The following is a 57671-nucleotide window of genomic DNA, read 5'->3' as shown; positions in this document are numbered from 1 at the left end:
GGTGAACAGCCTCAGCGGCGCATTCGTGGGCCTGGCCGCGAAGATCGGCGCGGCCTTCACGGCCTACAAGGCCCTGGAGGTGGGCTTTGGCGGCTTTAAGCAGGCGCTGAACGTGGCCAGTGAGATGGAGACCACCCAGACGGCGTTTAAGACGATGCTGGGCAGCAGCACCGCGATGCTGGATGTGCTGGGGAAGATCAAGAAAATGGGAATGGAGACGCCGTTCGAGTTTCCTGAGCTGGCCCAGGCAGGGCGTATGCTGCTGGCTTTTGGCGAGACCGCCAAAGACATCCCCGACACGCTGCGGCGCATTGGCGACGTGAGCAGCGCTGTGGCCGCGCCCATAGGTGAGATTGCCGAGATCTACGGCAAGGCGCGCACACAAGGGACACTTTTTGCAGAGGACATCAATCAGCTCACGGGGCGCGGCATCCCCATCATCCGTGAATTTGCCAACATCCTGAAAGTCCCGGAAGAGAACATCAAGAAGCTGGCTGAAGAAGGGAAGATTACTTTTCCGCTACTCGATCAGGCGTTTCGCAGCCTCACAGAGGCGGGCGGGCAGTTCTTTGGCATGACAGGCGAACAGGCCAAGACGAGTGCTGGCCTGTGGAGCAATCTCAAAGATGGGGTGAATGACCTTTTCCTTGCGTTGGGCACACCGCTCAATGATGCCATCAAGCCGGTGCTGCAAGATGCCATCGGGCTGGCAGACCAGCTCAAGCCGCTGGTGGCAGACATCGGTGTGAACATGGGTGGCGCCCTAACCGCGGTGCGCAATTTTATTGCCGAGGCCAAGGAAGGCAGTGGACTGGCCGGCGCGATGGGCACTGCGCTGCAAAAGGCATTCGCCAGCCTGGGCGATGCGGTGAAGGTGCCTCTCATGGCCATCGGGGCAGCGCTGCCCCACATCGGCGAGGGGATGATGGCTCTGCTGCGTCCGGCTGGGGAATGGCTCATGGCCAAGCTGGACAGCGCCGCGCTGAGCTTCAGCTCCAAGATCATGTTTGGCGTGCGGGACGCGCTCAAGGCCATGAGCGAGAGCTCCTTCATGGCCAGCATGATCCCCGGCCTGAAAGATGCCGCCAACAGCCTGACCGGGCCGGCGGCGATGGCCCAGAATGACGCCCTGAACGCATCCACTCGCGCGGATAACATCGGCTCCAACATGTCTGAGTCTGGCAAGTCGGCGCTCGACTCCCTGAGCAAGGGCATGGAGGCGATGCGTGGCACCTGGAATGCAGAGAATGACAAACGGGCCAAGGCTGCGGCTGCGGCGGAAGCGAACAGTGGCAAGCTGCCCCCCTCGCAGATCGACGCGATGCCCAACCCTCTGGGTGGAGCACCGCTGCCAGCGGGGTGGAAGGGAGGCAAGAGCATGCTGCCACCCTCTGCCCTGGATGCGGGCGGGCCAGGAGGCCTGCCGCGTGGCCTGGGAGAGGCCGCGCCTGTCGCCTCCAAGAGCGAGGCTAACGGCCTGGCTGCCGCCGTTTCCAAGGCCAATGAAAAGAAACCGGAGAAAACCCTGACCACCCAAGCCAAGGCGGCGGTGGGAGACGCTGCGGCCGGCGCTGTGGCTCCTGTGAAGGCGGGCAGCCAGATCGACGCCGGCTTTGTGGGTGGCGCGGGCAAAGACCATGCAGCGGCACTGGCGGCTGCGATGGCGGATGACGGCGATGGAGAAGACGGGGGGGGCAACAAGCCACGCAAGACGCGCATCGAACACCTGATGGGCGGCGGCATGGGCGGGCCGCTTTCCAGCCGGGGCACGAGCAAGATCCCGAAGCGCATGATGGGCGGCGCAAGCGGCGGGCCGCTGGCGCGCCGCAACGCCTCTCCCACGGTGCCCAGCCCTGGCACTGCGAAGCGCTCGCAGGAGCGCCGCGAGGCCGCCGCGCAGGCCGGGAAGGAGAGCGGCAGCAGCCACCCGCTGATGGCCCTGGTGAAAGAGATCCAGACGAAGCTCAACACCCTGGCCGTGGCGAAGTGACGGCGCGCGGAACCGCCGCTAGGCCACTCGGCTGAGCAGCGCGCAGGGAGCTGATTGGGCGCATGCCCATCGGAGACCTCGCCAGCGTCGCAGTCCTGACCTCGCTCACCAGCGGGACGTGGACGGAGCTGAGCGCGGTGCCGACTCCCCAGGAGCACGGGTTTGACCATCTGGACGTGGAGTGGATCTGCGATTTTCGCGGCACGATCAAGACAGCACTGCAGGTGGCGGCAGCCTTCCCCTTGGGCATGCAGTATGGCAGCTCGGACTTTTGGCTGCGCGGCGGGACGCCGGAGAGGCGCGGGGGCAACGTGTGGACGTTTAAAGCGCACTATGAGGGGCGCATCAGCAACACCAAGCCGCTGAGCGTGCGCATGCAGTCCACCCAGGAGGTGTTCAGCATCGAGTCTCTCACCGTGAGCGGTCTCTTCACGAACGCGCCCGTCAACGTGCGTGAGTGCAGCCCGAGCGTGGAAATCAGCTATGTCCTGGTGGGCTCATCACCGCCCACCAACCTGGTAGGCCTGGCTGGCTCGCCAGCGGTCTCGCCGGCTGTGCGTTCGGCGGTGTGGGGCTCGCTGGCAGATCCGCGCTTCAATTACCCCTCCGGCTGGGTGTTCACCGATGTGGACAGCGACCGCATCGCCGGTGCGAAGATCAGCGGCACGGATGCCGAGGTGCATTATGTGCGCGAGAGCTGGCAGAATTTCGCCTCACAAATCCCGGCCTAAACCTCCCCATGATCAAGACTCCTCAACTCAAGATCGGCCCAGGCGGTGGAACGTGCCTGATGACCGGAGAGAAGCTCAACCAGCTCGTGGCGGCCGTGCAGGCCCGGACGCAGATGGACGCCAAGGAAGCGGGGCCTAAAGGCGTGGCCGGCCACAACCCCAAAGGCGGCGGCCCCAAGCTCCCGCCGTTCAAGCAGCGCTTTGACGCCGGGAAGGTGTACGTGCTCACGCCTGGCTTCGTGGATAGACTGGTCAATGCGGTGCTGGCACGCGTGCCGCGCGAGGCCGCCAGCATGGACAAGAGCGGCTACAACCCAGGCGGCGCGGGCATCCATCCGCGCATGCCCGTGGCCAGCGCCAGCGGCGGCGCGCTGAAGCAGCTCGTGGAGGTGGTGCAGAGCCTTACGCCACGGGATGCCGCCGGCATGGGGCCGCAAGGGTATTACTTTGCCGGGCCAGAACGGGCGCCACGGAATGCGAGCATCAGGCTCCAGACGCAGGCCCGATGGTGTGAGGGGTGGTTCTGCAATGGGATCACCAACGCCGGCAATATCTACACCACCCGGACCAGTGTGGCGGTCTATCAGTTTGGCACCATCACCACGACGACGACGCAAGGCAGCATCGGCCCGCATTTGTGGAACCCCATCACAAACCCTGTTCGCTACTCCTGCACTACACCGACCTCCACGGATGACCGGACGCCGGGCTTCAACTACGGCACCGGCCCGAGCAGCAACACCATCAGCTACAGCGGCGCTGTGACCCTTACGGACGCCCTGGCTGCCGCGACGGGGAATGTGGAGTGGGACGGCACCACCACGGACCAGCATACCTGGAACTGGGGCGAGTACAGCGCGGTGCCTTCGACCAGCGGCTATTCTTTGTCGCTGGCCAATTACGCACGGTTTGCGACGGGGGACTACATGGTGCGCATCCCTCAATACCGCTGGCGGAACCTGGGCAACCTGCATGTGGGCATCCGATGGAGCGAGGGCGGCAGCACGCGGCACATCACCCTGGCGCCTGGCCAGGACTCGACCTGGTATCTTTCCACACTGCCGGCAACGGTGAACACGTTTTCAACGCTGGCTTCGCTGACCCTGGAATACCCGCCGCTCTGACCCATTCGGATATTGACGGGCGGCGTGCGCTAGACCCATTTCAGCGCGTCTCGGACCCATTTCAAAATCGGGCGCGGTTACGCGCCCGCCCCTCTCCGCTATGCCCTTCCCTACCAGACGAGACTTCTCACCGTGGACATCACTCCCGCTCTGGCGGTCAAGGTCACGGACAACCTGAGCGTGGCCGCGGGGCTCGACATCATGTATGCGGACTTGAAGTTTAAGAGGTTCTATGACTGGTCTGCCTGGGTGCCGGGCTCTCCTGAAGGAGACGTCTCCGTGCATGGCCAGGGCTGGGGTCTGGGCGCCTACGCCGGCGTGAACTGGACTTCCACCTCCAAGAGGCATCGTATTGCCGTGGTGGGAAGACTGCCGGTAAAGATCAATTTTGGCGGTGACTTCAAATCAAACAACATGCCGCCGGCGCTCCTCGGCCTGGGCTTGAGCCAGTCCAGCACCTTCAACTCGGACATGACCTTCCCTGGCTCCATCTCGGTGGGCTATGGCTTCGACGTAACCGACCGCTTCACCGTCGGCTTTGACTTCAAGTGGGCCGCCAACTCATCCCATGACGATCTGCCCCTGCAGATCGGCAACAACCAGCCTCTGCTGGGCGGCGCCACCAGTTCCGTTTTTGGCTGGAGAAACTCCATCGACCTCGGCACCGGCATGACCTATCAGCTCAATGAAAACTGGGTCCTGCGCGGCGGCTACCTTTTCTCCGAAAACTCGCAGCCCGCCGCCTACTACACGCCTGTGGCGCCCTCCAATGACCGCCACATCTTCAGCCTCGGCGTAGGCTGGCGCGGCAAGACCCGCGGCGTGGATCTCACCTACGCTTATGTCTGGAGTCCGGTCCGCGTGGTCAGCGGCAACGTCGTCGCGCCGCTGGATGGCAGGCTCAAGCACGAATGGAATGTGCTCGCCGTCAGCTTCACCCAGAGGTTTTAAATCAAATCGAGGAAACTATGTTTATTCCCTCTCATGTCTCCCGCACCTTCACGGTGCGCTCCCACCTGGCGCGGCGTTCCTTTTCAAGGACGGTTGTGCTGTCACTCCGGCACAAAATGCTTTAGCAGAGGAACCGTCCCATGGAGAACAACGATAATTCATTGCCCAATCTCGCCCCCTCCGGGGAGCGCCTCAGTTTTATCATCTGCCGCAACAGCCAGGGGGCGGAAGTACGTGGCACCTTGCACCGCCTCACCCGCTATCTCGGCGTGTTTGAGGTGTATAATCCTTACAGCATCGTCCAGCTGTCTGAAGTTCTGAACGACTTCAGGATCATGATGAACGACCGCGTGGTCTACACCGGCAGGGCCACGATCGCCAATTTGGTGAACACCGGCATCATGCTCATCTGCGAGGCCTCGCTCTCAGATGAAGGCTGGATCGACATCGACATCCTCTCCCCCACGCAGAACAAGGGCCGCCTGCTGACGGAGTTTGCCGAGTTCCTCCGCGAAACGGAGAAAAGCTACCGCGTCGTGCCTGAGTTCAAAATCGTGGTGGCGGACATGCACACCATGCTCTCGGACCTGCGCCGCTGGATGGAGCAGGTGGAGCTGGGCGTGCGCTCCCTCCCCACCGGAGACCGCATTCAGGCGGAGCGCGAGGTGCTGCTGCAGATGGAGGAGCCCATCGTCCCCACGGTGTATCCCTTGATGAAGCGCTTTGAGGAATCTGCCGCCATCATTCCCCTCGATCAGCAGCCGGTGCACCGCAGCTACATCAAGCGCCAGCTCCATCCGCTCGTGCTCTGCGCCCCGTTTGTCTACCGCACCTACCACAAGCCGCTCGGTTATGCCGGCGACTATGAAATGGTGAGCATGATGCTGCGAGACCCCTACGAGGGAAGCTCCATCTTCGCCAAGCTGCTCAACAAGCTCTACCTGGACATCCCTCCGGTGATCGCGCACCGCAACCGCATCGTGTACCTGGTGCAGCAGCTGAAGGCTGAAACCGAGCGCGCCGCCGCCCAGAACCGCGTCGCGCGCATTTACAATCTCGGCTGCGGCCCGGCGCAGGAAATTCAAAACTTCCTCACGCACGAGCCTATCTCAGACTCGGCGGACCTGCTGCTGCTGGACTTCAATGATGAAACCATCATGCACACCACGCGGTCTCTGGAAGAACTGCGCAACCGCCACCGCCGCCGCACTGGACTGCGCTTCGAGAAAAAATCCGTGCATCAGGTTCTCAAGGAGTCCGGGCGCGCGGCCGCCCAGGCAGGCACCTATGATGTGGTCTACTGCGCGGGCTTGTTTGATTATCTCTCCGACCGCATCTGCCGCCGCCTGCTGGAGATCTTCTACGATCTCCTCGCTCCCGGCGGCCTGCTGATCGCCACCAATGTGCACCCCAGCAATCCCTGGCGGAACTGGATGGAGTATCTTGCCGAATGGCATCTGGTTTATCGTGATGAGGAGCAGTTCCTCAAGCTCGCGCCTGATCGGGCGCCGCCCGGCGCCGCCGTGGTGAAACCAGACGCCACTGGCGTGAACATCTTCCTCGAAGTGCGCAAACCTCTCGATGCATGAGACCTCTCCAGTTTTAGCTGGTAACCTGAAAGGAACCTTTCAGGCCTACGAGCAGGACATCCGTGTCCGCAACTACCAGCTTTGCGGCATTCTCGCCGTGATCTTCATGCTGGCGGGCAGCTCGCTGGACTGGGTGGTCTTTCAGGAGGAGGGCGTGAAGCGCTTTTTCCCGGCGCGCGTCATCTCCGCACTCGTCAGCATCCTGGTGTGGATGGCGCTGAACACCGACTGGGGCAAGCGCATGCACCGCCTCCTCGGACTGCTCATGGCCATGCCTCTGCTCTGGGGCATCGCCTGGATGATTTACGCCAAGGGCGGCGCGGAGTCCCCCTACTACGCCGGTTTGAACCTGGTCATGCTCGGCGCCGCAATCCTCATGCGCTGGACCTTGCAGGACAGCATCCTCGTCGTGGGCCTGACCCTGGTTTCGTATCTGCTGGCCTGCTATTTCCACGGGCCGATCGTCAACAAGAGCATCTTCTTCAACAACCTGTACTTTCTGTTTGTGACCGGCGTCTTCACCACGGCGGGCACCTGGTTTTACAACACCATCCGCTTTTCTGAATTCAAGCTGCGGCATGACCTGGACCTCAACCGTGCTGAACTGGAGCAGAGCAACAAGAAGCTGCGCGAGCTCGATGAAGCGAAGGGCCGCTTCTTTGCCAACGTCAGCCATGAGCTTCGCACGCCCCTCACGCTTCTCATCGCTCCGCTCGAAAGCCTGCTCCATCGCGCGGCTTCCACCCGCCCTCAGGAGGAGATCGATCTCATGACCACCATGCATGGCAACGCCATGCGCCTGCTCAAACTGATCAATGACCTCTTGAACCTTGTGCGTCTCGAAGCCGGCACGGCTCAGCTGCGCACCCAGCGCGTGAACGTGAGCGACTTCATCAGCGGCATGGCCAATGCCGTCAGCGCCGTTGCCAAGGACAAGCGCATCAACCTGCATTCCCATGTGGATGCGGACCTCGGCATGGTGCTCATTGATCCGGAGAAGCTGGAGCGCATCTGCTTCAACCTGCTTTTCAATGCTCTCAAATTCACCGCTTCCAACGGCCACGTGAATTTCACCGCCAGCAAGTCGGATGGCTGGATGGTCATTGAAGTGCGGGACACCGGCATGGGCATCCCGGCGGATCAGCTCCCGCACATCTTCAACCGCTTCTGGCAGGCGGACACCTCCTCCAAGCGCAAGTTCCAGGGCATGGGCATCGGCCTGGCACTCGTCAAGGAACTCGCGGAAGTGCAGGGCGGAAATGTCGTGGCCACCAGCGAGGTCGGCAGAGGCACCACGATGACCGTGAATCTGCCGCTTCGTCAGGGCGAACCTGCGGACAACGAAGCCATCGAAGATGAGCATGAAGATGCGGGCGCCGAGACCCCGCAGAACAAAGACTGGATCGCGGACCTCTACCGCCGCGCCGAGCTCTTCCCGGCCATGACCTCGCTGCAGGCCACCATGCGCCCCGTGGAGACCGGTGCCGGTCGCAGCCGCAAGCCCAAGCTGCTCATCGCCGACGACGAACCCGACATGCTGCGCTTCCTCAAGAGCCAGCTCAGCGCCACCTTTGAAGTGCTGGAAGCCGTGGACGGTCAGCAGGCCGTGGAAAAGGCCACCCAGTTCCTCCCGGACATCATTCTCTCTGACATGATGATGCCGGAAAAAGACGGCCTGCAGGTCTGCCGTGAACTGCGCGACCGCATTTCCACCCGCTCCATCCCCGTCGTGCTGCTGACCGCCCGCGCCGATGAGAAAACCAAGCTCGAATGCCTCGCCGCTGGTGCCAGCGACTTCCTGCCCAAGCCCTTCTCCCTCACCGAGATCATGGTGCGCCTGAAAAACCTCGTGGATTCAGGCACCTACCAGAAGGAGCTCGTCGTGCAGAAGCAGCAGCTCGAATCCGCCCTGGAGCAGATCAAGGAAACCGAATCCATGCTCGTGCAGAATGAGAAGCTCGCTTCTCTCGGACGCCTGAGCGCCGGCCTGATCCACGAGATCAACAATCCGCTCAACTACGCACGGCAGGGCCTGGGCATCATCAGCCGTTCCGCCAAACTGCTGCCGGAGGAGGAGCGCGCCGACTTTGCCGACACGGTCAAGGATGTGGAGGAGGGCGTGAACCGCGTGATCCAGATCATCTCTGACCTGCGTGGCTTCACCCGCACCACCAGCCAGCTCAATCACGCCTTTGATTTGCACAACGTCGTGGCCACCGGCCTGCGCTTCTTCTCCCATGTCTGGAAGGACGGCATCCAGCGCGAAATGGACATCCCTGAAGGCCTGGAAGTGCGCGGAGACAGCAACCAGTTCGTGCAGGTGCTCATCAATTTCATCCAGAATGCTCTCGACGCGATGAAGACCAAGACCTATCCGGAGGGAGAGACGGCCTGCATCCGCCTTTCAGCGCAGATGCGCAGGGACAGGGTCATTTTCTCCATCAAGGACAACGGACCCGGCATCCCACAGGAGATCCGGGACAAGATCTTCGACCCCTTCTTCACCACCAAGGATGTCGGCGAAGGCATGGGCCTGGGCCTTTCCATCTGCAACCGCATCATTGCCGACCATGGCGGACGCATCGAGGTCCGCAGCCAGCCCGGCGTGTACACTGAATTCCTTCTCGACCTTCCCTCTGCTGACAGCACCAACAACCACCATTCCTCCACTTAGAAGGACACCTCCATATGCAAAACCAATACGACCTCAAACGCTATGCCGTGCTCTATGTCGACGACGAAGAGAAGGCCCTGAAATATTTCGAAAAGACCTTCAGCGATGAGTTCCGCATCCTCACCGCCAACAACGCCGCGGACGGCCTGAAGCTCATCGAGCAGCATGGAGAAGACATTGGCGTCCTGCTCTCTGACCAGCGCATGCCCGGAGAAAAAGGTGTGCAGCTCCTTGAGCGCGCCCGCCAGCTCCGCCCCCGTCTTGTGCGCATGATGGTCACCGCCTACGCGGACTACGACGTCACCGTGGAGGCCGTGAACCTGGGCAACATCTTCCGCTACATCTCCAAGCCCATCCAGATGGACGATGTGCGCAACACGCTGCACCGCGCCATGGAGTTCTACATTCTCCAGCAGGAGCGTGACGAACTGCTGCGCGAGAAGCTCTCCGTGCTGCAGAACATGCTCATCACCGACCGCGTCATGGGTCTGGGCGTCATCGCCGCCGGCTTGAATCAGCACCTGCAGCAGCCGCTGCGCGCCGTGCACGCCTTCCTGGACATCACTCCCGGCAGGCTCGGCCAGCAGAACTTTGACCTCGACCGCATGCGTCAGGCCAATTTCTGGAGAGACTTCCACGCCCACGTGGTGCGTCAGGCCGGCCGCATCGGCGATCTTCTCGGCGAGCTGCAGTCCGCTCCCGGCGCTGAGCAGAAAATCGATGCCTCCAATGTGCTTTCGTCGGTGATCGATCAGCAGCGCTCGGCCTTCACCGCCAAGGGCGTCGAGCTCAAGTTCGAGGCCGCAGGCGCTCTCCCCGCGCTTCAGGTCAGCCGTCCGGCGTTCGAGAAGATGGTGCACCTGCTGCTCCAGACCGAGCTGGCTCTGCTCTCCTCCGGCACGCACGTCACGCTCACAGCCAAGACCGCCACCGAAGCGGCGGATGCCGGCGCCCTGCACCTCACCCTGACGGATGACGGTCCCGGCCTCTCCTCCAAAATCATGCGCTCCGTGTTTGACCCCTTCTTCACCGCGGATGATTCGAACTCGGACGGCCCCGGACTCACCCTCATGGGCACCTTCTTCCTGGCTTATCACCATGGCGGTCGCATCACCTCACAGCGCACCGCCAAGGGCCTCATCCTGGACATCGTGGTCCCGGCGGCCGCCCCGGCTCCGGTCAAACCTGCTGAGAGCAGCCGTGAGTTCATCACCAATGTCCTCATGAACGACATCCTCTGGGAGCGCCTGCTGCCAAACGGCTGATCCTTCAAAAGAAACTCACTGCTGGAAGGTGCGCATGCCGCCGTCGTTTAATGACGGCCATGCGCACCTTCTTCTTTTTGCTCCTCCTCTGCCCCGCCCTCCTCGCCGCGCAGCCGCCCAACATCGTCTTCATCCTCGCGGACGACTTCGGCTATGGCGATCTCGGCTGCATGGGCTGCACGGACATCGCCACGCCAAACATTGACCGCCTCGCCGCCGAAGGCGTGAAGTTCACCGACTTCTACGCCAACGCCCCCGTCTGCACCCCCACGCGCACCGGATTCATGACCGGCCGCTGGCAGCAGCGCTGCGGCATCGAGTTCGCCTTCGGTTATCAGGTGGAGCAGTTCCGCCGCGTGAAAGGCGAGTGGGTCCCCGAGCCAGACATCCACGGCCTCGGCCTGCCGCTCGGAGAGACCACCATCGCCCAGCGCCTCAAAACCGCCAACTACGCCACCGGCGCCTTCGGCAAATGGCACCTCGGATTCAAAGACGAGTACAATCCCACCAAGCGCGGCTTTGACGAATACTTCGGCGAGCTCCTCGGACACGCCGACTACTACAAGCACACCTACTACGACGGCACCTACGCCCTGCGTGATGGCATGGAACCCGTGAAGCGCGAAGGCTACTTCACCGACCTCATCAACGACCGCGCCGTCAAATTCATCCGCGAGCACAAATCCGGACCCTTTTTCCTCTATGTGCCGCATCTGGCCGTCCATTCACCCTTCGAGGCACCTGATGCGCCCGAAACGCCCATGGTGACCAAAGAGAGCATGCTCAAAGGCAGCCGCGCCATCTACAAGGCCATGGTGGAGCGCATGGACAAGGGCGTGGGCATGATTCTTGCCGAATTAGACACACAACTCATCACCAAAAACACCCTCGTTGTCTTCTCCAGCGACAACGGCGGCGAGCGTTTCAGCCGCAATCTCCCCCTCTTCCACCACAAGGCCACCCTGTGGGAAGGCGGCATCCGCGTCCCCTGCCTCATGCGCTGGCCCGGCAAACTGCCGAAGGGAAAAGTCACCTCCCAAATGGCCATCACCATGGACCTCCACGCCACCTTCCTCGCCGCCGCCGGAGTAACCGAGCCTGCACCTAAACCATTGGACGGCATCAACTTACTGCCCCTCATCACCGGAGATTCCAAGCCCGTCGAACGCACCTTCTACTGGCGCATCGACCGCTCCAACCGCAAGCAGCACGCCATCCGCCAAGGCCCCTGGAAATACCTCAACGACGGCAACACCATGGACCTCCTCTTCAACCTCGACGACGACATCAGCGAACGCACTGACCTCGGCTTCCAGCACCCCGACATCCTCGCCGACCTCAAAGCCAAACTCAAAGCCTGGGAAGCCGAGATCGATGCCACCGAGCGGGAGATCTGGGTGAAGTGAGCTCACGAATCCCCATTGCTCCCCGCGTCTTCCCATCTACCTCTCTCCTCCCACCATGAAACGCACCACGCTTCACACTCTCGGTCTTTCCCTGCTCACCACTGCTGCTCTCGCTGATGGCGCATTCTACGGCGATCCGCCGGACAAGACGCACCCATGGGCCATTCACGACATGAACCGGCCGCAGCCGGTGCGCGTGGAGCCGGGCACTTTCAGCTCTCAGGAAAAGCCGGGCACGCCGCCATCGGATGCCGTCATTCTTTTCAGCGGCAAAGCTGAGGAAATCGAAAAATGGCAGGCCGACAAAACCCCTGCGCAGCCGACGAAGTGGGAAGTGAAGGACGGCGTGCTGCAGTGTGTGCCGGGCAGCGGCTATGTGCGCACGAAAGAAGAGTTCTCCGACTGCCAGCTCCACATCGAATGGAGCGCTCCTTCCAAAGTGGAGGGCAACAGCCAGGGCCGCGGCAACAGCGGCGTCTTCCTCATGGGCCAGGTGGAGGTGCAGGTGCTCGACAATTACAACAACCCCAGCTACCCCGATGGCATGGCCTCCTCCATCTACGGCATCAATCCGCCGATGGCCAATCCGCTGCGCGCTCCTGGCGAGTGGCAGGTGTACGACATCGTTTTCCGCCGCCCGATCTTCAAAGACGGCAAGGAGCTGGACCCCGGCTACATCACCGTGTTTGTGAATGGCGTTCTGACGCAGGACCACACGCCGCTGGAGGGCGGTGGCGGCCACATGCGGCGCTCCTCTCCGCGCGCCTTCCCTGACAAAGGCCCGCTCAAGCTGCAGGATCACGGCAACCCCGTGCGCTACCGCAACATCTGGTACCGTCCGCTGCCCAAGCGCGCCATCGACGGCGGTGAAGCCAGCCACATGACGGAGGAGGCCACGGCCGCCAAGCGCGCGGAGATCGCCAAGAACATCCGCGAAGCCGCCGCCAAGATGGAAGGCAACGAGAAGATGCTGCACCTCTTTGAGTCCCTCTGCTACGCAGACAATGCTGAAGCTCGTAAAACCGCTCTCGCTGCTCTGGGCGATTTCGTCGGCATGATCAAAGAGGTGCCTGCCGACAAGATTGCGACCAAGAAAGACCCGATCATGCAGGTCACGAAGGCGCTGCGCTACCTGACCAAGTTCAAGATCCTGCCTGAGGACATCTCCGCCAAGAAGGACCTCGAAGCCATCATCAAGGTGGAAGACTGGGAGCCCAAGCCGCAGCCGAAGAAAAAATAGTTTTCGTAGCCGCGCACCTCACGAAGTCACACCTCATGCAGCCCTGTTCCTGTTTCGCGGGAACAGGGCTTCTTTTTTACCTGCCAAAATACACCGCATAGTAGGAGGTGCCTTCCATCTCCTCGGCGCGCATGCGGCGGTTGCGGGCCTGCTCGCCCCAGCTTTCGGTGAAGATGACTTCGCGTTTGTCCGCGCGGTAGCCGTTGATGATGGAGGCGTGGGTGAAGGGGCTTTTCTTTGGCCAGGATTTGTGGTCTTCCATGCTGGCGGGTGGCAGTTCGGCCTTCTCGCCGCGGGCGATGCGGGCTGAGTAGGCGGAGTGAATGTAGTCGCGCTCTTCAGACCACCAGCGGAAGGCAACGACTGGCATGCCCTGGTCAATGCTCTGCTTCATTTTGGCGGAATCAAACTTCGGTGAGCGCTGTGCCTTCACGCCAGCCTCCTGCGCCACGTTGCCAAAGAGCTCGCGGATGTCGGACTTCGTTTCGATGCCGTACTGGAAGCCGCTGAGCACGGCATACTCCTCCGCGCCGGGTTGCAGCCCCAGCATGCCGCCCACCATGGCCAGTGTAGCCACGCCGCAGTACCCGCGGTTTCCCTGCGGCACCATGGGCACCACGGGCAGGCGGCGCTCGGTGCTGCCTGTGGGTGCCTTGGCAGGCGCGATGGTCACGGGAATGAGGAGCGTTTTCGCATCCGCCTCGCTGCGGAAGAAATCGACCATGAGAAGCTGGTGCTCATAGCTGATGAGGCGCGCGGCTCCCTGCGGCAGTTTGAAGAGCTGTGCCTTCAGGTTCATCCCGCTGCGTTTTCCCAGCAGGATTTCTTCGCCAGCGCGTGCACCCAGTTTTTTCAAACCGGCGAGCACGGCCTCCTGGCGTTCGCCGAACTCCTTGTCAAAGCGCTGTTTGCCCGCATCGAAAGACTCGCCCTTGGGCAGGTTGGAGTTCTCATAGCCGAAGAAACTGCCGGCATCAAAAATGACCGCGCTGACCGAATGCACGGCTCCGTTCACAAAGCGCGCATTCACCGCCATGGGCTGGGTGCCGAGCAGCTCAAAGCGACTGGTGGCAGCCACGCGGGAGATGCCCGCGGCCTCGGAAGTCGGCGCTGGAAAGAGTGCGGCAAATTCCCCGTCCTGCCAGTGCGTGGCGTTCGCCAGCAATGTCTCATCACCCCGCGCATAGGCGCAAAGCAGCAGCCCGCAGAGCAACGGCCGGCGCAGGTTCATGAATGCACGCGGGTGAGGCGCACGCTCACCAGGCTGCCCTGCTGGTGCAGCGTGACGATGAGCTCCTTGCCGACATTGACCTTGTCATTGAACTGCGTGGTCCAGCTGGTATTGCCCTGATACACACCGATGCTGGTGGTCAGCCGCCGGGCGAGTCCCGCAGCACCACCATCCTGCTTGGTGGCGTCAAACTCGGCGATAACCGCCGTGATGACGCCCTGTGCATTGCGTTCCACCATCGCACGCGTGGCAGGCACGCCAAAGACATTGCCCGCCACGGCATTTTGCTTGGCATTAGGGTTGCCCTGCACTTCAGCCCAGGTGCCCGGAAGCACAGCTGTGGGCGACCAGTGGGACTCGACGCGGAACCAGTCCTCGAGCGTGGTGCCTTCCTCGTCTTTCCCGATGTTGAAAAAGCCGCCGCCCTGAGGAAGCGACCAGACGCTGACACTTTGGAGAACCAAAGCCGCAATGAGAAGGATTCGTTTCATGGCATGCTTATACCAGAAACGTGTGCTGGAGGTCAATTCTACTGTTTCAGACGGCGCAGCCTGCCAGCCCGTTACACCGCATCTGCCGCGAGGGCGGCATTGCCCATGATGCCGGCTTCATTGCTGAAGCGGGCGGGCAGGATCTGCAGACGCTCCCAGACCACAGTGCTGAGCATGCTCTGCACCTTGTTCTTGAGCGGAGTAAAAATGAGATCTCCGGCCTGGGCCACGCCGCCGCCGATGACGAAGGCATCGGGGTTCAGCAGCCAGGCGATGCTGGCGATCGCGGTGCCGAGCCAGTCGGCCACCTCGCCCCAGATCTGGCGGGCGATGTCATCACCAGCCTGCGCGGCGTCGGCGATCTTTTTGGGCGTGCAGTCGGCGATGTCTTTTTCAATGCCTGCCTCCGCATAGCGCAGCACGGCGTGCTCGGCGATCTGCTGGTTGCCGGTGTATTTTTCAAGAGCACCAAGATTGCCGTAGTGGCCGGGCTTTCCGTCAAAGTGAATGCTCATCTGGCCGATCTCTCCAGCAACGAAACCGCTGCCGCGGAACATCTTGCCATCCAGCACGAGGCCGCCGCCGATGCCGGTGCCCATGGTGAGGCCGATGACGTTTTTCAGGCCGCGTGCCGCACCATGGCGGAACTCGGCGTAGGTCATGGCATTCGCGTCGTTCTCCACCAGCACGGGCAGGCCGGTCTTCTCGCCGAGAATGGCCTTCAGAGGCACATGCTTCCAGCCAGGGACGTTGGTGAGTTCATGCACGAAGCCGTGGTCGAAATCAACGAGGCCAGGAACGCCTACGCCGATGGCACAGATGGCCGGGTAGGTCTTCCGCAGCTTGGCAACGCGCGCGGCCATCTCGCCAATGAGTGCCGCAGGCCCGTGGAACTGCGTGGTGGGGATGGGTTCGTCCGTGACGAGAAGTTCATCGCCACGGCACACACCGAGTTTCACGGAGGTGCCGCCAAAGTCGATGCCGATGGAAGTTTTATCAGTTTCAGCCATAAAGCGTTCCGCCTCAAAGCGGGGCGCGGAGATTCCCATTAAACGCAGCCCGCGCAAGTCAAATGCGGTGAGAAGGCAGTACCTAAGCATGAAGCGGGCGGCCCCTCACCCAGCCTCTCCCCGAAATCGTCCTAGAACGATCCAGTGCTCGACGGGGAGAGGAGATTCGTTTTGTGGCCAGGCGACGCCTTTCTCCCTTTCCTCGCCGAGCTGCAATAATGCAGGTTCGCCACCAGGCGCTACCCGTGCAGGGTCAAATGCAGGCGCCCGGGACGAGTCGAACGTCAGAGGAACCGGGCGATGAAATCCTCCGGCGTGATGGGCCGGGGCCGGTAGCCCGAACCATGAAGATCGTTGAAATGACGGTCGTGCGTGATGATGAAAGCAGCTTCGGCTGTGATCGCCGCGTCCGCAAAAGCGTCATCATCTTGATCCCGGCTGATGAGACGAAACCGGAATGACGGGTTCACACGGACCACCGTATCGTGCAGCATGGAGATCAGCTGCAGGAAACGCTCGACCAGAGTCCACCGTGCCGCATCCGCATAACGAACGACCACCTCTTCGTATTCGAGGTAGATCGCAGCGGAGACCACGAGATGAATTTCGCCATTGCTCAGCGCCTGTTTCAGTCTGTCGTAAGGCGACTGCGAGCCAAACATCTGAATAATGACGTTCGTGTCGATGACAACGGTCATGATCCCTTCACGCGCAATGCCGCTCGTGCGGCCTGAATGATGTCCGGCAACGCCTCCAGCCTTCCCCTACGGCGATCTTCATCGAAAGAAGAATCCAGGGTCGCGGAAACGCGGTCCAGCTCCAGTTGCAGAGCCACACGATGCAGCACTTCCAGATCATCTGGAGACATACGGTCCACTTCTTCATGCAGAAGCGGACGCAGATCGGCGGGCAGTGGCATGCTGGGAAAGTACGCGGAAGCGCCTCCCGCGTCAACCATGCAGGTTCCCCACCAGCCGCAGTCCGTGCAGGGTCAGATCGGGGTCGGTGGCGATGGCTTCGCCCATGCCGGAGATGATCCATTCCGCATCTCCGCCGGTGGCGACGACGTGGGCGGTGGGGCTGCCGAGTTCTTTTTTCAGGGCCTCCAAGATGCCCTTCACCATGCCGCGATAGCCGATGGCGGCTCCGGCGAGGATGGCGCCTTCGGTGGACTGGCCGATCGCAGTGGTGGGTTCGCGCAGGTCCACGCTGGGCAGCAGGGCGGTGCGTTCGTGGAGGTAGTCGGTCATCAGCCGCAGGCCGGGAGCGATCACGCCGCCGATGTAGCATTGGTCGGCGGAGAGGATGTCAAAAGTCACGGCGGTGCCAAAGTCGATCACGATGCCGGGCGCGCCGTGCATGTGCGCGAGTGCCACGGCATTGGCCAGGCGGTCCGCACCGATGGTTTCGGGCCTGGGGTAGCGAATGCCGATACCCAACGGTGCATCATGACGCAGCTCGATGAGGCGGTCTGCAAACACTTCTCGGAAGGCGGGCACCACTTTCGGCACGACGCTGCAAATGACGGCATGATCGAATTCCCAGCCGCGTGTGACTTCGCGCACGGCATCGGGCGAAAGCTCGCGCGTGGGATGCTCGCGGCGTTCGAGAATGGTCTCACGTGTGGCCAGGCCAAATTTCGTGCGCCCGTTGCCAACGTCGATGAGGAGCTGACGCCGGCTCATGGCTTGGCGGGCTCGGCAGGAGCGCCGTCTTTTTTGTGCTCTTCCTTCTTCTCGTCCTTGGCTGGCTCGCCGAAGGTATGCACATCGAGCATGCCTTCAGGAGCACCCTTGGCCTCCGGCGGCTTGGGGCGGAGAGGATCTCCTTCCACGACGAGGGCCTTGGGCGGGTCCTTCACGTATTTCACGCATTGGAAAAGGAGGTTGTAGTTGTGGCGCAGGGCGGCGGGATAGGCGATGCGGCCTGGCTCGGTGACGTTTTCACGCAGCAGCTTGCCGGCGAGGCTGGCAAAAACATTGCTGCCGAGCTTGGCGGCTTTTTCAGCGGTGCCACCCGCGAGATCTCCTGCGGCCTTGGCGGCGGAGCTGCCGCCGCTGCGAAACATTTCGCTGCTGATCTTGCGTGCCTGAATGGAGATGGCGGCCTGGGAGGAAAGCAGAGTGCCGTCCGGCGCAAAGCTCATCTCCAGACTGGCGTGGTCGTCAGACGAAAACATGCCGCGCAGGTGGTCCACACGCACGGAGATGAAAACGCCGCCATCAGGCGCGGTGGTCACTTCGGGCTTGTAGGTGCGGTAATCCACCTCGGAGAATTTGTACTCGGCAGCCTTCTTTTTCTCCTTGGTCCAGCCACCAAGACTGGCGCCGAATTTTTCGATGTCCACTTCCACACCGGCGCTGGCAACGCTGACGGTGAAAAGCAACAGGACGAGGGGACGGAGGTTCATGACGCCTTCAGAGTGGCGCAAGAAACGATTTCTTCAACCTTGGGGTGCTGCGTGAGCCGCCCGCCAGTTCTTTAGATCTTTTGGGTGATTTGGCAGCCTGGCTCAACCCAGGAGTTTCTTCCGCAGACAGCACCATTCATCGTCTTCCAGAAACTCATGCAGCCTCCGAAGGCGTTCGGAGATTTTTTCCCAGGCCTCGTCCGCCGGCAGTTTCCACGGCACGAGACCGCCCGCAGCGGCGCAAGCCACGTCCACATCGGCCTCTCTCAGCAGGCAGTATAGCATTTCCTCCACAAAGAGATGCACGGAGCCAACGCTGTGCTCCGGTCCCCAACGTTCGCGGACTTCGCGCACCAGTGCGGCGACTGACACCGCGCCATGAGCGAGGCGTTGGTGGACAGCCTCCGCCATCTCGCTTTGCAGGGACATGGTTTTTACGTCAGCCTGCCGGTGATGTAGGCCTCAGTCTGCGCATTCGCGGGCTTGTTGAAAATCTTCATCGTCTCGTCCTCCTCGACGAGGCGGCCTTTGTAGAAGAAGGCGGTGCGGTCGGCGATGCGCTTGGCCTGCTCCATGTTGTGCGTGACAATGATGAAGGTGTACTGCCCACGAAGCTGGTGAATCAGCTCCTCGATGCGTGCGGTGGCGATGGGATCAAGCGCGGCGCAGGGCTCGTCCATCAGCAGAATACGCGGCTGCAGGGCGATGGCACGCGCGATGCACAGACGCTGCTGCTGGCCGCCAGAGAGGCCGGTCGCGACCTCGTGGAGGCGGTCCTTCACCTCATCCCACAGCGCGGCGGAGCGCAGGCTGCGCTCGGCGGCTTCTTCGAGATCGTGGCGGTCTTTGATGCCGGCCACGCGGAGGCCGTACACGGCGTTTTCAAAGATGGAGCGCGGGAAGGGATTGTACTTCTGGAACACCATGCCGACATTGCGCCGCAGGCTGATCACATCGACATCGGGCGCATAGAGATCCACGCCATCGATCTTGATTTTGCCGCTGACCACGCGCGCGGAATCCACGAGGTCATTGATGCGGTTGATGGAGCGTAGCAGGGTGCTCTTGCCGCAGCCGGAGGGGCCGATGAGGGCGGTCACGTCGTCGCTGCGCATGTTCAGATCGACGTCAAAGAGCACCTGGTTGTCGCCATAGGCATAGTTGAACTTCTCCACCTGGATGAGCGGCCCGGTGTCGGCTGGAGCTGGAGTTTCGGCGGCCATGAAAAACGTTAGCTGAAAGTGCCGCGCAGATAAGCCTCGGTGAGCTTTTCGCGCGGATTGGTGAAGAGTTCTTCGGTGGGTGCAAACTCCACCAGTTTGCCGAGATGCAGGAAGGCGGTGTAGTCGGAGACGCGCACGGCCTGCTGCATGTTGTGGGTGACGATGACCACGGTGAACTCCTTGGCGAGCTGATGCATGAGCTCTTCGATCTTGAGCGTGGAGATGGGGTCCAGCGCGGAGCAGGGCTCGTCCATCAGCAGCACGTCAGGCACGGTGGCGATGGCGCGGGCGATGCAGAGGCGCTGCTGCTGACCGCCGGAAAGCGCCAGCGCATTGGCATGCAGGCGGTCCTTCAGCTCCTCCCAAAGGGCGGCTTGCGTCAGCGAGCGCTCCACGGCTTCATCGAGCACGCTTTTGTTTTTCTCGCCATGGATGCGCAGGCCGTAGGCGACGTTTTCGTAGATGCTCTTGGGGAAGGGATTGGACTTTTGGAAGACCATGCCGACCTGCTTGCGGAGCTGCGTGAGGTCCACATCCGCATCGTGGATGTTTTTGCCTTTGACGAGCACTTCGCCCTTGGTCACACGGGCTCCGGTGACGCGGTCGTTCATGCGGTTGATGCAGCGCAGCAGCGTGCTCTTGCCGCAGCCGGAGGGGCCGATGAGAGCGGTGACGCGGTGGTACTCCACCTTCAGATCGATGTCGTACAAAGCCTTGCTGGTGCCGTAGCAAAAGTCCATGTCACGCACCTGGACAACAGGCGGCGGAGTGGTCTTGGCGGTGGATTCTGCGGACATGAAGGAGGAAGCAATTACCAGCGATACTTGGCGCGCAAGCGCTTGCGCAGCATCACGGAGCTGGCGGCCAGGGTGGCCACGAGGACGAGGAAGACGAAGACGGAGCCATACTGCGCGCGCTCCGCATACTCGTTCTGCGGGATCTTGGCGGCAAGGGTGTAGATGTGGTACGGCAGCGCCTGCACGGACTCGGTGAAGATGCCAAGGAACCGCGACACGCTCTGCTCCCAGTGGGCAAAGATGGAGGCATCCGCCGGCAGCGGCGGCAGGTCCTTCTGCCAGGGCAGCTTGTCTTTGAAGGCCAGGGCGGCGGTGAACATGATCGGCGCGGTTTCTCCCGCCGCACGAGCGATGCCGAGGATGCTGGAGGTCAGAATGCCCGGCGTGGCAAAAGGCAGCACGCTGTGGCGGATGGTCTGCCAGCGCGTGGCACCAAGTGCCATGCTCGTCTCACGGAAGCCCTGCGGCACCGCCTGCAGGCATTGCTCGCTGGCGGTGATAATGACGGGCAGGATGACGAAGGCGAGCGTGAAACCGCCGGAGAGCACGCAGGTGTCCCACCCTTGGAAGCTGAGCGTGGTGAAGCCCAGAGGTATGGCCAAAATGGAGCGCTCCGCCGGCACATCCACAAACGTGGGCGCGGTCAAAACGAAAGCGCCAAGCCCAAACAAACCGAACACCACGGAGGGAACACCCGCGAGGTTCAAAATGGCCAGCCGCACCATTTCGAGGAACTTGCCATGCTTCGCGTATTCGCTGAGATAAATGGCGCAGGCGACGCCGAGGAAGAGCGCCACGCCCACGCTGACGATCACCAGCAAAGCAGTGCCGACGATCGGCCCCAGAATGCCGCCGCCGGAATAGGAGATGGTTTTCTCCGCACGGAAGTTGTCGCCCAGCTTCTTCTTGATGGCGTCGGATCCGTTCACATCCGTCTCAATGTGGTGGCCCTGCTGGTCTTCGATGACATGCAGCGTGGCGGGCAGCTCGGTGAGGAACTTGGTGTTCACAAACGGCCACTTGGGCTGGAAGGTCACGGGCGCGCCTTTGACGAAAATATGCGCCATGATCGCCACGGTGATGAGCACGACGATGTAGCTGCCGACACGCAGGCCCCAGCGCGCGGCGGTCTCGCGCTTCTGAATGCCTGAGTTGTCTCCAGCGAAGGGGTTGTCGTTGGTGGGAGAAGGGGTCATGCCTTGTGGGGTTCAAAGCGGCGGGCCACAGCGCGGGCGCACCAGTTGACGAGAAGGGAGATGGCAAACAGCACGATGCCCACCATGAACAGCGCCTGCCAGTGAGAGCTGCCGCGCGAAACCTCTCCAAGCTCCTGCGCAATGATGCCGGTGAGCGTGTGCGCCGGCTGGAAGATGACACCGGGCCCGGCGCTGAAGTCGGGAATGGCAATGCGATTTCCCGCAACGAGCAGCACCACCATCGTCTCGCCAACGACACGCCCGAGACCGAGCAGGATGGCGGAGAGAATGCCGGATATGCCAGCGGGAACGATGACGCGGAAGACGGTCTGCAGCTTGGTGGCGCCGAGCGCGTCGGAGGCATCGATGTAGGCACGCGGCACGTTGTTCAGCGCATCTTCGGAGAGGCTGAACATCGTTGGCACGGCCATGAAGGCGAGCAGGCAGCCGGCATTGAACATGTTAAGCCGCTCCTGAATGGGGAAGCCGGGCACCCACTGCAGCCAGCTCCATTCGCTGACGTCCTTGATAAGATTTCCCACCAGCGAGATGCCGATGAAACCGAGCACCACCGAAGGAATGGCCTGGATGAATTCGATCACCGGCTTGATGATTTCCTTCTCACGGTCGCTGGCAAACTGGTTGGTGTAAATCGCGGCCACCACGCTGATCGGCGTGGCGATCAGGATCGCAATGGCGGCGATGACCAGGGAGCCGGTGAGCAGCGGCACGAAGCCGTAGAAGTCCTGCCAGGAGCTGTTGGTGATCCACTGCGTGCCGAAGAAGAAGGCGCCGATGACGCTGAAAATGGAGACGGGCCTGTCCCAGCGCCAGCCTTCCAGCGTGGCGGCGGCGGCGCGCATTTCACGTGCGTGCACCGGGATGCCCTCGCGCACTTCGTTCACCAGCTTGAGCGCGGCTTCCGTGCCGGCTTCCTTGGGCAGTGCGGCGCCGGCTTTCTCGATGACCACGGCGTATTTCTCCACCTGCTCGCGCAGCTCCGCGGTGCGTGAGGTGATCTCTTTGATGTTGTCCTCCAGATTGACCGCTTCCGAGACGGATTCCTCGGCTTCCTTGGTTAGGCTGGCTTTTTCTTTGGCGTCGGTCTCCTTCGCGGCGGCTTCGAGCAGGCGCTTGCGGTTGGTTTCCAAAACCTCAAACTCCACGGCCTTTTCCTTGGTCTCCTTGGCCTTTTCCTTGAGTTCATCCACCACTTCCTGCAGAGGCTCGGTGGCTTCTTCAAACTCCTCCTGGGCCTGCACCAGAGCGGCAAACTTGCTGCGTGCTTCGCGGTCCTTGTTGCTGAAGTCCGCCACCAGCTTCTGCAGCAGCGGCGGCAGATCGGTGACTTCGGGAGTGAGCGTGGAAAACTCACGCTGAAGCTGCTCGCGCTCCGCTTGGGTGAAGAGATCCGGGTAGCTCAGCGAGGCGGCTGCGCTGGCGGAGACGGCGGCCAGCTCTTTGCGCAGCACCTCCGTCTGGTCTGGCGCGGGCGGTGTTTTCTCCAGGGCCTGCGTCAGCGTGTCACGCGGGCGGGCGGTTTTGTCCTCCACCTGGCGCTTGAGAAGAAAGGCGGCGTCACGGCGGTCACGCGCGGTTTTGGAGAGGGTTTCCAGAGAGGCGCTGACGGCCTGGCGCAGCCTGCTGGAAAGCGCCTGATTGCGCTGCAGGGGCTGGTCGATGATGTCGCAAAACTCCAGTCCGGCGCGGCGGTAGGTTTGCAGTTCGCGCTGGTAGGTGGGCAGGAAGTCGATGCCCTCCCGCAGCAGGAAGACCATGATGAGGATCAGCACGACGATGGCCACACTGGCGTTGCTGCCGAAGAAGTACTTGATCAGCGCCTGGGGATCGACCCCCAGGATCGTGCGCTTGCGGTTTCGGAGCAGCACGCTGCGCAGCGGTGGGCGGCTGGGCGGCGTGGGGGAGCTGTTCATGCGGCAGGGGTCTGGTGGCACCGGAGCTAGAAACAAAATCCGGCGGTCGAGACACGTCTCTTCCGCCGGAGTGTGGAGTCGGTCAATCAACAGTTATTTCGCAATGCTGAGGGGAACGAAGCCAGCCTTGCTCACAATGGCATCTCCGGCAGGGCTGAGGCAGAAGTCGATGAAGGCCTTGGTGGTGCCGGTGGGTTCGCCACTGGTGTACAGGTAGGTGGGGCGGGAGAGGGGGTAGGACTTCACGGCAGCCGGGCTGGGGGAGGACCCGGCGATGGACACGACCTTGATGCCTTTGGCGCCAGAATAGGCGTAGCCGACGTAGCCGATGCCGTTGGGGTTTGAGCCGACTTCCGCCGCAATCTGTTCATTGCCAGCCATTTTCTGGCTGTTCTTGCCATACTCGCGGCCCTTCATGGCCAGGCCGATGAAGTCCTTGTACGTGCCGGAGGAGGTGTTGCGGGTGTAAACGGAGATGGGTCCGGGGGTGCCTCCCACTTCGCTCCAGTCCTTGATGTCGCCGGCGAAGATCTGCAGCAGTTGCTTCTTGGAGAGGTCGGAGACGGGATTGTTTTTGTTCACCACCACGGAGATCATGTCCCAGGCCACTTCAAATTCCGTGAGAGTCACGCCCTTGCTGCGGCAGAGGGTGCGCTCGTCCGCCTTCACCTTGCGGCTGGACATGCCCACTTCAGCGGTGCCGGAGGCGAGATTGGTAAACGCGGTGGAGGAGCCTTCCGCGGCGATGTCAAAGCTGACTTTGCCGCCCTGCTTCTTGAAGGACTCGGCGAGCTGCGGCACCAGCTTGGCACCGAGGGTGTCCGAACCGCGGATGCGCAGGGTGGTCTGGGCCTGAAGCGAAAGCGCGGCGGCAAAGGTGGTGGCAAGGGTGAGGAAGGCGATCTTCATGGGTGGTTTGGATGGATAGGGATGACGCGGCGGATATTGGAGGAAGGGGGCAAACGGTCAAAACACGCTTTGTGACGAAAGCGTCACATTGGAGATCCCAGCGCCTTCCGCTCTTCACAAACGGAACTGGCGATGTGAACAACCGGCGTCCGTGACGAAAGCGTCACATTAAGCATCTGGCAGGCATTTCAGGTTACGGGCATGTGACATTCGTTCTCCGGGGAGATGCATTGTCAACCCGGGGAGTTTTTTCTCAACTCACCCGATCCACCTCACACATGCGTCTCCAACATTCCCGCATCGCCCGTGCGCTGACCGCTTTTGCAGCCGTCACCATCGCCATGCCGCCGTCCTTGCCCGTCACCGCCGGTCCGGCCATGGAAAAGCTCTTCCTCATCATGAAGGCCAAGGGCACCCTGAGCCAGGAAGAATATGACATGCTGGTGGCCGCCTCCCGCGAAGAAGACAAGGAGCGCGAAAAAGCGCTGGCAGCCGCCCCTGCCCCGGCACCTGCAGCCCCTGGTGCCGCCCCTGCCGCCAGCACCACCGCCCTGGAAAAGCGCCTGGCCCAGACGGAGAGCAAAGTAGGACATCTGGAAAGCGCCCTGACTCATAAGAGCGGAGATCCCGTCTTGGAAAAGCGCCTTTCCCAAACCGAAAACAAGGTGGACAACCTGGAAAACGCCATCTCCACCACACGTGGCCAGATCGAGGACATCTCCAAAATCACGGACAATACCTCCCCCTCCACCATGTCTGCCGCCGAGCTGGACAGCCTGCTGGCGGACAAATGGTATGAGCGCCTGAAGATGAAAGGCTACCTGCAGGTGCGCGCGGACTCCGTCATTCACGAGGACGGCGGCCAGCTGAACATTCAGAACGACCCCTTCGCCAATGACCAGTCCAGCATCGGCGTCCGCCGCGGCCGCCTTGCCTTCAGCGGAGACCTGACCAATCACGTCTACCTCTATTTCCAGGCCGACCTGTTTGGCGGCGTCAATGGCAACGGCGGTGTGCAGGCTCGCGACTACTATGCGGACGTCTCCTTGGACCCCGCCCGCGAGCACCGCGTGCGCATGGGCCTCTCCAAGGTGCCCTACGGCTACGCCACCATGCAGTCCTCCCAGAACCGCCTGGCCCTGGAGCGCCCCGAGGCTATCAGCACCGCCGTCGAGGGCGAGCGCGACTTCGGCGTTTACTACATGTACGCCCCATATGAGATCCGCGAGCGCTTCAAGAACCTCGTCAAAATGGGCCTGCGTGGCTCCGGCGACTACGGCATGCTCACCTTCGGCGCCTACTCCGGCCAGGGGATCAACCGCCCGGACACCAACGGTCAGCCGCACTGGATCGCCCGCGCCACCTATCCCTTTGAATTCGACAACGGCCAGTTCCTCGAAATCGGCATTCAGGGCTACGCTGGCAAGTTCAACACCACCACCGCCCCCATCCCTGGCGTGGGCACCCCGGTCAATGGCAACGGCGGAAACCGTGGCTTTACCGATGCGCGAGTCGCCATCTCTGGCGTGCTGTTTCCGCAGCCTTTCGGCATCGAAACCGAATGGAACTGGGGCAAAGGCCCGGTGCTCTCCAACGATCTGAAAACCATCAGCACCGCCAGCCTGAGCGGCGGCTATGTGCAGGCCAACTACCGCCACGTCTTTGCCAATCAGCGCGAGCTCATCCCCTTCGTCCGCTGGCAGACCTACAATGGTGGCCGCAAATTCGCCCCCAATGCCCCGCGCGACAAGGTCAACGAAGTCGGCGTCGGTTTCCGCTTCATCCCGTACCCAGAGCTTGAGCTCACCGCCATGTTCATGCACGGCATGCGCGCAAACACCAACGTGGCCCCCTACGGCAACGTGAACTACGACTACCTAGGCGTGCAGGCCCAGGTGAACTTCTAAGCGCCCCCATTTAGGTTGAGGTTGAGTGCGAGGCCGGATGCATCGGGAGTGCATCCGGCCTCCTTCGTTTTTACCGAGACGCACGGAAGACATCCCCCAGCCAGGAGTGGGATCATCCTGATCCCCTTCCCCCTCTCCTGCTTCGCCCAACCACCGTCAACAACAGTCAACAACCGTTCAGCCACAGTAAACTCTCCCTTTTCCGCTTCCGGCCACCCGCCGCCAACCCTCCCCGCCTTCCCCTCTCCGGTTGCTTTCCCCCTCCTCCTCCGTTATACTGCGTTTCACCCCAAATTCGGCGGCCTCATGGAAACCATCCTCCAGCAGATCCTGTATGTCGCGGCGGCCATTGTCTTTGCCATCGCCTGCCGGTCCTTTGACAACCGCTTCATTCAGAAGCTCGGCTGGCTCTCCCTGCTGGGCGCGTCCTACCTCAGCGGCTTTTTCCTGACGGACTCCCACATCGGCGGCGCCATTTTTGTCGGCGCCTGGTTCATGCTGCCGTGGATGGAGATCGTCTTCCGCGTGCGCAGGCTGCGCTTTCCCATCAAGAGCGAGGTGAAGCACCGCTTTCCGCCCTCGCGCGAAGTCTTCCCCGAACTCTCGGACCTCAGCAGCGAGGCTGAGGACGACGGCTTTGTGGAAGTGGGAGACACCGGCTGGCAGTTCAGCCAGACGGACTACTTCATGCGCCTCTTTTACCACGAGGAAAAGCGCACCCAGGCCTCCATCGCGCTCGCGCAGCAGGGCGAGTTCGGCTTTTCCTACGTCAGCCTCACCTCCCGCACCGCCAGCGGCATCACCTTCACCACGACGAACTACCCCTTCGCCGCCACGATGAAGTACTCCCCCAAGCAGCGCCTGAACCGCTTCGCGCACGCCGCCTCCTTCTCCGACCTGCTGGACCGCCACGAGCTCTTTCTGCAGCGGGAAGGCGTCCGCCTCGAAGATCTCGCCCTGCAGGACACCGAGTACCTGCACGCCTACATCGAGCGCGACATGAGTGTGCAGATCGACCACAACATCACCACCGGCGTCATCGAGCCCACCGGCAACGGCGAATTCCGCTACTCCTGGCGCGGCTGCCTTTTCCTCTACTGGCAGGTCGTGAAGGACATGCTGCGGGTGTGATCACGGACGCGTCAGCCACTCGCGCAGCTTGGCCATCGTCAGAGATGTGTGGGAGAGCAGGAAAAAATGGTCCGCCTGGGGCACGGTGAAATCCTGCGTGGCCGGGGCCTGCTGCCGCACCCGTGCGATGCGCCGGGCGAAGTCGCCTGACTTCACGAAAAACTCTTCGCCACCGGCCATGAACGCGGGCTTGGAATCGCGTGGAAACTTCAGCAGCAGGTTCTCCGACGGATACGACGCGAGGCAGATGAGGCGGTCAAAGCGCTCCGGGTGCTGCGTATAAATGTGGCACGCGCCAGAGCCGCCGGCGGAGAGGCCGATGAGAAACGGCCTGGAGATCGCCCGCCCGAGCCTCGCTCCCACGGCTTGCACACACTCTTGTACGTAGTCGCCGGAGATGGTGGAGGTGCTGATGCCGTAGGCCGGGCAGATGATGAGGCTCTTGGGGAACTGCTCCGCAAGCAGATGCTGATACCATAGAAAGCTGCCGCCATAGCCATGCAGAAACAGCAGCACGGGCGTCTGCGCATTCGCCGCCGCCGGCACATGCACGAGCGCCAGGCCTTCCTGCGCCTGCACCGCGGCAAAGCAGTAGGGCAGCGCCGATCCCACACCGGAATACACCGGAGATTGAGCGATCAGCTCATACCGCGCCGCCACCAGCGGGCGCATGGTGGCGGCCTGCTCATTCGTCAAACCGAGCACCGCAGGCTGGGACAGGGCCAGCGCGACAATGGCGGATTCGGGGAGCGCTGTCAGCGCCATGCGGAAAGCAGGCAGGACATCCGAGGCCGGTGGGGTGAACTGCGCCGGCGCAGCGGCGTGCGTCGTCTTCCAGGTGACGCGGATGACCTCCTCTGCGTGCATGCCCGGGGAAAGGGCGAGCAGGAGAAAAGGGAGGAGCCAGCGCATGAACAGACCGTACCACGCGGGCAGGTGGCCGCACAACGTGGAAGTGCCGCCACCATCTGGTGAAATCACGTCTGTGTCTTGATCCACACCAAGCTCTCCCGCCGAGACCCGGCTCACGCCCGAAAGGGAACCTGGACTTGACTCAGGAACTGTCGTGCCGCCGGAGAATCATCCCTGGGAGCGCCGGTTTTTAACCGGCTCTGGGTGCCGCTCCGCATGCCGGCGGGCCCCGCATTTCTCACCGCGGCTTCGTTTCTTTGCCATGACTCAGGGACGCTCGACCGGAGCCGGTTAGAAACCGGCGCTCCCAGCACCATGGAGTGACTCTGCGGTGCCGACACCTTTTCAACTCTTTCTCGTATGATACCGCAAGCCGTTGAGAACAGGGACGTGTCTCATTCCATGCCCCAGCAACCTGCTCCGACGCGGAATGGCGGCTGATTGCGCAACCTTGAGGGATCAGGATGGTCCCTCTCCTGGGGAATCACGAACCCGGCGCTGGCTGGGGCTGATTGCGTGCGGCTTCGGCGGCGCGTTGAGCGGCTTCGGCAGCGGCGCGCTGGGCTTCCTCCTGAGCACGGCGGGCCGCCTCCTGCTGCGCACGCATCTGCTCTTCCTGGGCGCGGCGGGCGGCTTCTTCGGCCTGGCGCTGGGCCATTTCCTGGGCGGCACGTTGGGCTGCCTCCTGCTGGGCGCGCATCTGCTGCTCCATGGCGGCCCGTTGCGCGGCCGCTGCTTCTTGCTGCGCGCGCATCTGCTCTTCTTGAGCGCGGCGTGCCTGCTCCTGCGCCCGCTGCATTTCAGCTTCCTGCTGACGGCGTGCCTGCTCCTCGGCCTGGCGCTGGGCCATTTCCTGGGCGGCGCGTTGCGCGGCCTCCTGCTGGGCGCGCATCTGCTCTTCCTGGGCACGACGTGTCTGCTCCTGCGCGCGCTGCATTTCAGCCTCCTGCTGCCTGCGCGCCTGCTCTTCGGCCTGGCGCTGCAAGGAAGCAGCCTGCTCCTGCTGCTGTTGCTGTTTCATGGCCAGGGCTTCTGCAATCTGGCGGCTTTTTTCCGCCTCGGCGGCGGCCTGCTCTGCCATCGCCCGCTGCTGCTGGGCGGCCAGGGCCTCCTGCTGCTGCTGTTGTGCGGCCGCGGCCTGCATGCGGGCTTTCTCCGCTTCAGCGGTCACGGCGGCCTGATCGGCGGCCATCTTCTCTGCCAAAGCCCGGGCCTGGGCTTCCTGCTGCTGGCGTAGCTGCATCGCGCCGGCTTCAGCCTGCTGGCGGGCTTTTTCGGTCTCGGCAGCCGCCTGGTCGGCAGCCATGCGCTGCTGCTGTTGCGCGGCCGCGGCCTGCATGCGGGCTTTCTCTGCTTCAGCGGTCACGGAGGCCTGGTCGGCAGCCATCTTCTCTGCCAAAGCACGTGCCTGGGCTTCCTGCTGCTGGCGTAGCTGCATCGCGCCGGCTTCAGCCTGCTGGCGGGCTTTTTCGGTCTCGCCAGCCGCCTGATCAGCTGCCATGCGCTGCTGCTGCTGTTGAGCGGCCAGGGCGTTCTGCGGCTGTTGCTGCGGAGCGACCGCCTGCTCCTCGGCTCGCCTGGTGGCATTGGCCTGCTCTCCCGGCTCCCGCGGGTGGCGGTGCTGCATGGAGGCTCCCGCCTGAGTCTGCTCTCCCGCAGCGCGCATGCGTGCCCGTTCAGCTTCAGCGGCGGCATTGCCGTTAGCATTGGCTTGCTCAACAGTTGACGGCTGCTGGGCGGTTGCGGCGTCCGTGGCTCCCTGCGGCGCTGTGGCCGGAGGTGTCATGGCGCCGGCGGGGGCCGTCTGCCCAGGCGCAATGACCGGAGCCGCTGCCACCGGGGCTTCAGCCGGCTTCCCCTCCACCACCGCAGGCGTGGCAGGTGTCTGTGGCTGGGCGGGTGGGGCCACCGAGGGGTGGCCATGCTGCGGGCCCCGATGGTGCTCGGGTGCGGTGCCCGCCCCTGGCATGGCGGGGCGCGTGGGCATGGCGTCTGCACCCAAACCAGAGGCTCCAGGCGCTGCCGCCAAAGGTGTTGCGCCTTGGGAGGGCGCCGGGTTTTCAGCAGCGATGGCAGGCCGCACCATCTCCTGCGCGGGAGCCGTTATCGCCGGCGGCCTCTCGGCGACAGAGGGTGCTCCAGAGGGGCGACGGCCAGACTCATGCGGCATGTGCCCATGCTGAGGCTGCTGGTGCACCGGAGGCTGCTGCACCACGGCAGTCTCGCGCTCTCTGGCAATGTTTTGCCGAATTTCAGACGCGACCTGCTGTGGCACTCCTTCAAATCCGTTCACGGGAGAGGGATGCTGGATGTGCTCTTTGACCTCGGGACGGCGCATATGCGCACCGGAAGGCAGGGTGGGCAGCTGGACCACGGCCAGGCCGGAGTTCGGCGCCGGGCGTCCGTGCTGCTCATAATGGTGATGATCGCGCATCTGTTCGGCCTGAACCGTCTGCAGCGGCCGCTGTGGCACCGGCAGTCCGCATGTCTGCTCCATTTGCGCCCGCGGCGGGCCGCCCTGCTGGGCAAACACATGACCGCGCCCGTGGCCAGGGCTGGCGTGCGGCACGATCTGCGTGACGTTCACGCTCTGGCGGAAGATCACCGTCTGCTGCGTCACCGGGGCGTAGATGTTCACATAGGTCGGACTCACAAACTGGGTGTTGTTGATGAACACGTAGCTGGTGGGACCGAGGCCGTAGTAAGCATCGCAGTCGCGATAGACGCCGGTGCAAACGCCCGGCTGCGGCGGCAGCGGGGCCCAGCCCACGCAGTCGCGGCTCTGACGCCATGCCACCCAGGCCGGCGCCCACTCGCTGCCCGGCACCCACACCCAGCCATATCGGGCCAGATTGATCCAGCGGCCATAATGGTAGGTGGCCCAGCCAAACGGCTCATTGGACTGCCACGCCCAGCCCAGCGATGACCACACCCAGCAGCCGTCCACATAAGGCCTCCAGCCCGCCACGGTGATGGTGGGACGCCAGCAGTAGCCGTAGCCATTCACCTCAAACCAGCGGCCATAAGGTGCCAGGCGGTCATAAAACAGCGAGTAGTCCGCCTGCACCACCGGTTGTGGAGCCACACTGGGAGGGGGCAGGGTGGCGGCGATGCGCTGGGTGATGGCATTGCTCTTCTGGCGTGCGGTTTCCGCCTGCACCCGCAGTTCGTCATTCTGCTGCTTCAGCGCGTTCAGCGAGCCGCGCAGCTCTGCATTCTCCTGGTCCTTGAGCGCCTGCTGCATTTCCGCGAGCTGCTTGTCCATCAGGGCCGTCTTGGTCTCGATCTCCAGCGCCTGACGCTGAAGCGCATCGCGCGCCTCGGCCAGCTGGGGGTCCGGCTCCACCGCTGCAGGCGTGGCAGGCGCTTCTGCGGCGGGAGGCGGGGCTTTGTCACAACCCGCCAGCGACAGGACGGCTGAAAGAGCGAAAAGCGGGCGAAAGGGGGAGTTCATGATGGTGGGATGTTGCTCAGACTCCCGCCGCCGTATTTGTATTCAATCCCGTCGCTATCTCCGGCGTTTCACCACCTGCTGGGTCTGGCGTGTCTTAAGCATGAGGTCTGCCTCCAGCACGCCGCTGAAATGCGTGAGCGGATAGACGATGCTGCGACGACCGATGATGCTGCCGGGGCTGATGACGCTGTTGCAGCCGATCTCCGCGTAGTCTCCCACAATGGCGCCAAACTTCCGCAGGCTGGTGGGGATGACGTCGCTGTCCGTCTTCACGGTGACTTCCAGGCGGTCCAGCCGCACGTTGGAAAGGATGACGCCTGCGCCCAGATGCGCCTTGTGGCCGAGGATGGAGTCTCCCACATAATTGTAATGCGGCACTTCGCATCCATCAAAGACCACGCAGTTCTTGAATTCGCAGGAGTTTCCCAGCACGCAGCCGTCGCCGATGATGACGTTCTCGCGGATGTAGCAGCCCGCGCGAAGCTGGCAGTTCCGCCCGATCCAGGCGGGCCCTTTGATCACCACTCCAGGCTCCAGCGTGGTGCCCTCATCAATGAAAACATCCTCGCCGATGAACGCTCCCGGCGGCACCTGCGTGCGGATCTCCCGCTGCAGGCGGAAGTCCAGATACGACTCGATCCGCGCCAGCGCCGTCCACACCGGCGAGTCATCCGGAAAAAGGATGCCGTGCTTGGTGTGAGTGAGGTCGAGGTAATCGCGGGCGGGGAACATCCGAAAAAGTTCGAAGTTACAGGTTTAAAGTTTCAAGTTTTCAGCGGCGGTGTCTCAGGGTGAACTTGAAACTTTTAACCTTAAACTTGAAACCACGTCGGCTTACACCGTCAGAATTTCCTTCTCCTTCGAAACGACGTGCTGGTCGATCTCGGCGATCTTTTTGTCCGTCATGGTCTGGATTTCCTTTTCCATGCGGTGCAGGTCGTCTTCGGTGATGTGGCCGTCCTTCTCGCCTTTCTTGATCGTTTCCAGCGCATCGCGGCGGGCGGAGCGCACACGCACGCGGGCGTCTTCGCCCAGGGTTTTGCACATTTTGACCATCTGCTCGCGGCGCTCCTGGGAGAGGGCGGGGATGGGCAGTCGGATGACCTTGCCCTCGATGCTGCCATTGAGGCCCAGGCGGGATTCGCGGATGGCGCGGTCGATGTCCTGCAGCGTGGAGGAATCAAAGGGCTCAATGCGGATGAGGCGGGCGTCCGGCGTGGTGATCATGGCCAGCTGCTTGAGCTTCATGTGGCTGCCGTAGCTCATCACATGCACATCCATGTTTTCCACCAGTGTGGGGGAGGCCTTGCCGGTGCGCACGGTGGCAAATTCGTGAATAGCGTGCTCCACGGCCTTCGTCATGGCCTCGTCGGCCTCCATCATCGTCAGTTCAGGGTCCATAGCAGTCGGTCTCTCTAGTTTGGGTTGGGGCGGTTTCAGCCTTTGGCATCCACCATTGTCCCGATGTATTCGCCGATGAGCGCGCGGCGGATGTTGTCAGGTTCGTTCATGCTGAACACGCCGATGGGCATGTTGTTCTCCATGCATAGGGAGAAGGCGGTGGAATCCATCACCTTGAGCTGGCGGGTGAGGCACTCATGGAAGCTCACGCGGTCAAACTTCACCGCATTCGGATTTTTGTTCGGATCGCTGTCGTAGATGCCGTCCACCTTGGTGGCCTTGAGCACGATCTCCGCATTGATCTCGCTGGCACGCAGCGCGGCGGTGGTGTCCGTGGAGAAGAAAGGATTGCCCGTGCCAGCGGCGAAGATGACCACGCGGCCCAGTTCCAGATGGCGCATGGCTTTGCGGCGCACGAAGGGCTCGGCCACGTTGTCCATCTTGATGGCGCTCTGCACGCGGGTGGGCACGTCCATGGCTTCGAGCATGCTCTGCACAGCCAGGGAATTCATCACGGTGGCCAGCATGCCCATGTAGTCGGCGGTGGCGCGCTCCATGCCTTTGTTGCTGGCGGTGATGCCGCGCCAGAAATTCCCGCCGCCCACGACGAGGGCGATTTCGAGGCCGGTTTGATGTGCGGCTTTGATCTGCGCCGCCATGTCTTCAACGATGGGCGGGGAGATGTTGTCCGTGCTGCCGGGTTCTCTCAGGGCTTCACCGCTGAGTTTGAGCAGAACGCGACGGAATTTTCGGGGAGCTGTAGTGTCGGCCATGAAAGATCAGATTTAACTCATAAAGCATGCGCGCCGGGGCCTTGCAAAGCTAAATCTGCATGTCACACATCCCGCTACATCATGAAGGACGACCCAACCATCCCCTCAGACGCTCGCTTCGAGACACGCGCCATCCACGTGGGCCAGGACTACCGCAGCGAAACCGGCGCGGTGATCCCGCCGATCTACATGACCTCGACCTTCGAGAGCGGGAACCCCGGCAGCTTTGACTACACGCGCTCAGGGAATCCCAATTTCCGCAACCTGCAGACCACGCTGGCCAGCCTGGAAAATGCGAAGCACAGCACCGTCTTTGCCAGCGGCCTCAGCGCCATCTCCGCCATCCTTTTCTCTCTCAAGACAGGCGATACCATCCTCTCCGAGCAGCAGATCTACGGCTGCACCTACCGCATCTTTGAAAAAGTGCTCAAGCGCTTTGGCGTGAAGATCAAATACGCCAACCTCACCAATCCAGAGAACTGCGACCTCATCGCCCGCCTCAAGCCCGCGCTCGTCTGGCTTGAATCGCCAACGAATCCCCTGCTGAAAATCCTCGACATCAAGGCCATCAGCGAAGCCGCCCACAAAGTCGGTTCCATCGTTGCCATGGACAACACCTTCGCCTCCAGCCTGCTGCAGCAGCCGCTGGATCTCGGTGCCGATCTCTCCCTGCTCAGCACCACCAAATACACCAACGGCCACAGCGACTGCTTGGGCGGTGCGGTGTGCACCAACTCCGACGAGTGGCAGGAAAAGATGATCTTTGCGCAAAAAGCGATCGGCCTGCAGCCCAGCCCCTTCGATGCCTGGCTGACCTCCCGCGGTGCCAAGACCGAAGCCGTGCGGATGGAGCGCCACTGCTCCAACGCCCTCGAACTCGCCCAGCGCCTGGAAGGCCGTAAAGGTGTGAAGAGCGTGAAGTACCCCTTCCTCAAGAGCCACCCGCAGTTCAAGCTGGCGAAGAAGCAGATGACCGCCGGCGGCGGCATGCTGCTGGCCGACTTCGGCCTCAGCTACGCTGACACCCTGGCCTTCATCCGCCGCCTCCGCCTCTTCACGCAAGCGGAGAGCCTCGGCGGCATCGAAAGCCTCGTGGCCCATCCTGCCAGCATGACCCACGCCTCCATCCCCAAAGATGCCCGCGAAGCCGCCGGCGTCACCGATGGCCTCGTGCGCTTCTCCGTCGGCATCGAGCACGTGGAGGATCTGTGGAAGGACATTGAGCGTGCGCTGAAAGCGAAGAAATAGACTGCGCTTTTCAACGAACCGGCTCTTCCTGGGGACCTCTCGCAGAAGGCATTTTCGATCCGACCGGTGGCGACAAAATGACCGTGTGATAGCGGTTACTTTTGCAGGCGAGAAAAGCGTTCATCACATCAATCAGCCGCTCATAGCTGGCCCGGGCTTCGACGAAGATCACGATCTTGGAGGCTCCCGCCTTGAGTCGGTGTGCTGCAATCATTCTCCTCAAGTCCGGCAGAGACCTGCTTGATGCCGTATCATACAAGTGGCCATCCACTTCCAGTTCACCATCCTCCCGGATCACGATCTCAGGAGACTGGGCTCGATTCGGCAGGAGCTCGGACGCACCGGCAGCGTGCAAGAGCAGGGGTATGTCCCTTTCCTGTTTTTGCCACGCGAGGGAATGCATCAGCATTCCCAACCCGATCCACGAAAGCGAGACCGCCAGAAACGCCAGCCATGCCATGTAGAAGGAGAGGTCTACCGGTTCGAACTGGATGCATCGCCTTGCTATCATCGCCTGAGCGTGACGGCCGTGTGCTAAGTCATCTTGGGGTGCGATCTGGCGCGAGTTTGCACCTTCATTCCCGTTGCCTCCCGCCTCGCCCTGTAGAACAATCCCGCCCCCCAAAATGACCGATCTGTTTACCCATCCTCTTTGCAACGCTGAAGACCTCGGCAAGGCGATCCCTGACCATGAGCTTGGCGTGTCCGTGTGCCTACCGCTGTGGGAGCATGTGGTTGGTTATGAGGAGGGAGATCAGCGGATCGTTTCCAAGTTCAAATCTGGGTACCCACGCTTCTGCTGCCCGCCCGCCATCACGCGCCTGTTTGCTGCGGCGGAAAAGGAATTTGCCGCGCCCGGGGAACGCTGCCTTGTCTTCCCGCGTGTGGTGCATGCGGAGCGCTGTGTGAAATTCATTGGCACCGGCCGTGCGGTGGAATGGACCGCGCATCAGCTCGGCGTGGCCGTGTTTCCGGCGGACAGCTATGTGCAGGCGCGCAAGTTCTGGCGCTTCTGCGGCGAATGCGTGAGCACCCGCCAGGCCTGCGATGCCCTGGGCGAACACAAGAGCGAAGCCACCGCCGAAGAGGGCAAGGCCGCGAACCGCTCCATCCGCGAACGCATCGCTACACTGGCGGGGCAGCAGCCTGAGGACGTGTTTCTCTTCCCCTCCGGCATGGCGGCGAATTACGCCGTGCATCGCATGCTGACGCATCTCTTTCCGAATCGGAAAACGGTGCAGCTCGACTTCCCCTACGTGGATGTTTTGAAGCTGCAGCAGTTCTTTGGCAGCGGCGCGCACTTCATGCCGCTGGTGAAAGACAGCGAGTACGACGACCTGCGCTCACTGCTGCAAAAGGAGCCGATCGCCGGCATCTTCTGCGAGGCACCGAGCAATCCCCTGCTGCGCTGCGTGGACTTTGAGCGCCTGCTTTCCATCCGGACCGACGCGCAGCCGGGCGTGCCGATCATCGTGGATGACACTATTTCCACCGTGGCGCATGTGGATGCCCATCGTGTGGCCGATGTGGTGACCTCCAGCCTGACCAAGAGCTTCTCCGGCGCAGGCGATGTACTGGCAGGCAGCGTCGTGCTGAATCGCAACTCCCCGCATCACGCCGCCTTCTCCGCCTTCCTTGCTGCGCACGCCGACCACGAACTCTGGCGCGGCGATGCCGTGGCGCTGGAGCACAACAGCCGCGACTTCACCCAGCGTGCCGACACGATGAGCCGCAACGCGCAGGCTCTGGCCGATCACCTGCGCACGCACCCGAAAGTGGATGCTGTCTGGCACGCCAGCAGCAATGGCGGCAAGGGCTACGAACACATACGCCGGGAGCACGGCGGCCACGGCTGCCTCTTCTCCTTCACGCTCAAAAATCCCGAGACGGCCAGCGCCCCCTTCTACGATGCCCTGCGCGCCTGCAAAGGCCCGAGCCTTGGCACCAACTTCACGCTGGTGTGCCCCTACACCCTGCTGGCCCACTACGAAGAGCTCGACTGGGCTGCAAGCTGCGGCGTGAGCCGCTGGCTGATCCGCGTGTCCGCCGGACTGGAGGACACGCAGGATCTGATCTCGCGGTTTGATGAAGCGCTGGCGCTGGTGTGACCGCCCGTCACTGAAGGCTACTTCAGGACCGCCTCCACATCGCTGTCCTTCAGGCTCATCGGGTGCCCTTCCCAAACGACCTTGCCATCCTTGTCGAGGATCATGGCATGCGGGATGCCTTTGATGCCAAAGGGCTTGCTGAACTTGCCGCCGTTGTCAAAAGCCACGTGGTAGTCGATGGGCACGTCCTTGAGAAAGGCATTCACCGTCGGGCGGTCCTCATTGGTCACACCGATGATTTCGAGGCCCTTCGGCTTGAACTTTTTATAGACCTCATTCAGATGCGGAATGCTGGAGCGGCAGGGCGGGCACCAGGTGGCCCAAAACTCCACGATCATCGGCTTGCCGGCGAAGGGCGGAGCCTTCTCTTTGAACTTGAGGTCATCCACTTTGATGACGGTGCCTTTGTTGTCCTTGGTGGCGGTCGCCACAGCGTTTTCCACGGCCAGGAAGCCGCTCAGAAGCAGCCCAAACAGAATCAGTTTTGTTTTCATGAGGTTCGAGAAGTTGCGTTTCGGAAATCCGATTAAATGAAAAACGCGGGTCCGAAGCAAGCCCATTCCCCAAATTGTGCCCGGCATCAGCACATCACTTGCCCCGCCGCCTGCGCCACCAGTAACTCAGAAAGTGCGCCAGCCCACTGAACTTATACCCTGGCTCCACCCAGCGCTCGATCACGTAGAACGCAAAGTAGTACGCCCGGCAGAAACCCCACACGCACAGCACCAGCAACAGAGCCGTGCGCCAGCTCCAGTTCTCAAACAGCAGGATGGCCGCAGACATGAGGCCGATGAGAACAAACAGCCAGCCTTTCAGCCACATGGCGCGGGTGGATTGCAGGTCTCTCATGCACGTATGAAACACGCGCCTTCACTTCTTCTCCAGCCTCACATAGTCCAGCCCCACCATGAACCCGGGCACAGCTTCCGCGTGCTTGCCGGTGAGGGTGAAGGTCAGCTGATGCTCTCCAGCGCTGAGTTCGTGCGTGCCCCAGTCGAGTTCATCGCTATGGATGACTTTGGGGCCATTGTAGCCGTCCCAGGCAGTAGCGACGGATTTGTCATCGAGTGAGACATCGATGATGCCGTAGTCCTTCGCCAGGGTGAGCGCGGCCTTGAGCTGGTATTTGCCCTTCTCCTTCACTGGAAGCGCGAGCGTAAGTTTCTGCCCGGGCTTGGCACCCGTCCACCAAAGCTGCGAGGCACCGCTCCAGTCTCCGCCAAAGCCACCCATGCCCTGCGGCTTGGCATTGCCACCGGTTTTGCTCAGCACCTTGAGTGATTCGCCCTCGATCGCTCCGGGCACTGTAGTACCGGCTTTAGCCGGTCCGGACGCACCGCTCTGCAAATACTTCACCAAATCGATGACCTGCTCCGGCTTCAGCGCATCAAACAACCCCTCCGGCATGGTGCTGAGCTTCGACACTTCGCGCTTCGCAATGTCCGGCTGCGGTAGCGTGAACTCCACGCCGCCCATCATGGCGATGCGCACGGTGGCGGGCGTTTCCTCCTTGATGACACCGCTCATCACACGGCCGTCCTTCATGGTGAAGAGATTGAGCTGGTAGGCCTTGCCAATCACCGCATTGGGATCCAGCACATTTTCGAGCAGATAGTTCAGGTCAGCACGATTGCTGCCGGTGATGTCCGGACCCACATTCTGCCCCTGGCCAAAGAGCTTGTGGCACTGGCCGCAGGTGGCGGTGAAGAGCATCTTGCCTTTCTCCACATCTCCCTTCGCCAAAGCAGCGGGCGTGAGGAGCTCCCGGAACTTCTTCGTGCGCTCGGCCAAGTCTGCCTTCGGCGCATTCACGTCGCCCCAGGCGGATTTGATCAGTGCATTGATTTCCTTGTCATCGAAAGCGGTGAGCTGGCGCACGAGGAACGGAGAGAGAGCGGTTGCGGGCACGGTCTTGGCCTCGACGGCCTTGAGCAACTCCTTCGCACCTTCCTTGGTGGAGGCCAGCGTGTTCACTGCATCCGGCAGTTCATTGACAGAAAGTTTTGGAAGCAGCGCGCCCAGCACCTCGGGCGTCCCCGGATCTTTGAGCGACGCTAGCGCCTGAATGGACTTGCGGCGCAAGGACGCCGGCACCTCCTGCTGGAGAATCTGCTGCAAGAGCCTGGCCGTGGCGGCATCGCCCGTCTGAATCAAGACGCCGAGTGCGTGCTCACGCTCGTTCACAGGCGCAGTGGAAAGAGCAAGACGTTCGCGGAACTGTTTCACCGCCGCCTCATCGCCAAACAGCGCGCTGAGTTCGCGGACTGTGCTTGAATCTCCCAGCTTCGCCGAAACCGCCGACCAGTCCGCGGGCATGGTAAGTTTCCCGGCACTGCGGGCGCTGTTCAGAATCATCGCCAAGGTGGCCTCGCGCTTCGCTGCATCCGTTTCCTTGGTGAGTTCGGAGAGGATCGAGGCACGCCCCGCATCATCCGACGACAAACGGCGGTAGATGAATTCGGTGACCTTCGGCATCTTCGAAGCGCGTGCGAGTTCCAGACCCGCCTTCGCATCCGCCCCCACCAGTGGCTCAATGCCATACCAGATGAGCAGCGGGATCATGGGGTCGTCCTTGTCTTCGCCGCGCGAGAGGAGAGCGGTGGCGAGGGGTTTGCGTTGATCCTGAGGAAGGCGCTGGAGCGCGGAGGCAAGTTCGCGGCGAACGATGGGCGATGGATTTTTTTGAGCGCTATCACTCAAGACTCGAAGGTCCGTATCTGCGAAATCCACCTGTGATGCCGCCAGTCGGATGCGCTGCGCCTCGAACCACGCATCCTGAGCAGCAATGACTGGCTTTTGAAGATATGTCTGAGGCCTTAAAATGAAGCCAAGCCATTGATGATGGATGGCTTCTTCTTCAGTCACTGCTTGTGGGGGCTTTTCGTCAGACCAAAAGATCTTAACCAGCAAGGATGTGATTTTTTCTTCTTCTACTGGAGTCGATTGGAACTTCTCCATCAGCACCCGCCTCGCCATGCGCGACTCCCACTCGTTCCCCGTCTGCACCGCCAGCTTCGCCAGCGCCTCATCATTTTCCTTCGCAAGATCGCCCTTCCACGGCTTCCAGCCGTCGTAGCTGATGCGATAAATCCGCCCATTGCTGCGGTCCCAGTTTTCCACCGCATTGCTGCCGCGGTGGCAGATCTGCACATCGCTCCAGTCGCTGACATACAGAGCTCCATCCGGCCCTACCTTCTGCGTCACGGGGATGAAGTTCATGTCATTGGCACGCATGAAGTCGCTGCCGTGTTTGCCGATGTAGGTGCTGGCGTGGGGGTCGGTGTAGTTGCTGACCAGACGGTGGCCGTGGAGGTTGCCGAAGAGAAGCTGATGGCGATACGTCGGCGGGAAAAGGCTGCTCTGATAAATGGCGAGACCGCAGTGCGCGTGGCCGCCGCCAAGGGCGTTCGTGTCATCGTTCACGATGCCGGCGCCGGTGGACTTGTCGTGGGAGACGTCGGGTCGCGGATTGCCAGCGTAGTGCGCATGATCCGCGATGGTCTTGATGTCCTCATACGTGTAAGGATTGAAGTGCTGCCCCGCCTGCCGCTGGTAGCGCCCACCTGGCACGATGTGGTAGAGGTGCGGGATGACGCAGGCAGTGACGAAGAACTCGCCATGCTGGTCGTAGTCCAATCCCCAGGGATTGCTGGTGCCTTCCGCGAAGATTTCAAACTCATGCCGCACCGGGTGGTAGCGCCAGATGCCGGCATTGATGGGCTTGCGCTGATCATCCGGCGCACCCGGCTTGCCGACCTTGCTGTGCGTGAAGACGCCGTGGCAGCCGTAGAGCCAGCCATCCGGGCCCCAGATGAAGCTGTTCAATGTCTCGTGAGTGTCCTGACTGCCCCAGCCATCGAGCAGGGCGTAGGCGGTGAAGTTGAGGCCGGGGACCTGAGTAGCGGGGGCATTCTTGCCCCCATCTGACGGGCCAGGAATGGCCCGGTTACTGCCGAGCGGCAGCGGCTTGTCGCCATCGCGCGGGATGAACATGAAGTACGGCGCCGCCCCCACCCATACACCGCCAAAGCCAAGCTCGATGCCGCTCACAAGATTCAGCCCTTCGCAGAAAATTTTCTTCGTCTCAAAGACACCATCGCCATCTTTGTCTTCCAGAATCTTGATGCGGTCCTGCCCGGCGCCTACTTCGCGTGGTTTTGGGTAGCTGTTGCCTTCCACCACCCAGATACGACCGCGCTCATCAAAGGTGAAGGCGATGGGCTGCACGAGGTCTGGCTCGCTCGCGATCAGCTCTGCCTTGAAGCCACCGGGGAGCTGCATGGCCTTCACGGCATCCTGCGGTGACAGACCTTTCGCATAATCTTTCTGCGGCTTCAGCGCTGGGCCGTACATCTTCTTGGGTGTCAGGTCCGCCGTAGTGTCCTTGCGCTCCTGCGTGAGGATGTAAACACCGGCTTTGTTTCCCACCACGATGTCGGGAAGCTGGTCGCCATTCACATCGCCCACCTGCACGTCCACGCCCACACCGCTTTCGGCATCCACGAGGTGCGGCACGAAATCGACGCCGCCTTTGCCATCGCGCTTGGTTTGGTACCAGTAAATGACTCGCGCACCACGCTCATCGGGATCGTGCCCATTGTGCGCCCAGTAGCGCTTGCCGGTGACAATGTCCTTTACGCCGTCGCCATCGATGTCGGCCAGATGCGCGGCATGCGGCTGGGAGAAAACGATGCCGTAGTCGTTGTCCTGCGGCTGCTCGCTGGCCAGCATGACGCGCTGCCACGTTGGGCCGACGTTCAAAATTCCGCTCACCTCCTGCTTCACCCCTCCAACGACTGCATTTGCGCTGGCAGGCAGCGTGGTTTTTTGCTGAAGGTAAACCGCCACTCCATAGCGATGCGCGGCGAGGCTGGTGAAGACGTCGTTGGTGCCGTTCCCATCAAAGTCATACACAAACATCTGCGCACCACCGCCGATGCCTGCGGCGAAGTTATGCTGCGACCAGTGCATCTCGATTTGCTGCCGCATCTTTGCAGCGAGGTCGGGAGAGAATGCCCGAGTTTGGCCTGGAAGAATCTCTATTTTGGGCTGTTCCCACCACCGCCGCGCCTCCAGCAGATCCATTTTCCCATCGCCATTCACATCCCCCACCCCCAGTCCGTGCGTGAACTTCGCCACCTTCACGTCCTCCGTCACGGCCACAAAGGGCCACTTCTCCGTCGGCTTGTCCCAGTGCGGCGCGAACCAGCCGAATTTGCCGCCGGTGCTGCACACGATCTCCGGTTTGCCGTCGCCCGTGATGTCGGTGAAGACGGGCGATTCATTGTCCACCACATCGGCCACGATGTGCATGGGCCAGGGATTGTCATCATGCGTGCCGGGATTCAGGTACAGCCGCGCCTCCTTGCCAGGAAAGCCGAGGATGAGAATGTCGTTCTTCTTGTCCGCATTGAAGTCATAGACGTAGGCGAAGAAGTTGTCCGAGTAGCCATTGATGCTGAAGATCTTCGGCTCGTAGTAGGCGTGCTTCTTTTCAAACGTAGGCCCCTCCCACCAGAACGGTCCGGCGACGACGTCCGGTTTGCCATCTCCATTGATGTCGCCGATCGCCGCGCCTTCGGAATAAAAATCTCCGTGAAGCTGCTGACGTTTCCAGGTGATCTGGGTGGCGGCGTGAACGGTCGTGGCCGCAGCGAAAGCGAGGAGAAGCAGGCGTTTCATGGTTGTGAGAACCAAACGCTATCAGAAATGCCTGTGAACAGACAAGTTTTATGAGGAATCGGCCATGGTTTGGGAAAATCCAGCCAAGCAGTTCACTGCGGAGAACGCAGAGAAACACAGAGTTCCGGAACCATATCTCTGTGCCTCTCGGTGAACTTTGTGGTAGTGCTTCCACCCTCCATGCCCCCCGCCAGCTTCGTTCTCAGCCCAGACCCCATTCCCACCACGCCCACTGAATTCCAGCCGGGCGAGGGAGCGGAGGCACAGTTTCTCGGCGTCGTGCGTGGCATCGAGGACGACCGCACCATTTCCGGCATCGACTACAGCGCCTACCTCCCCATGGCGGAAAAGATGCTGCAGGAGCTCATCGATCACGGCCAGCGCGACCACGGCCCGCATCGCGTCTTCATCCAGCACCGCCTCGGCTTTGTGGCCTCAGAGCAACCCAGCATCCTCATCCGCGTGCGCACCAAGCACAGCGGGGAGTCGTTTGATCTGTGCCGCTGGTATTTGAAGGAGATCAAGACCCGCGTGCCGATCTGGAAGAAGCCTGTTTTTGCGCTTTGAAGATTCTTAACCTATTTCAAACTGCTCTCCCCTCCCCATGCCCACGCCCCCCTTTCACTACCAGGAACTTCTCGAACTCGGAACCGACGACACGGAATACCGTCTGCTGACCAAGGAACACGTCTCCGTGCAGAAATTTGGCGAGAAGGAGGTGCTCGTGGTGAATCCCGAGGCACTCACCCTGCTGGCCAACCAAGCCTTTCACGACATCAATTTCTTCCTGCGCCCCAAGCACCTGAAGCAGGTGGCCGCCATTCTGGATGACCCCGAGGCGAGCGAGAACGACCGCATGGTCGCGCTGACGATGCTCAAGAATGCCGACGTGGCCTCCGCAGGCCTGCTGCCCTTCTGCCAGGACACCGGCACCGCCATCATCATGGGCAAAAAAGGCCAGCAGGTGTGGACCGGTGGCGGCGATGAGGCCGCGCTCTCCAAGGGCGTCTATCTCGCCTACACGGAGAACAACCTGCGCTACTCCCAGAACGCGGCGCTGAACATGTTTGATGAAAAGAACACCGGCACCAACCTGCCCGCGCAGCTCGATCTCTACGCCACGGATGGCGACGCGTACAAGTTCCTCTTCATCGCCAAAGGCGGCGGCTCCGCAAACAAAGCCTACCTGTATCAGGAAACCCGCGCCGTGCTCAATCCGAAGAGCATCGTGAAGTTCCTCAGCGACAAAATGACCTCTCTCGGCACCGCCGCCTGCCCGCCCTATCACCTGACCTTCGTCATCGGCGGCACCTCCGCGGAAGCCACGATGAAGCACGTCAAGCTCGCCTCCACCAAGTACTACGACAACCTCCCCACCACCGGCAACGAACACGGCCGCGCCTTCCGCGATGTGGAGCTGGAAGCCCAGATGCTGCAGGCCGCGCGCGAGTGCGGCATCGGCGCGCAGTTTGGCGGCAAATACTTCGCGCTGGATGTGCGCGTGGTCCGCCTGCCGCGCCACGGCGCCTCCCTGCCCATCGGCATCGGCGTCTCCTGCTCCGCCGACCGTCAGGCCAAGGGCAAGATCACGCGGGATGGCGTGTTCATTGAAAAGCTCGAAACGAATCCCCTGCCCTACGTCCCCGAAGAGTTGCGCCATCGCAAGGACACCAACGCCGTGCGCATCGACACGAACCGCCCGATGGCCGAGATCCGCGCGGAGCTGAGCAAATACCCCACCACCACGCGCCTCCTCATCAATGGCCCCATCATCGTGGCCCGCGACATCGCCCATGCGAAGCTGAAGGAAATGCTGGATGCCGGCAAGCCGCTGCCCGATTACTTCAAGAACCACCCCGTGTACTACGCCGGCCCGGCCAAAACCCCCGCCGGCATGCCCAGCGGCAGCTTCGGCCCCACCACCGCCGGCCGCATGGACAGCTACGTGGAGCTCTTCCAGAGCCACGGCGGCAGCATGGTCATGATCGCGAAGGGCAACCGCGGCCAGCAGGTCACCGATGCCTGCAAAAAGCACGGCGGCTTCTACCTCGGCAGCATTGGCGGCCCCGCCGCCATTCTGGCCAAGGAAAACATCAAGAAGGTCGAAGTCGTCGAGTTCGCCGAACTCGGCATGGAAGCCATCTGGAAGATCGAAGTCGAAGACTTCCCCGCCTTCATCCTCGTGGATGACAAGGGCAATGACTTCTTCCAGACCGTGGGTCCGGGCTGTTCGGTGAAGCATTGAGAAGAGGCTGATGAAAACTCCAACAGACCTGTTGCAAGATCTGCCCGCACGCTGGCAGGCCAGGCTGTTGGAGCATTTACGCCGTAAGGGACGTGACCGACTGGGGGCTGAAGACTTTCCAGGTGGCACGACGCTTGTTCTCCGATTCGAGGACGAATCAGAAGTCCGTTTTCAATATGCCTTCGCCATCCATGACGAGAGCCTTGGAGAGATTGGTATGTTTACCGAGCATTGCGGCTATCACGTTTTTCCTGCTGGAGGAACCGTGATGAAAATCGTGAATGCCTGAGCTCTTCGAGCCTCCGGCTCGTGCTAACGCGCTCCTTGCAACGTGGCTGTTGACCGCTGCGTTATTAAGCTCCCGACCAATGAGCGCCTCCCGTCTGCTTTCTCTGCTGCTGCTCGGCAGCTTTGTCCCGATACTGGCGCATTCAGATGATCCTCATCCGATCACGGCTAAATTCATCACCACTTGGGGCAAGGAGGGTGAAGCGCCGGGCGAATTCAACATCCCCATCGGCATCGCCATCAATGCGGCGGATGAGGTGTTTGTGGCGGATCATTACAACAGCCGGGTGCAGAAGTTTGATGCGAACGGCAAGTTGCTGGCGCACTTCGCGGTACTGCCGAATCCGGGCGGCATTGCCCTGGATGGAGACCGGATTTACCTGAGCCACTTTCCGGTCTCGCGACTGACCAAGGACACGAAGACTCCGGACCGGATGAGCGTGTATTCGCAGCAGGGCGAGTTCATCCGCGAATGGGGCACCAGCGGGAAGGAGGACGGCCAGTTTGATTTCCCCGGCGGCATCGCCATCAGCAAGACGGGCGAGGTGTATGTGGCGGATCAGACGAACCGCCGCGTGCAGGTGTTTGACCGCGAAGGCAAATTCCTGCGCAAGTGGGGCGAATACGGTGTGCAGCCGGGGCAGTTCGGCGGAAACACGAATCCCAAATCGCGCGTGGGCGGGCCGAATTTCATCGCGCTGGGGCAGGATGGCAGCGTCTTCACCACGGAGGCAAGCGTGGGCCGGGTGCAGCAGTTTTCACCGGAGGGCAACCCTCTGCTGGCCTGGGGGACGCTGGAGGACAAACCGGGCGGCTTTGGCGGGAAGTTCACGGCCTTCAAGGCAGGCCTCGTCGGCCCCATCGGCCTTTGCTTTGATCACGAAGGCCGGCTCTGGGTGACCGCCGTGAGCGGGCGCGTGCAGTGCTTCACCCCGGAGGGGAAGTACCTCGGCGGCTTTGGCGAGCCCCAGGGCACCGAACCCGGGCACTTTTATGCCCCGCATGGCATCGCCATCAACAGCCACGGAGACCTTTTCGTCGTAGATAGCTACAATCATCGCGTGCAGAAGTTCACGCCGAAGACGAAGTGATCCGCCCAGCCTCCTCTTTTCATGCAAAGCTCCCCCATCCGCGTCACGATCTGGAACGAGTTTGTCCACGAACGGCAGAATGCCGCCGTGGCGGCCATTTACCCCAAGGGCATTCACGGGGCGCTAGCGGAGGCGCTTTCCAAACACGGCAACTTCCACATCCACACCGCCACGCTGGATGAGCCGGAGCAGGGACTGCCGCCGGTGGTGCTGGACCAGACGGACGTGCTGCTGTGGTGGGGCCATGCGGCGCATGATCAGGTGAGCGATGAACTCGTGACTCGGGTGCAGCAGCGGGTGCTCGCAGGCATGGGGCTGATTGTGCTGCACTCGGGGCATTTCTCCAAAGTCTTCAAGCGACTCATGGGCACCAGCTGCGCCCTGTGCTGGCGCGAGGCGGGCGAACGGGAGCGGGTGTGGAAGGTGAATCCGGGACATCCGATCGCGGCGGGCATCGGTGACTGCATCGAGATCGAGCAATCGGAGATGTATGGCGAGCCCTTTGGCATTCCGACGCCCGACGATCTGATTTTCGTCTCCTGGTTTCAAGGAGGCGAAGTTTTTCGCAGCGGCGCCACTTGGACGCGGGGCAGCGGCCGCATCTTTTACTTCAGCCCCGGACATGAGGTGTATCCCATCTACCACCACCCGGATGTGCAGCGCGTCATTGCCAACGGCATCCGCTGGGCACGCCCGCAAGGCGAACCCGCCAACGCACCTCGCCACGTGCCGGTGGAGCAGGCGAGGGAGAAGATCGAGGTGCGCGGCGGCACCGTTCACGTGGAGGATGGGAAGCTTGCGGGGCATTAAGATCCGGCGAGCGCACGCCTTCCCTATTACTGCTTGGCCATGTTCGCCCTGCCTCCGCGTAGCACATATTTCTGAATCTTCCCCGTGGCTGTCTTGGGCAGTTCGGGGATGAACTCGAAGCCGTGGGGGACTTTGAAGTGGGCCAGGTGCTCGCGGCAGAAGAGGCGTAGCTCCTCGGGTGTGGTGGTGGCACCAGGGCGCAGGACGATGAAAGCCTGCGGGGTTTCGCCCCATTTTTCGTGGGGGAGACCGACAACGGCGGATTCCTGGATGGCGGGGTGGCGGAGGAGGACACCTTCGACTTCCACAGAGGAGATGTTTTCCCCGCCGCTGATGATGATGTCCTTCCAGCGGTCGCGGATTTCGATGTAGCCGTCTGGATGCACCACGGCGGCGTCTCCGCTGTAAAACCAGCCGCCGCGGATGGCCTTGGCGGTTGCTGCGGGGTCGTTGTAGTAGCCTTTCATCACCGCATTGCCGCGGATGATGATCTCGCCCATGGAGGCACCGTCTTTGGCCACCTCGTGGCCGTCGTCATCCACCACGCGGACCTCGGCATTGGCGAGGTATTCAACACCCTGACGGGCCTTGATGACGGCACGTTCACGGAGAGTGAGCTGGGCGTGTTCGGGACGCGACTCGCTGATGGTGACGATAGGGGAGACCTCCGTGAGGCCGTAAACGTGCGTGATGTCCCAGCCGAGCTCGCCCTCCATGCGCTCGATGGTGGCGGCAGCGGGTGGTGCGCCGGCGGTGATGACGCGGACGCCGCGTGGGGCACCTTGGCGGACTTCCTCCGGCGCATTGGCCATGCCGATGAGCACGGTGGGCGCGGCGCAGAGGAGGGTGCAGCCCTCGTGGCGAATGGCATCAAAGATGAGCCGGGGGTCGGCCTTGGGGAGGCAGATATGCTTCCCACCCACGGCGGTGACGGTCCAGACGAAGGTCCAGCCATTGGCATGAAACATGGGAAGCACCCACAGGTAGCGGTCCGCACTGGTGAGGTGCGTGTGCATGAGGTGGCCCATGATGTTGAAGGCGGTGTTCCGATGGGAGACCATCACGCCCTTGGGATTCGCCGTGGTGCCGCTGGTGTAATTCAGGGCGATCATGTCCGTCTCGCTGATCTCGGCGGGGGCGGTGAAATGGGGCGCGGAGGCCGCCAGCGTGGCTTCGTAGTCGGTCCAGCCGGGCTTGCTGCCGGTGAGGGCCACAAAATGCTGCACCCCGGGCACCTGGGAGCGAATGGAATCGACGGCATCGAGGTAATCCGCATGCACACAGACGACCCGTGCTCCGCTGTGGTTCAGGATGTAGGCGAAGTCGGCGGCGGTGAGACGAAAATTGATCGGCACAATGACGGATCCGATCTGCGGGATGGCGTAAAAGGCCTCCAGGTGCGCATGCGTATTGGGCGCGATGGTGGCCACCCGCTCGCCGGACTTCACGCCAAGGGCCTGAAGGGCGGCGGACCAGCGGTCGCAGCGCTCAAAGAACTCCCGGTAAGTGAAGCGGCGCTCCCCGTCCACAACGGCCTCGCGGTCAGCGTACAAGCGGCGGGCACGGCGGGCGAAGTCGAGGGGCGAGAGAGGTGTTTCCATGGGGAGAAAACGCAAACCCTAGCCGAAGGCTGCTGAAAAAGGCGAGAGAAAAGTGCCCCTGCCCCTCCCACCGCAAAAAGCCACGCAGCCGACCATGCGGCTCCGTGGCTTCAGGTTTTGGGGTTGGGGAATGGGCTATGCCTGACGCGACTCGATGCGGGCGACCATCTCGCGCACGTGCCAGGCCTTATAGGCGCGTGGCCTCAGGATGGCGAGGCTGCGGGTAAACGAACCCCATTTGAGCACCTGGATGGTCACGCGGCGCGTGCCCCAGCTGTGCATCATGCCGAAGGTCGGCTTGTAGAGATCGATGGTCCGGGTGCCGACGAGGGCGGAACCGTAGTCATCGACGACGTAGAGCGAGGGATCGCCCTTGATCTGAAACACCGTGCCCACCGGGTAGATGGACCAGTCGGCAGCAGCGCTGCGGATCTGGCCGTGCCTGAGGGGAGTTCCGGCGGCAGTACGCGCGCCGTATTCGATGTGATCGCCTTCGTCGTGGGTGTAGGCGGTTGTCTTGACGCCTGCAATGACCTGGCCTGGAGTGCCAGCTGGGTTTGTGGTGGTGGAGGAGCTTTTAACTTCTTCCGCGGCAGCGGAGACGCACATGGCAGCAAAGCACAGAAGGGTGGTAGGATTCAATCAGTAGGGTTTGTTGTTGGGGCACGCCCACCCGAATGGGGGTTCAGGTTGAGGGGCGCGCAGGGTGTCCAGTTCGACACCCCTGTCAACGCGCGGATTTGTAGCCGGGACAGGCCGAAAACGCTGTTTTGGACTCTTACAGCACCGATTTTAGTGCCACCGTGTCACTTTAAAAGCCAAACCGCCCCGTAAGCCTCGGCTCCGCCGGGAGATTCCATGGTCTTCCCGCCGAATGTCGCAGGTGCGACACAGGCCCCCGAAAAAATTATCTTTCCGGAGGGGTGCCAGGCCATGCAGTAGGCGTTGTCCCCCTTCGTTCCCCCGCTTTGGAGCAGCCATTCCAGACCGCCTTTGGGGTCAAAAGCGGCGGTGAAGATGTCTGTGGCACCTTGTGTCTTGAGTGTCTGCCCGGCAAAGGTGGCGGTCTCGGAAAACTCGCCGGTGACGAAGCAACGACCGGTGTTGTCTGTGGTGACGCCGAGGCAATAGTCTGTGGCAGGACCTTGGAGGACGTGGGACCAGACGAGTTTTCCTTCGGGGCTGAAGTGGGCGAGGAGGCCGTCGTTGTCTTTGTCTCCGGTGGACTGCACGGGACCGCCGTTGAGGACGCCTTTGAACATTCCGGCGCACCAGGAGCGGCCGGTGGAATCGACAGTGATTTCGTGGAAGCCGGCACTGGGTACGCTGGGGAGCGTGGAGGCCCAGACGGCTTGGCCTTCGGGGGTGAGTTTCAACACGATGCCTGCCTGCGCTTTGGATTGCAGCGTGATTCCATCCATTGAGCCTTCGCCGCCGCCGCTGCCCCCTATATAGATGCAGTCTTTGGCATCGACACCGAGGCCGTGGCCGCTGCCATTGAATTTGCCGCTGGTTGCTTTGACCCACTTTAGGTTGCCTGAGGGGTCATATTTGGCGCAGAAGATGGGTCGGGTGGTGTTGCCGGCGTTGACGGTGATGTCGCCGAATTTAGCTTCGCCTGCGACGGCGCCGGTGACGACGATGTCGCCTTTGGAATCGACGGCGATGCCGTGGCCGTAATCGTAGCCTTTTCCACCGGCGGTTTTGATCCAGAGGAGGGCACCTTGTGTGTCGTATTTGGCAATAAACACGTCGTAGTCCCCCGCGTTTGGTAGGAGTTGGCCGTTGGCCTGGGCATCGGTGCTTTGATAGTGACCGGTGACGTAGATGTTGCCGGAGGGGTCGGTGGCGACGCCATAGCCGCGGTCCACCAGGCTGCCGCCGAGACTGCGGACCCAGAGGAACTTTCCTTCCGGGGAGACTTTGGTGAGGAAGAAGTCGGTGCTGCCGAGGCCGGTGCGTTTCTGGTCGCCGAAGGTTCCGTCGTCGGTGGTCTCGCCGGCCATGAAGACATTGCCCTCGCGGTCAAAGGTGACGGCGCGGGTTTTGTCGCTCTTGGCACCACCGCCGGCGGCGACCCATTCGACGGTGGGTGTTGCGGCGTGGAGGGAGGTGGCGAGGAGGGCGAGGCAGAGGGAACGCATGGGACTGATGTTGCGGGCGAGTCAGGGTGGAGTGATTTGAGATCTGCTTGCGAGAAGAAAGCCTCCGGATCCCGGCTAAAGCCGGTACTACAATACGTGTCCTGGCTGGTTTCGAATTTTGGGTGACGCGACGATTCCGGAGCGGGCTGAAGCCCGAACTACGTACTCAGAACAGAAGCGCTGCGTTGATTCTCGTCTTATTGGATGGGGGAGAAGTCGGTGGCTTTCATGTAGATGCTTTTCACGCCTTCGGAGAGGGGCTCGATGGTGAGGGAGCCGCCGTTGGCGGCTTCGCTGGCGGCTTTGGCTTTGATCCAGTCGGGGTCGGCGCGGAAGGCGGTGAAGGAGGCGAGGCCGGCTTCTTTGCTGTCGTGAGCGAGGATGTAGATGAGTTTTTTGCCGGCGCCTTTGTCGGCGTCGGTGGGGGTCCAGTAAGCGAGGTTGGTCATGCCGTGTTTCTCGAAGAGCTTCATGGTGTGATCGCGGAAGCGGGAGTGGAGGGCGTCGAGCTTGCCGTCTTTGGTGGTGTAGGTGCGCATTTCAAAGACGCGGGGCTTGCCGCTTTTGGCGATGGCCACCGGCGGGGAGTAGTCGGTGGTGGTCATGAAGATGGATTCCGGGGGCTTGGCGAGGATCTTGCCGGCTTCTTCGCTGGCTTTGCGGGCGGCCTGCCAGTCGGGGTCTTGGCCGAAGGCTTTGAAGCTCTCCTTGGCGGCGTCGCGGCTTTTGTGTTCGAGGACGTAGATGAGGGTGGTCTTGGAGCCGTTCTCTTCATCCACCGGCACCCAGTAGCCGATGTTTTTCATGCCGTGCTTTTCGAAGAGCTTGCAGGTGTGGTCGCGGAAGCGGGAGAGAAGCGCGTCGAGCTTGCCTTCGTTGCAGGTGTAGATGCGGAGTTCGTAAACGGGGGAGGGCGCGGCGTCTGCGGCTTGGAGGAGCGGGGCGAAGAGAGTGGAGAGAGCGAGGGCGAGGAAGGTGAGGCGCTTCATGAGAGGGTGGAAGAAACGGCGGTGGAAAGGCGGGCTTATCAGAATGGATGGCCTACGGAGCCGAGCAGCAGCGAGACAGACGACTGAAAGGAGCCCGAAGGGTGAGCGAGAGCGAATCAACACACGGAATACGCGGAAAGGATTCCAAACTGGGGGATGCAAAGTGGGCGATGCGATAGTTCGAGCTTCGGGCGCAGTTTTGTATGGCAGCACTCACGTCCTTATGATCGCGGTTCATGTTCAGCTTCGCCTTGTTGCCACAGCTTCTCTCTTTCTTTGTGCCTCGGGGGATGTCGTGGCGGAGGATGGTTTGAAATCGGGGACGGCGGGGGTGGGACAGTGGCAGAAGGCGGCGGCGGAGCATGCGCATCTTCTTTCGCAGGTGAGGTGGACGCCGGTGGCGGGGACGATGCCGGAGAGGAATGGGGGCTTTTTTGAGAAGGGGAAGGAGTATGTCGGGGTGCCTTATTCGAGCGTGAAGGCGGATGGGAGATACATCGGCTTTGACATCAATTTGAGGACGTTTTTGGCGGCGGTGGAGAATCCGCTGAGTGTGCTGTATTCGCAAAGTCTCGCGGGCAAGACGGCGAATGCGGCGAGCTTTTATGGGACGGTGTGCTCGTCGTTTACCAGCTATGCGCTGCAGTGTGCGATTCCGGAGGTGAGCCGGCGGCAGGGGCCGACGGTGGGGAAAGGGGTCGAACTGGTGCAGCCGCAGGGGGCTGAGGCGGCGCAGGTGGGGGATGTGATCTACACGCCGCACACGACGGAGAGAGATGGCTCGCATGTGGAGATGGTGACGGCGGTGACGAAGGATGCGCAGGGACACGTGACTTCGGTGCGGGTGGAGGAGAGCCGGCCGATGACGACGAAGACGACGGATCGCAGCGCGGAGGCTTTTGAGGCGCATCTGAAGCACCGGAACAAGCAGCTTTTTCGCATCACGGATTTGGATGCTTGGAGAGGTGGGAACCGGGCTGAGTCTTTGCAGTTCCCGAATTATGAGCTGGATGCGAGAAGACCGGAGATTAATCGCACGCTGCTGCTGGATCTTGGGGACTGGGTGCCGTATCAGAAGGGAAAGCCGGTGAAGATGAACGTGATGGACCGGGATGGGCTGGGGGTGAAGGCGCTGGTCATCAAGCGGGATGGTCAGGTCGTGGAGGAAGTGGCGCTGAGCGGGCCGGGTGTGGTGGAGCGTAGCTTCACGGACTGTGGGGACTACACGGCGCATGTGCTGCGGCCGGATGGTTCGGTCAGTGCTGCGTGTGAATTTGCGGTGTGCGATCTGGATTTGAATTTGCCGGAGGGAAGTGTGTCGCTGGCCCAGGAATGGCAGGTGACGTTCCGCAGCGAGAACATTCCGATCGCGGCTGTGTATCTCTTCAATGAAGGGGACAGCTATGGGCGGCATCCCATCGTTCTAAGTCCGGAGGAGCGGCGCGCGGGGGTTGTGAGCATTCCGGCGGGGCTGCTGAAGAAGCCTGGGAAATTGCAGGTGTGGGTGATTGGGGAGCACCGGCTGGGGAGGCTGAAGGTGAGGAAGGATGTGCAGGTCAAAGGGGAATGAGCAGGCTGCAAATGACGAAGACCTTGCGCACAAACCGACTTTTTGTCAGCTCTGCGCAATTTGTTGCTGATCCAAAAGTTAGTCGTTGATATACCTCTTCTTCATGTGGGAGTTCATCAAACACAAACTTGCCAAGCTCGGATGCTTCGTCTTGATCGCTCTGATGATGATCGCGGCAACAGCGATCACGAAGCTTGTTCTTGGTTGGTTTCGTCACGACGATGCCAGCAATGAAGCCCTCAGCAACCAGGTTGGGGAATACGTCGGCAAAGGTTTGCTGGGCCTCGCTGTGCTACTCGGGTTTATCATTATGGGTCGCCAACTCATCGCAGAGTTGCGCGCCAAAAAAAATCCACCGCCGACACGCCCTTCGGTTCCACCGCCGTTACCTCAATCCAATGATAAAAGCCGCAATGCCTAAACACGCTATGCGAACTGCTGAGGCTGTCTCGACGGTTGTTTCTGGACGCCGCCGTGTGCCGACATTCCGGCGGGGCTGCTGAAGAAGCCTGGGAAATTGCAGGTGTGGGTGATTGGGGAGCACCGGTTGGGGAGACTGAAGGATGTGCAGCTTATGGGTGGGCTGTAGAGGGTGACGGAAGTGTGAAGCGATTTGAGTAGAAATTTTTTTCGGAGTTCGGAGAAAGGGTTTTGGGCAGGATCTTTTGTGGTGTGAAAGGTCGAGCCAATAGGGCTATTTATAGGCTGATAATTTGTCGATTTTTTGCAAGCTGACTCGCTTTCCGATTAGGACAAAACAAATAAAAGTGCAATTATCGTAAAAAATAAACGTATTTTTGTTATTCTGAATTTAACTGCAACCACCTTTTAATATGTTCGAAGCTTTTTTACTCAAGGAAATAACCGACCTCGTTAAGCATGGATTTAATAGGTTATTTGACCTCAAGAAATCGCAAGCTGAAGAAGTCCAGGAAATCGAGCGTGTGTTTGGGCCGCTAGAAAATTTGGTGCCCTATTACGTCATCCCAGATGCCCAGAATGTAAACCCCGCAGACCTCGATGAAGATAATACTGGCCTTGTGGCAAAAGGCAAGGTTTTCGATCTCCTCGATAGATTTCTCGCGGGGTCGGCTCGTTTCTCTCACGCATTTATCCTCTCTGATGCTGGCATGGGCAAGAGCTCGCTTTTGATTATGTTAAAAATTGTCCATTTAGCCAAGCAAAAACGCGACTCTGAAGTGCGCTTGATGAAGCTTGGTTTAGATACAATCGACAAAATTAATGCCATAAAAGAACCGCAGAAAACTATACTATTATTAGATGCACTCGATGAAGATCCCGAAGCGTGGACAAGTTTTTATGCAAGGCTCCAGAGCATTTTAATAGCCACAAAACACTTTTTTAAAGTTATAATAACTTGCAGGACGCAATTTTTCCCAGACGAACACGAAAAAGACGGCCGCGTGCCAGGGCAAGTTGAACTTCATGGCTTTTACTGTTCTAAACTTTTCCTATCGCCCTTCTCGCTAGAACAGGTACAAGAGTATTTAGAAAAGCGTTTCGATACACCAGAAGTAAGGGCCAACGCCTTTGGAATAGTCACGCGTATGAACACGCTGAAATTCCGTCCAATGCTGCTATCCTATGTAGATTTTTTGCTCGAACGAAAAGAACTCATTGAACACAGTTATGGCTTATATGAATCTCTGGTGGATGAGTGGCTAAATCGGGAGTTGAGAAAAGGAAGAGTTAAAGATAAAAAGGCGCTTTTCGAGACTTGTACATTTATTGCCAACCATCTGTATGCAACAAAAGCCCGGGACATCGATTATGTTTCCCTGCAGCAAATATATGCATCCAACGATTGCGCGCGCATGTTAGATGACATGTCAATAGAAGGACGTTCTCTTCTGCACAAGACGTCTTTTGGATCATACAAATTTGCTCACTACTCCATCCTCGAATTTTTCGTCGCAACTTTTTTGGCTGAAAATCCTTTTCCGAATAAAAATTCAGATCAAATTGTTAACTTTCTAAGCGATCTGATTCGCTATCGTAAGCATAAAAAGTGCAAGACACTAGATCTCACTTCGGCAGGTTTGTCGAATTGTCAGATTGCATCTGCAGATTTCTCGGTGGCTACATTAGCATTCGCTGATTTAAGCTGTAGTAAACTTCCAAATGCAAATTTTGCAGGAGCTAACTTAAGCAACATCAAATTCGATTTGGTCGAGGCACGGCACTCAAACTTTCGCGATGTCACAGCGATTGGATCAAGCTTCAGTGGTGCCATATTGCTTGAAGGAAATCTAGAAAACGCAGATTTTAGCGATGCTGATTTATCCGCTGTGAATTTAACTAAAAGCCTGCTCACTAGAGCAAATTTTGCGCGTGCGCAACTTAACGGGGCTTGCCTTAGACGAATCAAAGGAGATAGGATTTGCTTTTCGGATGCCCTATTGGCAGATGTCGATTTGCAAAACGCAGAACTAGAAGAAGTCGATTTTCAAAAGTCACGCTTAACGGGAGCTGATCTATGTAATTCAAAATTAACACATGGAAACTTTTCTAGAGCGTCCATGGCCCAATGCAAATTGGACGGCATTAACGCAAACCATGGTTTGTTTGAACGCTGCGATATGGAAGGTGTTAGCGCAGAAAATGCCAGTTTCGACGGAGCTGATTTTACTGCTGCAAGGGGATTGAATGGCAAACTACTAGGAAGTTCATTCGTCGAGGCAAAAATTGTAAATGCAGCTTTTATGATGGCGCAGTTTAACGAAGGGAGGCTCTGCCGCGCAATAATGAGCGGTTCAAAGTTCAAAGGCTCTCAATTTATTGCTGCAGATACAACAAATGCAACCTTTGAAGGATCTGATCTTGATAGCGCTAATTTTGAAAATGCGACTTGCGTTAGTACTAGTTTTGATGGCTGTGTTGCAGTAAACGCTTCTTTCATTGAAGTGAATGCAAGGTCTGCTACATTTCACAAATCAAATTTAACCAAAGCAAAATTCAATTTTGCACAATTAAGTTGCACCAACTTTTCCAACGCAGAGTGTATTGAGTGCAACTTTGACGATTCAAAGGCTGAAGATGCTATTTTTGAAGGTGCTAACATGCAAGGATCTTCATTCGACAAATGTCGCATCAACAAAGCAAACTTTAAAGATGCGAATCTTTGCGGATGTAGATTTGAGCTGGCTATTTTCGATAGTGCAATATTTGTCAACGCTCGTTGTGATAGCAAGACCACGTGGCCTAAAAATTTCAACACTGCTAGGGCGGGGCTAATTGGCCCAGGAGCACGAGCAACAGAGCTTAAAATGGCTAAGCGTAAGTTAGATAAAAGTGAATTCCAAAATGCATCCCTCACAGTATGTGACTTCTCGAACTCTAACCTTTCTCTTTCAAAGTTTGATAATGCAGATTTGACTCGATGCGATTTTTATCGCGCCAACCTTTCAGGCTGCATTTTATTAAATGCCAAGTTGATTCAGTGTGATATCAGAGGAGCTATCTTCGCCGACGCAGATCTAACTGGTGCGGATTTGACCGGCGCTCAATTTGACCAGCATACCCAGTTTCCACTGGGTTTCAAACATGGTGATTTGAAAATGGTGTATATGCCATCCTTAACAAAATCTGAACACGATTAACGTCTTATTTTCCCTCCTCCCGCGGCGGCGAGTATCCCGGCGGCCTTGTGGAGGGTTTCTTCGTATTCGTGCTGGGGGACGGAGTCGGCGACGATGCCGGAGCCGACGTGGAAGGTGATTTGGTCGGCTTTTTGGACGGCGGTGCGGATGGCGATGTTCCATTGGCTGCGGCCGTCGAAGCCGAACCAGCCGATGGCGCCGGTGTAGAGGGAGCGGGGGTGGGGCTCGAGTTCGGTGATGATTTCGGTGGCGCGTTTTTTTGGGGCGCCGGTGATGCTGCCGCCGGGGAAGCAGGCGCGAAAGGCATCGACGTGATCGATGTGGGGACGGAGGGTGCCGGTGACGGTGGAGACGAGGTGGAAGACCTGGGCGAAGCTTTCGACGCGCCAGAGATCGGGGACGGAGACGCTGCCGAATTCGCAGACCTGGCCGAGGTCGTTGCGCTGGAGGTCGGTGATCATGAGGAGTTCGGCGCGTTCTTTGGGGGAGGTGGTGAGTTCGCGGACGGCGGCCTCATCGCGGGCGG

Annotated in this window: 48 protein-coding genes (1 of these 48 running past the window's edge); 21 read left to right on the top strand and 27 right to left on the bottom strand. The window is 60.8% G+C overall.

What is annotated here, in order from left to right:
• The 9 genes from ACILSO_RS10840 to ACILSO_RS10800 form a co-directional block, all read left to right on the top strand.
• On the top strand, window positions 1-1990 hold the 3' portion of the coding sequence (locus ACILSO_RS10840; protein ID WP_395737418.1) for a tape measure protein. The gene continues 146 nt to the left of window position 1, outside the view; 1990 of the gene's 2136 nt are visible here — the last part of the coding sequence; its start codon lies off the left edge, out of view; the stop codon is at window positions 1988-1990.
• A 62-nt stretch (window positions 1991-2052) separates the two neighbouring features.
• Window positions 2053-2721 carry a hypothetical protein gene (locus ACILSO_RS10835; RefSeq protein ID WP_395737417.1) on the top strand — a complete coding sequence of 223 codons (669 nt, stop codon included), beginning with the start codon at window positions 2053-2055 and terminating at the stop codon, window positions 2719-2721.
• Window positions 2722-2729: 8 nt separating this feature from the next.
• On the top strand, window positions 2730-3845 hold the full coding sequence (locus tag ACILSO_RS10830; protein ID WP_395737416.1) for a hypothetical protein: 1116 nt from the start codon (window positions 2730-2732) through the stop codon (window positions 3843-3845).
• A gap of 66 nt (window positions 3846-3911) precedes the next feature.
• On the top strand, window positions 3912-4796 hold the full coding sequence (locus ACILSO_RS10825) for an OmpP1/FadL family transporter (RefSeq protein WP_395737656.1): 885 nt from the start codon (window positions 3912-3914) through the stop codon (window positions 4794-4796).
• 140 nt (window positions 4797-4936) lie between these two features.
• Window positions 4937-6385 (top strand): class I SAM-dependent methyltransferase, encoded by a 1449-nt coding sequence (locus tag ACILSO_RS10820; RefSeq protein WP_395737415.1) that lies wholly within the window; start codon window positions 4937-4939, stop codon window positions 6383-6385.
• The gene (locus tag ACILSO_RS10815) at window positions 6378-9059 is read left to right on the top strand and encodes an ATP-binding protein (protein ID WP_395737414.1); all 2682 of its coding nucleotides are present in this window, start codon (window positions 6378-6380) and stop codon (window positions 9057-9059) included. The genes ACILSO_RS10820 and ACILSO_RS10815 overlap by 8 nt, the downstream gene beginning before the upstream one ends.
• A gap of 14 nt (window positions 9060-9073) precedes the next feature.
• Window positions 9074-10324 carry a hybrid sensor histidine kinase/response regulator gene (locus ACILSO_RS10810; RefSeq protein ID WP_395737413.1) on the top strand — a complete coding sequence of 417 codons (1251 nt, stop codon included), beginning with the start codon at window positions 9074-9076 and terminating at the stop codon, window positions 10322-10324.
• Window positions 10325-10383: 59 nt separating this feature from the next.
• Window positions 10384-11730 (top strand): sulfatase, encoded by a 1347-nt coding sequence (locus ACILSO_RS10805; protein ID WP_395737412.1) that lies wholly within the window; start codon window positions 10384-10386, stop codon window positions 11728-11730.
• A 55-nt stretch (window positions 11731-11785) separates the two neighbouring features.
• On the top strand, window positions 11786-12970 hold the full coding sequence (locus ACILSO_RS10800; RefSeq protein WP_395737411.1) for a DUF1080 domain-containing protein: 1185 nt from the start codon (window positions 11786-11788) through the stop codon (window positions 12968-12970).
• Between the two features lie 76 nt (window positions 12971-13046).
• On the opposite strand, the gene ACILSO_RS10795 is transcribed toward ACILSO_RS10800, so the two are convergent.
• The 13 genes from ACILSO_RS10795 to ACILSO_RS10735 form a co-directional block, all read right to left on the bottom strand.
• Window positions 13047-14201: a hypothetical protein gene (locus ACILSO_RS10795; protein ID WP_395737410.1), complete on the bottom strand. Its 1155-nt coding sequence runs from the start codon at window positions 14199-14201 to the stop codon at window positions 13047-13049.
• Window positions 14198-14692, bottom strand: coding sequence for a hypothetical protein (locus ACILSO_RS10790; RefSeq protein WP_395737409.1), 495 nt, complete (start codon window positions 14690-14692; stop codon window positions 14198-14200). The genes ACILSO_RS10795 and ACILSO_RS10790 overlap by 4 nt, the downstream gene beginning before the upstream one ends.
• Window positions 14693-14763: 71 nt before the next feature.
• A complete protein-coding gene (locus tag ACILSO_RS10785; RefSeq protein ID WP_395737408.1) occupies window positions 14764-15702 on the bottom strand; it encodes an ROK family protein in 939 nt (312 codons plus the stop codon).
• A gap of 284 nt (window positions 15703-15986) precedes the next feature.
• Window positions 15987-16400 (bottom strand): putative toxin-antitoxin system toxin component, PIN family, encoded by a 414-nt coding sequence (locus ACILSO_RS10780; RefSeq protein WP_395737407.1) that lies wholly within the window; start codon window positions 16398-16400, stop codon window positions 15987-15989.
• Window positions 16397-16621: a hypothetical protein gene (locus tag ACILSO_RS10775; RefSeq protein ID WP_395737406.1), complete on the bottom strand. Its 225-nt coding sequence runs from the start codon at window positions 16619-16621 to the stop codon at window positions 16397-16399. The genes ACILSO_RS10780 and ACILSO_RS10775 overlap by 4 nt, the downstream gene beginning before the upstream one ends.
• A 31-nt stretch (window positions 16622-16652) precedes the next feature.
• Complete coding sequence (locus ACILSO_RS10770) at window positions 16653-17387, bottom strand: type III pantothenate kinase (protein WP_395737405.1); 735 nt, start codon at window positions 17385-17387, stop codon at window positions 16653-16655.
• On the bottom strand, window positions 17384-18112 hold the full coding sequence (locus ACILSO_RS10765) for a hypothetical protein (protein ID WP_395737404.1): 729 nt from the start codon (window positions 18110-18112) through the stop codon (window positions 17384-17386). Before ACILSO_RS10765 ends, ACILSO_RS10770 begins: the two co-directional genes overlap by 4 nt.
• 102 nt (window positions 18113-18214) lie before the next feature.
• The gene (locus ACILSO_RS10760; protein ID WP_395737403.1) at window positions 18215-18541 is read right to left on the bottom strand and encodes a hypothetical protein; all 327 of its coding nucleotides are present in this window, start codon (window positions 18539-18541) and stop codon (window positions 18215-18217) included.
• Between the two features lie 5 nt (window positions 18542-18546).
• Window positions 18547-19335 (bottom strand): phosphate ABC transporter ATP-binding protein PstB, encoded by a 789-nt coding sequence (pstB, locus tag ACILSO_RS10755; protein WP_395737402.1) that lies wholly within the window; start codon window positions 19333-19335, stop codon window positions 18547-18549.
• Between the two features lie 8 nt (window positions 19336-19343).
• Window positions 19344-20132, bottom strand: a complete 789-nt coding sequence (gene pstB / locus ACILSO_RS10750) for a phosphate ABC transporter ATP-binding protein PstB (RefSeq protein ID WP_395737401.1) — start codon at window positions 20130-20132, stop codon at window positions 19344-19346.
• Window positions 20133-20146: 14 nt separating this feature from the next.
• On the bottom strand, window positions 20147-21328 hold the full coding sequence (gene pstA, locus ACILSO_RS10745) for a phosphate ABC transporter permease PstA (RefSeq protein ID WP_395737400.1): 1182 nt from the start codon (window positions 21326-21328) through the stop codon (window positions 20147-20149).
• Window positions 21325-23262 (bottom strand): phosphate ABC transporter permease subunit PstC, encoded by a 1938-nt coding sequence (pstC, locus tag ACILSO_RS10740; RefSeq protein WP_395737399.1) that lies wholly within the window; start codon window positions 23260-23262, stop codon window positions 21325-21327. Before pstC ends, pstA begins: the two co-directional genes overlap by 4 nt.
• A 93-nt stretch (window positions 23263-23355) precedes the next feature.
• On the bottom strand, window positions 23356-24171 hold the full coding sequence (locus tag ACILSO_RS10735) for a PstS family phosphate ABC transporter substrate-binding protein (protein WP_395737398.1): 816 nt from the start codon (window positions 24169-24171) through the stop codon (window positions 23356-23358).
• Window positions 24172-24449: 278 nt separating this feature from the next.
• Between ACILSO_RS10735 and ACILSO_RS10730 the strand changes: the two genes are divergently transcribed.
• Together ACILSO_RS10730 and ACILSO_RS10725 are read left to right on the top strand one after the other, a co-directional pair.
• Window positions 24450-26078, top strand: a complete 1629-nt coding sequence (locus ACILSO_RS10730) for a porin (RefSeq protein WP_395737397.1) — start codon at window positions 24450-24452, stop codon at window positions 26076-26078.
• A gap of 306 nt (window positions 26079-26384) precedes the next feature.
• Window positions 26385-27209 (top strand): hypothetical protein, encoded by an 825-nt coding sequence (locus ACILSO_RS10725; RefSeq protein ID WP_395737396.1) that lies wholly within the window; start codon window positions 26385-26387, stop codon window positions 27207-27209.
• Here ACILSO_RS10725 and ACILSO_RS10720 read toward each other — a convergent pair whose 3' ends face one another.
• The 5 genes from ACILSO_RS10720 to pyrH form a co-directional block, all read right to left on the bottom strand.
• Window positions 27210-28238 carry an alpha/beta fold hydrolase gene (locus ACILSO_RS10720; RefSeq protein WP_395737395.1) on the bottom strand — a complete coding sequence of 343 codons (1029 nt, stop codon included), beginning with the start codon at window positions 28236-28238 and terminating at the stop codon, window positions 27210-27212.
• A gap of 367 nt (window positions 28239-28605) precedes the next feature.
• Window positions 28606-31575 carry a DUF6600 domain-containing protein gene (locus ACILSO_RS10715; RefSeq protein ID WP_395737394.1) on the bottom strand — a complete coding sequence of 990 codons (2970 nt, stop codon included), beginning with the start codon at window positions 31573-31575 and terminating at the stop codon, window positions 28606-28608.
• A gap of 54 nt (window positions 31576-31629) precedes the next feature.
• Window positions 31630-32307: a UDP-N-acetylglucosamine diphosphorylase gene (locus ACILSO_RS10710; RefSeq protein ID WP_395737393.1), complete on the bottom strand. Its 678-nt coding sequence runs from the start codon at window positions 32305-32307 to the stop codon at window positions 31630-31632.
• 102 nt (window positions 32308-32409) lie between these two features.
• Window positions 32410-32976 carry a ribosome recycling factor gene (gene frr, locus ACILSO_RS10705; RefSeq protein WP_395737392.1) on the bottom strand — a complete coding sequence of 189 codons (567 nt, stop codon included), beginning with the start codon at window positions 32974-32976 and terminating at the stop codon, window positions 32410-32412.
• 35 nt (window positions 32977-33011) lie between these two features.
• A complete protein-coding gene (gene pyrH / locus ACILSO_RS10700) occupies window positions 33012-33749 on the bottom strand; it encodes a UMP kinase (protein ID WP_395737391.1) in 738 nt (245 codons plus the stop codon).
• An 81-nt stretch (window positions 33750-33830) separates the two neighbouring features.
• On the opposite strand from pyrH, the gene ACILSO_RS10695 reads away from it, so the two are divergent.
• Complete coding sequence (locus ACILSO_RS10695; RefSeq protein WP_395737390.1) at window positions 33831-34997, top strand: trans-sulfuration enzyme family protein; 1167 nt, start codon at window positions 33831-33833, stop codon at window positions 34995-34997.
• 10 nt (window positions 34998-35007) lie between these two features.
• Here the strand turns inward: ACILSO_RS10695 and ACILSO_RS10690 are convergent, their stop codons facing one another.
• Window positions 35008-35457, bottom strand: a complete 450-nt coding sequence (locus tag ACILSO_RS10690; RefSeq protein ID WP_395737389.1) for an ExbD/TolR family protein — start codon at window positions 35455-35457, stop codon at window positions 35008-35010.
• Window positions 35458-35623: 166 nt separating this feature from the next.
• Here ACILSO_RS10690 and ACILSO_RS10685 point away from each other — a divergent pair, with 166 nt between their 5' ends.
• Complete coding sequence (locus ACILSO_RS10685) at window positions 35624-37105, top strand: PLP-dependent transferase (RefSeq protein ID WP_395737388.1); 1482 nt, start codon at window positions 35624-35626, stop codon at window positions 37103-37105.
• 17 nt (window positions 37106-37122) lie between these two features.
• Here ACILSO_RS10685 and ACILSO_RS10680 read toward each other — a convergent pair whose 3' ends face one another.
• The 3 genes from ACILSO_RS10680 to ACILSO_RS10670 form a co-directional block, all read right to left on the bottom strand.
• Complete coding sequence (locus ACILSO_RS10680; protein ID WP_395737387.1) at window positions 37123-37599, bottom strand: TlpA disulfide reductase family protein; 477 nt, start codon at window positions 37597-37599, stop codon at window positions 37123-37125.
• Window positions 37600-37693: 94 nt separating this feature from the next.
• On the bottom strand, window positions 37694-37954 hold the full coding sequence (locus ACILSO_RS10675; protein ID WP_395737386.1) for a hypothetical protein: 261 nt from the start codon (window positions 37952-37954) through the stop codon (window positions 37694-37696).
• Window positions 37955-37975: 21 nt separating this feature from the next.
• Window positions 37976-42787 (bottom strand): PVC-type heme-binding CxxCH protein, encoded by a 4812-nt coding sequence (locus tag ACILSO_RS10670; RefSeq protein ID WP_395737385.1) that lies wholly within the window; start codon window positions 42785-42787, stop codon window positions 37976-37978.
• Between the two features lie 180 nt (window positions 42788-42967).
• Here ACILSO_RS10670 and ACILSO_RS10665 point away from each other — a divergent pair, with 180 nt between their 5' ends.
• The 5 genes from ACILSO_RS10665 (at window position 42968) to ACILSO_RS10645 (ending at window position 47221) form a co-directional block, all read left to right on the top strand.
• On the top strand, window positions 42968-43354 hold the full coding sequence (locus ACILSO_RS10665) for a molybdenum cofactor biosynthesis protein MoaE (protein WP_395737384.1): 387 nt from the start codon (window positions 42968-42970) through the stop codon (window positions 43352-43354).
• 37 nt (window positions 43355-43391) lie between these two features.
• Window positions 43392-45032: a fumarate hydratase gene (locus tag ACILSO_RS10660; protein WP_395737383.1), complete on the top strand. Its 1641-nt coding sequence runs from the start codon at window positions 43392-43394 to the stop codon at window positions 45030-45032.
• Window positions 45033-45042: 10 nt separating this feature from the next.
• Window positions 45043-45321 carry a hypothetical protein gene (locus ACILSO_RS10655; RefSeq protein ID WP_395737382.1) on the top strand — a complete coding sequence of 93 codons (279 nt, stop codon included), beginning with the start codon at window positions 45043-45045 and terminating at the stop codon, window positions 45319-45321.
• Window positions 45322-45400: 79 nt separating this feature from the next.
• Window positions 45401-46411, top strand: a complete 1011-nt coding sequence (locus ACILSO_RS10650) for a hypothetical protein (RefSeq protein ID WP_395737381.1) — start codon at window positions 45401-45403, stop codon at window positions 46409-46411.
• A 21-nt stretch (window positions 46412-46432) separates the two neighbouring features.
• A complete protein-coding gene (locus tag ACILSO_RS10645; protein ID WP_395737380.1) occupies window positions 46433-47221 on the top strand; it encodes a ThuA domain-containing protein in 789 nt (262 codons plus the stop codon).
• Window positions 47222-47247: 26 nt separating this feature from the next.
• On the opposite strand, the gene ACILSO_RS10640 is transcribed toward ACILSO_RS10645, so the two are convergent.
• From ACILSO_RS10640 to ACILSO_RS10625, 4 genes are all read right to left on the bottom strand, one after another.
• Window positions 47248-48822: a long-chain-fatty-acid--CoA ligase gene (locus ACILSO_RS10640; RefSeq protein WP_395737379.1), complete on the bottom strand. Its 1575-nt coding sequence runs from the start codon at window positions 48820-48822 to the stop codon at window positions 47248-47250.
• A gap of 135 nt (window positions 48823-48957) precedes the next feature.
• Complete coding sequence (locus tag ACILSO_RS10635) at window positions 48958-49431, bottom strand: 3D domain-containing protein (protein ID WP_395737378.1); 474 nt, start codon at window positions 49429-49431, stop codon at window positions 48958-48960.
• Between the two features lie 197 nt (window positions 49432-49628).
• Window positions 49629-50966 carry an SBBP repeat-containing protein gene (locus tag ACILSO_RS10630; protein ID WP_395737377.1) on the bottom strand — a complete coding sequence of 446 codons (1338 nt, stop codon included), beginning with the start codon at window positions 50964-50966 and terminating at the stop codon, window positions 49629-49631.
• Between the two features lie 197 nt (window positions 50967-51163).
• Window positions 51164-51955 carry an NIPSNAP family protein gene (locus ACILSO_RS10625; protein WP_395737376.1) on the bottom strand — a complete coding sequence of 264 codons (792 nt, stop codon included), beginning with the start codon at window positions 51953-51955 and terminating at the stop codon, window positions 51164-51166.
• Between the two features lie 223 nt (window positions 51956-52178).
• Between ACILSO_RS10625 and ACILSO_RS10620 the strand changes: the two genes are divergently transcribed.
• The 3 genes from ACILSO_RS10620 to ACILSO_RS10610 all read left to right on the top strand — a co-directional run bounded on the left by ACILSO_RS10620 (window position 52179) and on the right by ACILSO_RS10610 (window position 57145).
• Window positions 52179-53525 carry a hypothetical protein gene (locus ACILSO_RS10620; RefSeq protein WP_395737375.1) on the top strand — a complete coding sequence of 449 codons (1347 nt, stop codon included), beginning with the start codon at window positions 52179-52181 and terminating at the stop codon, window positions 53523-53525.
• A 103-nt stretch (window positions 53526-53628) separates the two neighbouring features.
• Window positions 53629-53946, top strand: a complete 318-nt coding sequence (locus ACILSO_RS10615; protein ID WP_395737374.1) for a hypothetical protein — start codon at window positions 53629-53631, stop codon at window positions 53944-53946.
• Window positions 53947-54358: 412 nt separating this feature from the next.
• A complete protein-coding gene (locus ACILSO_RS10610; protein WP_395737373.1) occupies window positions 54359-57145 on the top strand; it encodes a pentapeptide repeat-containing protein in 2787 nt (928 codons plus the stop codon).
• Here ACILSO_RS10610 and ACILSO_RS10605 read toward each other — a convergent pair.
• Window positions 57142-57671 (bottom strand): chorismate-binding protein (locus ACILSO_RS10605; RefSeq protein ID WP_395737372.1); only part of this gene is annotated, 530 nt, incomplete at its 5' end. The genes ACILSO_RS10610 and ACILSO_RS10605 overlap by 4 nt on opposite strands.

Source organism: Prosthecobacter sp. (assembly GCF_044226605.1).
Taxonomy (GTDB): Bacteria; Verrucomicrobiota; Verrucomicrobiia; order Verrucomicrobiales; family Verrucomicrobiaceae; genus Prosthecobacter.
The sequence above is the reverse complement of the archived record's forward strand: the minus strand, read 5'-3'. Positions and strand labels throughout refer to the sequence as shown.

Bases quoted from the DNA above. Each gene is read 5' to 3' on its own strand.
- ACILSO_RS10835 (WP_395737417.1), top strand. From the start codon at position 2,053: ATGCCCATCGGAGACCTCGCCAGCGTCGCAGTCCTGACCTCGCTCACC.
- ACILSO_RS10830 (WP_395737416.1), top strand. From the start codon at position 2,730: ATGATCAAGACTCCTCAACTCAAGATCGGCCCAGGCGGTGGAACGTGC.
- ACILSO_RS10820 (WP_395737415.1), top strand. From the start codon at position 4,937: ATGGAGAACAACGATAATTCATTGCCCAATCTCGCCCCCTCCGGGGAG.
- ACILSO_RS10815 (WP_395737414.1), top strand. From the start codon at position 6,378: ATGCATGAGACCTCTCCAGTTTTAGCTGGTAACCTGAAAGGAACCTTT.
- ACILSO_RS10810 (WP_395737413.1), top strand. From the start codon at position 9,074: ATGCAAAACCAATACGACCTCAAACGCTATGCCGTGCTCTATGTCGAC.
- ACILSO_RS10805 (WP_395737412.1), top strand. From the start codon at position 10,384: ATGCGCACCTTCTTCTTTTTGCTCCTCCTCTGCCCCGCCCTCCTCGCC.
- ACILSO_RS10800 (WP_395737411.1), top strand. From the start codon at position 11,786: ATGAAACGCACCACGCTTCACACTCTCGGTCTTTCCCTGCTCACCACT.
- ACILSO_RS10795 (WP_395737410.1), bottom strand. From the start codon at position 14,201: ATGAACCTGCGCCGGCCGTTGCTCTGCGGGCTGCTGCTTTGCGCCTAT.
- ACILSO_RS10790 (WP_395737409.1), bottom strand. From the start codon at position 14,692: ATGAAACGAATCCTTCTCATTGCGGCTTTGGTTCTCCAAAGTGTCAGC.
- ACILSO_RS10785 (WP_395737408.1), bottom strand. From the start codon at position 15,702: ATGGCTGAAACTGATAAAACTTCCATCGGCATCGACTTTGGCGGCACC.
- ACILSO_RS10780 (WP_395737407.1), bottom strand. From the start codon at position 16,400: ATGACCGTTGTCATCGACACGAACGTCATTATTCAGATGTTTGGCTCG.
- ACILSO_RS10775 (WP_395737406.1), bottom strand. From the start codon at position 16,621: ATGCCACTGCCCGCCGATCTGCGTCCGCTTCTGCATGAAGAAGTGGAC.
- ACILSO_RS10770 (WP_395737405.1), bottom strand. From the start codon at position 17,387: ATGAGCCGGCGTCAGCTCCTCATCGACGTTGGCAACGGGCGCACGAAA.
- ACILSO_RS10765 (WP_395737404.1), bottom strand. From the start codon at position 18,112: ATGAACCTCCGTCCCCTCGTCCTGTTGCTTTTCACCGTCAGCGTTGCC.
- ACILSO_RS10760 (WP_395737403.1), bottom strand. From the start codon at position 18,541: ATGTCCCTGCAAAGCGAGATGGCGGAGGCTGTCCACCAACGCCTCGCT.
- pstB (WP_395737402.1), bottom strand. From the start codon at position 19,335: ATGGCCGCCGAAACTCCAGCTCCAGCCGACACCGGGCCGCTCATCCAG.
- pstB (WP_395737401.1), bottom strand. From the start codon at position 20,132: ATGTCCGCAGAATCCACCGCCAAGACCACTCCGCCGCCTGTTGTCCAG.
- pstA (WP_395737400.1), bottom strand. From the start codon at position 21,328: ATGACCCCTTCTCCCACCAACGACAACCCCTTCGCTGGAGACAACTCA.
- pstC (WP_395737399.1), bottom strand. From the start codon at position 23,262: ATGAACAGCTCCCCCACGCCGCCCAGCCGCCCACCGCTGCGCAGCGTG.
- ACILSO_RS10735 (WP_395737398.1), bottom strand. From the start codon at position 24,171: ATGAAGATCGCCTTCCTCACCCTTGCCACCACCTTTGCCGCCGCGCTT.
- ACILSO_RS10730 (WP_395737397.1), top strand. From the start codon at position 24,450: ATGCGTCTCCAACATTCCCGCATCGCCCGTGCGCTGACCGCTTTTGCA.
- ACILSO_RS10725 (WP_395737396.1), top strand. From the start codon at position 26,385: ATGGAAACCATCCTCCAGCAGATCCTGTATGTCGCGGCGGCCATTGTC.
- ACILSO_RS10715 (WP_395737394.1), bottom strand. From the start codon at position 31,575: ATGAACTCCCCCTTTCGCCCGCTTTTCGCTCTTTCAGCCGTCCTGTCG.
- ACILSO_RS10710 (WP_395737393.1), bottom strand. From the start codon at position 32,307: ATGTTCCCCGCCCGCGATTACCTCGACCTCACTCACACCAAGCACGGC.
- frr (WP_395737392.1), bottom strand. From the start codon at position 32,976: ATGGACCCTGAACTGACGATGATGGAGGCCGACGAGGCCATGACGAAG.
- pyrH (WP_395737391.1), bottom strand. From the start codon at position 33,749: ATGGCCGACACTACAGCTCCCCGAAAATTCCGTCGCGTTCTGCTCAAA.
- ACILSO_RS10695 (WP_395737390.1), top strand. From the start codon at position 33,831: ATGAAGGACGACCCAACCATCCCCTCAGACGCTCGCTTCGAGACACGC.
- ACILSO_RS10690 (WP_395737389.1), bottom strand. From the start codon at position 35,457: ATGGCATGGCTGGCGTTTCTGGCGGTCTCGCTTTCGTGGATCGGGTTG.
- ACILSO_RS10685 (WP_395737388.1), top strand. From the start codon at position 35,624: ATGACCGATCTGTTTACCCATCCTCTTTGCAACGCTGAAGACCTCGGC.
- ACILSO_RS10680 (WP_395737387.1), bottom strand. From the start codon at position 37,599: ATGAAAACAAAACTGATTCTGTTTGGGCTGCTTCTGAGCGGCTTCCTG.
- ACILSO_RS10675 (WP_395737386.1), bottom strand. From the start codon at position 37,954: ATGAGAGACCTGCAATCCACCCGCGCCATGTGGCTGAAAGGCTGGCTG.
- ACILSO_RS10670 (WP_395737385.1), bottom strand. From the start codon at position 42,787: ATGAAACGCCTGCTTCTCCTCGCTTTCGCTGCGGCCACGACCGTTCAC.
- ACILSO_RS10665 (WP_395737384.1), top strand. From the start codon at position 42,968: ATGCCCCCCGCCAGCTTCGTTCTCAGCCCAGACCCCATTCCCACCACG.
- ACILSO_RS10660 (WP_395737383.1), top strand. From the start codon at position 43,392: ATGCCCACGCCCCCCTTTCACTACCAGGAACTTCTCGAACTCGGAACC.
- ACILSO_RS10655 (WP_395737382.1), top strand. From the start codon at position 45,043: ATGAAAACTCCAACAGACCTGTTGCAAGATCTGCCCGCACGCTGGCAG.
- ACILSO_RS10650 (WP_395737381.1), top strand. From the start codon at position 45,401: ATGAGCGCCTCCCGTCTGCTTTCTCTGCTGCTGCTCGGCAGCTTTGTC.
- ACILSO_RS10645 (WP_395737380.1), top strand. From the start codon at position 46,433: ATGCAAAGCTCCCCCATCCGCGTCACGATCTGGAACGAGTTTGTCCAC.
- ACILSO_RS10640 (WP_395737379.1), bottom strand. From the start codon at position 48,822: ATGGAAACACCTCTCTCGCCCCTCGACTTCGCCCGCCGTGCCCGCCGC.
- ACILSO_RS10635 (WP_395737378.1), bottom strand. From the start codon at position 49,431: ATGTGCGTCTCCGCTGCCGCGGAAGAAGTTAAAAGCTCCTCCACCACC.
- ACILSO_RS10630 (WP_395737377.1), bottom strand. From the start codon at position 50,966: ATGCGTTCCCTCTGCCTCGCCCTCCTCGCCACCTCCCTCCACGCCGCA.
- ACILSO_RS10625 (WP_395737376.1), bottom strand. From the start codon at position 51,955: ATGAAGCGCCTCACCTTCCTCGCCCTCGCTCTCTCCACTCTCTTCGCC.
- ACILSO_RS10620 (WP_395737375.1), top strand. From the start codon at position 52,179: ATGATCGCGGTTCATGTTCAGCTTCGCCTTGTTGCCACAGCTTCTCTC.
- ACILSO_RS10615 (WP_395737374.1), top strand. From the start codon at position 53,629: ATGTGGGAGTTCATCAAACACAAACTTGCCAAGCTCGGATGCTTCGTC.
- ACILSO_RS10610 (WP_395737373.1), top strand. From the start codon at position 54,359: ATGTTCGAAGCTTTTTTACTCAAGGAAATAACCGACCTCGTTAAGCAT.